Source organism: Mucilaginibacter angelicae, from assembly GCF_042434235.1.
GTDB classification, from domain to species: domain Bacteria; phylum Bacteroidota; class Bacteroidia; order Sphingobacteriales; family Sphingobacteriaceae; genus Mucilaginibacter; species Mucilaginibacter angelicae.
In genome coordinates, this window is the sequence record NZ_JBHLTS010000024.1 from 115344 (window position 1) to 173014 (window position 57671).

General features: G+C 42.8%; 50 protein-coding genes (2 of these 50 cut by a window edge). 23 read left to right on the forward strand and 27 right to left on the reverse strand.

Annotation, left to right across the window (positions count from 1 at the left end):
- Nucleotides 1-51, reverse strand: the beginning of a protein-coding gene (locus ACFFGT_RS18470) for a T9SS type A sorting domain-containing protein (protein WP_377024012.1). 393 nt of this gene lie to the left of the window's left edge; the window shows 51 of its 444 coding nt (coding positions 1-51); the start codon lies at nucleotides 49-51; its stop codon lies beyond the left edge, outside the window.
- 269 nt (nucleotides 52-320) lie between these two features.
- On the opposite strand from ACFFGT_RS18470, the gene ACFFGT_RS18475 reads away from it, so the two are divergent.
- Complete coding sequence (locus ACFFGT_RS18475) at nucleotides 321-2270, forward strand: KUP/HAK/KT family potassium transporter (RefSeq protein ID WP_377024013.1); 1950 nt, start codon at nucleotides 321-323, stop codon at nucleotides 2268-2270.
- Nucleotides 2271-2464: 194 nt separating this feature from the next.
- On the opposite strand, the gene ACFFGT_RS18480 is transcribed toward ACFFGT_RS18475, so the two are convergent.
- Together ACFFGT_RS18480 and ACFFGT_RS18485 are read right to left on the reverse strand one after the other, a co-directional pair.
- A complete protein-coding gene (locus tag ACFFGT_RS18480; protein ID WP_377024014.1) occupies nucleotides 2465-2878 on the reverse strand; it encodes a DUF5655 domain-containing protein in 414 nt (137 codons plus the stop codon).
- 5 nt (nucleotides 2879-2883) lie between these two features.
- The gene (locus ACFFGT_RS18485) at nucleotides 2884-4599 is read right to left on the reverse strand and encodes an amino acid permease (RefSeq protein WP_377024015.1); all 1716 of its coding nucleotides are present in this window, start codon (nucleotides 4597-4599) and stop codon (nucleotides 2884-2886) included.
- A gap of 80 nt (nucleotides 4600-4679) precedes the next feature.
- On the opposite strand from ACFFGT_RS18485, the gene ACFFGT_RS18490 reads away from it, so the two are divergent.
- Nucleotides 4680-5363 carry a phosphatase PAP2 family protein gene (locus tag ACFFGT_RS18490; RefSeq protein ID WP_377024016.1) on the forward strand — a complete coding sequence of 228 codons (684 nt, stop codon included), beginning with the start codon at nucleotides 4680-4682 and terminating at the stop codon, nucleotides 5361-5363.
- On the opposite strand, the gene ACFFGT_RS18495 is transcribed toward ACFFGT_RS18490, so the two are convergent.
- Both ACFFGT_RS18495 and ACFFGT_RS18500 read right to left on the reverse strand, forming a co-directional pair.
- Nucleotides 5360-6028 carry a hypothetical protein gene (locus tag ACFFGT_RS18495; protein WP_377024017.1) on the reverse strand — a complete coding sequence of 223 codons (669 nt, stop codon included), beginning with the start codon at nucleotides 6026-6028 and terminating at the stop codon, nucleotides 5360-5362. The two genes, ACFFGT_RS18490 and ACFFGT_RS18495, sit on opposite strands and share 4 nt — an antisense overlap.
- 244 nt (nucleotides 6029-6272) lie before the next feature.
- On the reverse strand, nucleotides 6273-7733 hold the full coding sequence (locus tag ACFFGT_RS18500; protein WP_377024018.1) for a glycoside hydrolase family 130 protein: 1461 nt from the start codon (nucleotides 7731-7733) through the stop codon (nucleotides 6273-6275).
- Between the two features lie 213 nt (nucleotides 7734-7946).
- Here ACFFGT_RS18500 and ACFFGT_RS18505 point away from each other — a divergent pair, with 213 nt between their 5' ends.
- Nucleotides 7947-8624, forward strand: a complete 678-nt coding sequence (locus ACFFGT_RS18505; RefSeq protein WP_377024019.1) for a response regulator transcription factor — start codon at nucleotides 7947-7949, stop codon at nucleotides 8622-8624.
- A 13-nt stretch (nucleotides 8625-8637) separates the two neighbouring features.
- A complete protein-coding gene (locus ACFFGT_RS18510; RefSeq protein ID WP_377024020.1) occupies nucleotides 8638-9957 on the forward strand; it encodes a sensor histidine kinase in 1320 nt (439 codons plus the stop codon).
- A 790-nt stretch (nucleotides 9958-10747) separates the two neighbouring features.
- On the opposite strand, the gene ACFFGT_RS18515 is transcribed toward ACFFGT_RS18510, so the two are convergent.
- Together ACFFGT_RS18515 and trxA are read right to left on the reverse strand one after the other, a co-directional pair.
- Nucleotides 10748-11668: a DUF58 domain-containing protein gene (locus ACFFGT_RS18515; protein WP_377024021.1), complete on the reverse strand. Its 921-nt coding sequence runs from the start codon at nucleotides 11666-11668 to the stop codon at nucleotides 10748-10750.
- Between the two features lie 104 nt (nucleotides 11669-11772).
- Nucleotides 11773-12093, reverse strand: coding sequence for a thioredoxin (trxA, locus tag ACFFGT_RS18520; protein WP_022831961.1), 321 nt, complete (start codon nucleotides 12091-12093; stop codon nucleotides 11773-11775).
- 266 nt (nucleotides 12094-12359) lie between these two features.
- Here trxA and ACFFGT_RS18525 point away from each other — a divergent pair, with 266 nt between their 5' ends.
- Nucleotides 12360-12701, forward strand: coding sequence for a hypothetical protein (locus tag ACFFGT_RS18525; RefSeq protein WP_377024022.1), 342 nt, complete (start codon nucleotides 12360-12362; stop codon nucleotides 12699-12701).
- Nucleotides 12702-12775: 74 nt separating this feature from the next.
- Here ACFFGT_RS18525 and ACFFGT_RS18530 read toward each other — a convergent pair whose 3' ends face one another.
- Nucleotides 12776-13540, reverse strand: coding sequence for an SDR family oxidoreductase (locus ACFFGT_RS18530; RefSeq protein ID WP_377024023.1), 765 nt, complete (start codon nucleotides 13538-13540; stop codon nucleotides 12776-12778).
- Nucleotides 13541-13671: 131 nt separating this feature from the next.
- On the opposite strand from ACFFGT_RS18530, the gene ACFFGT_RS18535 reads away from it, so the two are divergent.
- Nucleotides 13672-14082 (forward strand): winged helix-turn-helix transcriptional regulator, encoded by a 411-nt coding sequence (locus ACFFGT_RS18535; protein WP_377024024.1) that lies wholly within the window; start codon nucleotides 13672-13674, stop codon nucleotides 14080-14082.
- 156 nt (nucleotides 14083-14238) lie between these two features.
- On the opposite strand, the gene dnaE is transcribed toward ACFFGT_RS18535, so the two are convergent.
- Nucleotides 14239-17823: a DNA polymerase III subunit alpha gene (gene dnaE, locus ACFFGT_RS18540; protein WP_377024025.1), complete on the reverse strand. Its 3585-nt coding sequence runs from the start codon at nucleotides 17821-17823 to the stop codon at nucleotides 14239-14241.
- A 211-nt stretch (nucleotides 17824-18034) separates the two neighbouring features.
- Here dnaE and ACFFGT_RS18545 point away from each other — a divergent pair, with 211 nt between their 5' ends.
- The 5 genes from ACFFGT_RS18545 to ACFFGT_RS18565 all read left to right on the forward strand — a co-directional run bounded on the left by ACFFGT_RS18545 (nucleotide 18035) and on the right by ACFFGT_RS18565 (nucleotide 30042).
- Complete coding sequence (locus ACFFGT_RS18545; RefSeq protein ID WP_377024026.1) at nucleotides 18035-23203, forward strand: translocation/assembly module TamB domain-containing protein; 5169 nt, start codon at nucleotides 18035-18037, stop codon at nucleotides 23201-23203.
- A 4-nt stretch (nucleotides 23204-23207) separates the two neighbouring features.
- Nucleotides 23208-25487 carry a translocation and assembly module lipoprotein TamL gene (gene tamL, locus ACFFGT_RS18550; RefSeq protein ID WP_377024027.1) on the forward strand — a complete coding sequence of 760 codons (2280 nt, stop codon included), beginning with the start codon at nucleotides 23208-23210 and terminating at the stop codon, nucleotides 25485-25487.
- Nucleotides 25488-25587: 100 nt separating this feature from the next.
- Nucleotides 25588-26052, forward strand: a complete 465-nt coding sequence (locus tag ACFFGT_RS18555; RefSeq protein ID WP_377024028.1) for an aspartyl protease family protein — start codon at nucleotides 25588-25590, stop codon at nucleotides 26050-26052.
- Between the two features lie 259 nt (nucleotides 26053-26311).
- On the forward strand, nucleotides 26312-27142 hold the full coding sequence (locus ACFFGT_RS18560) for a M57 family metalloprotease (RefSeq protein WP_377024029.1): 831 nt from the start codon (nucleotides 26312-26314) through the stop codon (nucleotides 27140-27142).
- A gap of 98 nt (nucleotides 27143-27240) precedes the next feature.
- Nucleotides 27241-30042 carry a S8 family peptidase gene (locus tag ACFFGT_RS18565; protein WP_377024030.1) on the forward strand — a complete coding sequence of 934 codons (2802 nt, stop codon included), beginning with the start codon at nucleotides 27241-27243 and terminating at the stop codon, nucleotides 30040-30042.
- Nucleotides 30043-30334: 292 nt separating this feature from the next.
- Here ACFFGT_RS18565 and gyrB read toward each other — a convergent pair whose 3' ends face one another.
- Together gyrB and ACFFGT_RS18575 are read right to left on the reverse strand one after the other, a co-directional pair.
- A complete protein-coding gene (gene gyrB / locus ACFFGT_RS18570; protein WP_377024031.1) occupies nucleotides 30335-32293 on the reverse strand; it encodes a DNA topoisomerase (ATP-hydrolyzing) subunit B in 1959 nt (652 codons plus the stop codon).
- Nucleotides 32294-32460: 167 nt separating this feature from the next.
- Nucleotides 32461-32739: a hypothetical protein gene (locus ACFFGT_RS18575; RefSeq protein ID WP_377024032.1), complete on the reverse strand. Its 279-nt coding sequence runs from the start codon at nucleotides 32737-32739 to the stop codon at nucleotides 32461-32463.
- 112 nt (nucleotides 32740-32851) lie between these two features.
- Here ACFFGT_RS18575 and ACFFGT_RS18580 point away from each other — a divergent pair, with 112 nt between their 5' ends.
- Nucleotides 32852-33448: an OmpH/Skp family outer membrane protein gene (locus ACFFGT_RS18580; protein WP_377024033.1), complete on the forward strand. Its 597-nt coding sequence runs from the start codon at nucleotides 32852-32854 to the stop codon at nucleotides 33446-33448.
- Between the two features lie 93 nt (nucleotides 33449-33541).
- A complete protein-coding gene (locus ACFFGT_RS18585; RefSeq protein ID WP_377024034.1) occupies nucleotides 33542-34021 on the forward strand; it encodes a nucleoside deaminase in 480 nt (159 codons plus the stop codon).
- A gap of 127 nt (nucleotides 34022-34148) precedes the next feature.
- Here the strand turns inward: ACFFGT_RS18585 and ACFFGT_RS18590 are convergent, their stop codons facing one another.
- The 3 genes from ACFFGT_RS18590 to ACFFGT_RS18600 all read right to left on the reverse strand — a co-directional run bounded on the left by ACFFGT_RS18590 (nucleotide 34149) and on the right by ACFFGT_RS18600 (nucleotide 35775).
- Entirely contained in the window at nucleotides 34149-34556 is a 408-nt protein-coding gene (locus ACFFGT_RS18590) for an Hsp15 family ribosome-associated heat shock protein (RefSeq protein ID WP_377024035.1), read from the reverse strand.
- 5 nt (nucleotides 34557-34561) lie between these two features.
- Nucleotides 34562-35512: an ADP-ribosylglycohydrolase family protein gene (locus ACFFGT_RS18595; protein ID WP_377024036.1), complete on the reverse strand. Its 951-nt coding sequence runs from the start codon at nucleotides 35510-35512 to the stop codon at nucleotides 34562-34564.
- A 68-nt stretch (nucleotides 35513-35580) separates the two neighbouring features.
- Entirely contained in the window at nucleotides 35581-35775 is a 195-nt protein-coding gene (locus ACFFGT_RS18600) for a hypothetical protein (protein ID WP_377024037.1), read from the reverse strand.
- 1068 nt (nucleotides 35776-36843) lie between these two features.
- Here ACFFGT_RS18600 and ACFFGT_RS18605 point away from each other — a divergent pair.
- The 9 genes from ACFFGT_RS18605 to cysN all read left to right on the forward strand — a co-directional run bounded on the left by ACFFGT_RS18605 (nucleotide 36844) and on the right by cysN (nucleotide 45537).
- Nucleotides 36844-37659 (forward strand): 2,3,4,5-tetrahydropyridine-2,6-dicarboxylate N-succinyltransferase, encoded by an 816-nt coding sequence (locus ACFFGT_RS18605; RefSeq protein ID WP_377024038.1) that lies wholly within the window; start codon nucleotides 36844-36846, stop codon nucleotides 37657-37659.
- Between the two features lie 122 nt (nucleotides 37660-37781).
- Nucleotides 37782-38906 carry a glycosyltransferase family 4 protein gene (locus ACFFGT_RS18610; RefSeq protein ID WP_377024039.1) on the forward strand — a complete coding sequence of 375 codons (1125 nt, stop codon included), beginning with the start codon at nucleotides 37782-37784 and terminating at the stop codon, nucleotides 38904-38906.
- Nucleotides 38899-39465 carry an L-threonylcarbamoyladenylate synthase gene (locus tag ACFFGT_RS18615; RefSeq protein WP_377024040.1) on the forward strand — a complete coding sequence of 189 codons (567 nt, stop codon included), beginning with the start codon at nucleotides 38899-38901 and terminating at the stop codon, nucleotides 39463-39465. The genes ACFFGT_RS18610 and ACFFGT_RS18615 overlap by 8 nt, the downstream gene beginning before the upstream one ends.
- Before the next feature lie 84 nt (nucleotides 39466-39549).
- Entirely contained in the window at nucleotides 39550-39909 is a 360-nt protein-coding gene (locus tag ACFFGT_RS18620; RefSeq protein WP_377024041.1) for a hypothetical protein, read from the forward strand.
- Between the two features lie 133 nt (nucleotides 39910-40042).
- The gene (locus ACFFGT_RS18625) at nucleotides 40043-41455 is read left to right on the forward strand and encodes a CCA tRNA nucleotidyltransferase (protein ID WP_377024042.1); all 1413 of its coding nucleotides are present in this window, start codon (nucleotides 40043-40045) and stop codon (nucleotides 41453-41455) included.
- Between the two features lie 41 nt (nucleotides 41456-41496).
- Nucleotides 41497-42162, forward strand: a complete 666-nt coding sequence (locus ACFFGT_RS18630) for an IS1096 element passenger TnpR family protein (protein ID WP_377024043.1) — start codon at nucleotides 41497-41499, stop codon at nucleotides 42160-42162.
- 40 nt (nucleotides 42163-42202) lie between these two features.
- Nucleotides 42203-43165, forward strand: coding sequence for a tRNA (adenosine(37)-N6)-dimethylallyltransferase MiaA (gene miaA / locus ACFFGT_RS18635; RefSeq protein WP_377024044.1), 963 nt, complete (start codon nucleotides 42203-42205; stop codon nucleotides 43163-43165).
- 166 nt (nucleotides 43166-43331) lie between these two features.
- A complete protein-coding gene (cysD, locus tag ACFFGT_RS18640; protein ID WP_377024045.1) occupies nucleotides 43332-44237 on the forward strand; it encodes a sulfate adenylyltransferase subunit CysD in 906 nt (301 codons plus the stop codon).
- Between the two features lie 58 nt (nucleotides 44238-44295).
- On the forward strand, nucleotides 44296-45537 hold the full coding sequence (gene cysN / locus ACFFGT_RS18645) for a sulfate adenylyltransferase subunit CysN (RefSeq protein ID WP_377024046.1): 1242 nt from the start codon (nucleotides 44296-44298) through the stop codon (nucleotides 45535-45537).
- 117 nt (nucleotides 45538-45654) lie between these two features.
- On the opposite strand, the gene fcl is transcribed toward cysN, so the two are convergent.
- From fcl to rfbB, 6 genes are all read right to left on the reverse strand, one after another.
- Nucleotides 45655-46599, reverse strand: a complete 945-nt coding sequence (fcl, locus tag ACFFGT_RS18650) for a GDP-L-fucose synthase (RefSeq protein ID WP_377024047.1) — start codon at nucleotides 46597-46599, stop codon at nucleotides 45655-45657.
- Between the two features lie 8 nt (nucleotides 46600-46607).
- On the reverse strand, nucleotides 46608-47723 hold the full coding sequence (gmd, locus tag ACFFGT_RS18655) for a GDP-mannose 4,6-dehydratase (protein ID WP_377024048.1): 1116 nt from the start codon (nucleotides 47721-47723) through the stop codon (nucleotides 46608-46610).
- 65 nt (nucleotides 47724-47788) lie between these two features.
- Nucleotides 47789-48652 (reverse strand): glucose-1-phosphate thymidylyltransferase RfbA, encoded by an 864-nt coding sequence (rfbA, locus tag ACFFGT_RS18660; protein ID WP_377024049.1) that lies wholly within the window; start codon nucleotides 48650-48652, stop codon nucleotides 47789-47791.
- An 18-nt stretch (nucleotides 48653-48670) separates the two neighbouring features.
- Nucleotides 48671-49534 (reverse strand): dTDP-4-dehydrorhamnose reductase, encoded by an 864-nt coding sequence (rfbD, locus tag ACFFGT_RS18665; protein ID WP_377024050.1) that lies wholly within the window; start codon nucleotides 49532-49534, stop codon nucleotides 48671-48673.
- Between the two features lie 40 nt (nucleotides 49535-49574).
- Nucleotides 49575-50129, reverse strand: coding sequence for a dTDP-4-dehydrorhamnose 3,5-epimerase (gene rfbC, locus ACFFGT_RS18670; RefSeq protein WP_377024051.1), 555 nt, complete (start codon nucleotides 50127-50129; stop codon nucleotides 49575-49577).
- A 26-nt stretch (nucleotides 50130-50155) separates the two neighbouring features.
- Complete coding sequence (rfbB, locus tag ACFFGT_RS18675) at nucleotides 50156-51208, reverse strand: dTDP-glucose 4,6-dehydratase (protein WP_377024052.1); 1053 nt, start codon at nucleotides 51206-51208, stop codon at nucleotides 50156-50158.
- A 318-nt stretch (nucleotides 51209-51526) separates the two neighbouring features.
- Here rfbB and ACFFGT_RS18680 point away from each other — a divergent pair, with 318 nt between their 5' ends.
- The gene (locus ACFFGT_RS18680) at nucleotides 51527-52927 is read left to right on the forward strand and encodes an endo-1,4-beta-xylanase (RefSeq protein WP_377024053.1); all 1401 of its coding nucleotides are present in this window, start codon (nucleotides 51527-51529) and stop codon (nucleotides 52925-52927) included.
- 176 nt (nucleotides 52928-53103) lie between these two features.
- Here the strand turns inward: ACFFGT_RS18680 and ACFFGT_RS18685 are convergent, their stop codons facing one another.
- The 7 genes in view from ACFFGT_RS18685 to ACFFGT_RS18715 are tightly spaced (at most 57 nt apart) and all read right to left on the reverse strand, a layout consistent with a single transcriptional unit that may run on beyond the window.
- Nucleotides 53104-53880, reverse strand: coding sequence for a WecB/TagA/CpsF family glycosyltransferase (locus ACFFGT_RS18685; RefSeq protein WP_377024054.1), 777 nt, complete (start codon nucleotides 53878-53880; stop codon nucleotides 53104-53106).
- Between the two features lie 47 nt (nucleotides 53881-53927).
- The gene (locus tag ACFFGT_RS18690; RefSeq protein ID WP_377024055.1) at nucleotides 53928-54734 is read right to left on the reverse strand and encodes a 6-hydroxymethylpterin diphosphokinase MptE-like protein; all 807 of its coding nucleotides are present in this window, start codon (nucleotides 54732-54734) and stop codon (nucleotides 53928-53930) included.
- A 3-nt stretch (nucleotides 54735-54737) separates the two neighbouring features.
- A complete protein-coding gene (locus ACFFGT_RS18695) occupies nucleotides 54738-55502 on the reverse strand; it encodes an HpcH/HpaI aldolase family protein (RefSeq protein ID WP_377024056.1) in 765 nt (254 codons plus the stop codon).
- A gap of 9 nt (nucleotides 55503-55511) precedes the next feature.
- Nucleotides 55512-56195, reverse strand: a complete 684-nt coding sequence (locus ACFFGT_RS18700) for a cyclase family protein (RefSeq protein ID WP_377024057.1) — start codon at nucleotides 56193-56195, stop codon at nucleotides 55512-55514.
- Nucleotides 56196-56252: 57 nt separating this feature from the next.
- Nucleotides 56253-56705: a NanQ anomerase/TabA/YiaL family protein gene (locus ACFFGT_RS18705; RefSeq protein ID WP_377024058.1), complete on the reverse strand. Its 453-nt coding sequence runs from the start codon at nucleotides 56703-56705 to the stop codon at nucleotides 56253-56255.
- 34 nt (nucleotides 56706-56739) lie between these two features.
- A complete protein-coding gene (locus tag ACFFGT_RS18710) occupies nucleotides 56740-57426 on the reverse strand; it encodes an acylneuraminate cytidylyltransferase family protein (RefSeq protein WP_377024059.1) in 687 nt (228 codons plus the stop codon).
- 1 nt (nucleotide 57427) lies between these two features.
- Nucleotides 57428-57671, reverse strand: partial view of a NanQ anomerase/TabA/YiaL family protein gene (locus ACFFGT_RS18715; RefSeq protein WP_377024060.1) — the 3' portion only. 212 nt of this gene lie beyond the right edge of the window; 244 of the gene's 456 nt are visible here — the last part of the coding sequence; its start codon lies beyond the right edge, outside the window — the gene reads right to left on this strand; it ends in the stop codon at nucleotides 57428-57430.

A 57671-nucleotide genomic window follows, 5' to 3' on the forward strand; every position in this document is an offset into this window, starting at 1 on the left:
TACAGTATCAGACTTTAGCGAATGCCCATCAGCAACAAAGGCGAAGTTCATGAAAATTGCCATCGCAATCATCACGACCCACGTATAGGTATAAACATAAGAATATGTAAAATTTCGCCTCATTATTTAGTATGATTCTACAAAAGTATAAATAAAGCCCTCATCCCATTAAATATTAATGTTTTTGTAAAACTTTTTAACAAATTTTAACAAAACGTGTAACCTTATTGTACTGTAGACACAATATTTCTTTATACGTTTAATCAATGTAATGGTTTAACCAAAAAAATTAATATTTTTGCCATCTCTAAATCATAAAAGTGTCAAATCATAAAGATCTGCATAAACTGTCGGCCGCGGGCTTTCTAATCAGTTTAGGAATAATTTACGGTGATATTGGTACCTCCCCATTATACGTATTTAAGGCCATTGTTGGCCAGCATCAAATTTCAGAAACATTAATTCTTGGAGGAGTTTCGTTAATTTTTTGGACATTAACCCTGCAAACCACTTTAAAATATGTGGTGATAACCTTAAGGGCTGATAACAAAGGTGAAGGCGGCATTTTTTCGCTGTTCTCCTTAGTGCGGCGTAAGGCAAAATGGCTTATTGTACCTGCGGTTGTAGGCGGCTGCGCCCTGCTTGCCGATGGTATCATTACCCCGCCAATCACCATTTCGTCGGCTATTGAAGGTTTGCAAACGTATTACCCCAATTTACCAACAGTGTATGTGGTAATGGCCATTATTACGGTGCTGTTCATCATACAGCAATTTGGTACATCGCTGGTAGGTAAGGCATTTGGGCCTATCATGTTCCTATGGTTTAGTATGATGGGCGTTTTAGGGATCACTTACATAGTGCATGATCCCTGGATCATCAGGTCGCTTAACCCGTATTATGCATATAAGCTGCTTAGCTCAAGCTCAAGCGATGGTGCATTCATTGTATTAGGTGCAGTTTTCCTTTGTACAACGGGTGCTGAAGCTTTATACTCCGATCTTGGTCATTGCGGTAAATCAAACATCCGCGTAAGCTGGGTGTATGTAAAAATATGCCTTATCCTAAATTATTTAGGCCAGGCAGTTTGGTTATTACAGCGCAACGGCCACAGCATGGACCTTAACGCCAACAACCCATTTTACCAGATCATGCCAACATGGTTCCTGATATATGGCATCGGTATCGCTACCGTAGCTGCTATCATTGCCAGCCAGGCGCTTATATCCGGTTCGTTTACACTTATTGCCGAGGCTGTAAGGCTTAACCTTTGGCCAAAAGTAAGGATCAATTACCCATCCGAGCAAAAAGGACAATTGTATGTACCCAGTGTTAACTGGCTGCTTTGGGCCGGTTGTTTAGGCGTAGTACTGATCTTCAAACATTCGGACAAAATGGAGGCTGCTTACGGTTTAAGTATTACCGTAGCCATGCTCATGACCACCATACTGGTGTCCAAATTCCTGAAACGTAAAAAGGTACCCAATTATATCATCAATACCTTTTTGGTGGTTTACCTGCTTATTGAAGGCACCTTCCTTACCGGTAACCTGCACAAGTTTTTGGATGGCGGCTGGTTTACGCTTTCAATAGGTTTTGTGCTGTTCACTGTAATGTGGACCTGGCATACCGCCCGTAAGATCAGGAACCGTTATGTTAAGTTTGTGGAGATTGAGGATTATTTTGATATTATTACCGAATTAAGCCTTGATGAAAGCGTACCCAAATATGCATCACAACTGGTGTACTTAACCAGTGCCAATTTCAACTCGGAAATTGAATCGAAAATTGTTTACTCCATACTGCAAAAGCAACCTAAACGTGCCGACGTTTACTGGCTGGTTCACGTTGACGTAGTGGACGAGCCTTACAAACGCGAATACGAAGTTGACCACCTGGTGCCAAACAAACTGATCCGGATTGATTTTAAACTTGGTTTCCGTGTTGAACAGCAAATAAACCTGCTCTTCAGGAAAGTAGTAGAAGACCTGGTTAAAAAAGGCGAGGTTGATATTACCAGCACTTATAAATCATTAAATAAGCACAAAATAGTAGGCGATTTCCGCTTTGTGGTAATTGAAAAGATCTTCTCCCGCTCACATAATCTTTCATTTATCGAAAGATTTATAATGGATTACTACAAGCAGCTTAAAAAAGTAAGCTTATCCGAAGAGCGTGGTTTTGGCCTCGATCTGAGCTTTGTAACGGTTGAAAAAGTACCGCTGGTACTTGCTATACCTGAAGCAATAGAAATCCATAGGGTTAATTAAAAATACTCTTTTAAACAAGAAAAGGCTCCCGGAAATCCGGGAGCCTTTTCTTGTTTAAAGCAATCTGCCGCGGGTTTGCAACCCGTGGTGTGGCATAGTTTGAGTTTTCAACTCGAACACGTAAGTTGAAAACTTACACAATGGTTCCCACGGGTTACGCTACGCTAAACCCGCGGTAGATGTTTTTTTATTTTTTAAACCCCACTCTCCCACGCCATCCGCATATATTTCCTTACCTCATCATTAATATCTTCCTTAAAATACATCCTGAAGTAATGATTAAATTGATCGGTGCCCGGTACCTGCTTTATTTTACTGAAACACAGGTTATCATCATAAACCTGTTTAAAAGGGAATACCACATCAATAAAGTTTTTACCTAATTGGGTAACATAAGCAAAATTTGCCCTTGCGCCTAAAGCTATCATGCTTTTGGTAGGATAAACTTTAACTCCGTCAATTTGAAGGTATTCATCAACCAAATGATCAAACAGTGCTATCGTATGAGGTGTTTTGCCGTTTAGGGCTTCTGATAGTTCCCTGTCGCGGCATGAATGCACCTGGTTGGTGGTGGTAAATTCACGTTCGCATAGAGGGCAGGTCCACATCGTATTTACGCAGCTTTTGTTTCTTCTTTGCCTAATACACTGTTTTTGTAGCTGTAGGTAAAGTAAATAACCAAACCGGCTATCAGCCATACTAAAAAGCGGATCCAGCTATCGTAAGTTAATTCGGCCATTAAATAAAAGCAGCTTAATAAACCTAAAACAGGGATAAGGGAAAGCTTTTTAATAAAAGCAAGTACCGTTAAACTGGTTGACAGCAATATAAAAAGGAAAAACGGAAATTTTTGGTGGAGGTTTTCGCCCGAAAAAAGACCTGTAAATTGTTTCCAGAAAAAAACCAGGCATATGATATAAACCAAAGGGGCTATCCACTGCGAGTTGATGTAAGGCAAGTGAAACTTCCCTTTAACTGCTTCTTCGCGGGGTAAAAGCAAAACGCCACCGCAAACCAATACGAACGCGAACAGGGTACCTATACTGGTTAAATCTGTCACTACAGTAAGATTTAAGAACAACGCTGGCACACCTACCACAAAGCCGGTAACAATTGTTGAAAAAGATGGTGTTTGATATTTGGGGTGGATGCGGGAAAAAACTTTTGGCAATAATCCATCCCGGCTCATGCTCATCCAGATGCGCGGCTGGCCTAACTGGAATATCAACAATACACTTGCTGTAGCTATTACCGCGCTAATTGAAATCACATAGCTAACATTATGCAGACCAACTTTAGCAAATACATAGGCTAAAGGATCGCCAACCTGCAGGTCTTTATAGCTTACCATGCCCGTAAGCACCAGCGATATTAAAACATAAAGAACCGTGCATATCACAAGCGAATAAATCATTCCCCTTGGCAAATCGCGCTGGGGTTTTTCACATTCTTCGGCAGTGGTTGATATGGCATCAAAACCAATGTATGCGAAGAACACGCCGGATACGCCTTTCATTACCCCGCCAAAACCGTTAGGCATAAAAGGGTGCCAGTTGGCCGGGGTTACATAAAAAAAGCCAATTACAATAACTGCTAACACAATGGCTATCTTCAGATAAACCATAGCATTGGTAGCACGTTTGGTTTCGCGGATCCCTATATAAACCAGGTAGGTAATGATCAACACGATAGCCAGCGCAGGTAAATTTGCGATGAATTTAAAACTGCCAAAGCCCGGAGCAGTTGCCCAGGCGGATGCGTTAATTTTTAGCGTATCAGTAATTGATGCCAGGTCATGATTAGCTGTGAGTTTGGCTATTTCTTCATGCGCCCTGAATGCCGAAAGATAATCGGTATAAAGATAACTTGGCATGTGGATATGGAAACCCTCCAACAGGTTCACAAAATAAGTACTCCATGAAATGGCTACTGCGATGTTACCGATAGCATATTCCATTAAAAGGTCCCAGCCAATGATCCAGGCGATAAGTTCGCCGAATGATGCATAAGCATAAGTATATGCACTGCCTGCAACCGGGATGCGCGATGCAAATTCGGCATAGCAAAGTGCTGAGAAGCCGCAGGTTACAGCGGTAATGATAAATAATATACTAACACCGGGCCCGCCCTGAAAGGATGCTTCGCCGATGGTTGAGAAGATACCTGCACCTACCACTGCGGCGATGCCCATGAGGGTGAGGTCTTTGACGTTAAGTTCTTTTTTGAGTTGGGTTGATGCTGAGCCGGGGTGCTCACTGTCGCTAAAGCCACATTCAACATCATGTAATATTTTTGCTACTGATTTTTTACGAAAGATACTTTTCGACATGTAGTTTAATTAATTAGTGCTAATCAATCTCAAAATTAATCATTTTTTTGCATTGAATAAGTATATGCTTACTTTGCGACATGAAGATAGGAATAAAAGACGTTTTGTACAGGATCAGGCCTTTTTTTATCCTTTACCTTATCGTTTTACTGACCTGTTTGATCATCAAACTGCTGTATAGCCGGGAGGCTATTTTTTTTACCGTAAACAGCTGGCACCAACCCTGGCTTGATGCCATTGAGCCCTATGTTACCGACCTTGGCGATGGCACTACAGCCGTAATATTATCGCTTGCTATGCTCTTTTTCAGCTACCGTAACTGGCTACTGCTGGCATCAAGCTATGCAATAACATCTATAGCTGCACAGATCCTTAAATACATTTATATAGCTCCGCGGCCAAAGCTTTACTTTGCCGATCAATGGAGCAGGGTTCACACGGTAGAAGGTGTTTATATATTAGAAAAATACAGCTTCCCTTCGGGGCATACAGTGAGCGCTTTTTCGGCGGCACTTGTTATAACGTACCTATGTAAAAACAAAGGCTGGGGTATCCCAGCCTTGTTTGTTGCCATAATGGTTGGCTATTCAAGAATGTATTTAACCGAGCACTTTTATGAGGATGTGCTTGCGGGCTCGGCCCTTGGTGTGTTTGTTACTATATTTTGGCTCACCTGGCTTGATGGTAAACAGTTCATCAATTCGGCCAAATGGAACAGGGGCCTGTTTGATATCATTTTCAAAAAAGCCCCTGCTATTAATTAAACTCCTGCTTCCAGTTGCCTGTTTTTACGTTTTACCACGGTTAACACAATGATGAGCACTATAACGGCGCCACCACCATAAATACCTATTTTGGCTGGGGTAGACATGCCCTTTGCATCAGAAAGGTACTGATCCCGGCGATCTAAAGCAGGTGCAATCTTGATAGAACCCGAAAACTGTTTCAGTTCGGCCGTTGCAAGATTAGCCCTTTGCTCAGGGTAATTATACTCAAAGGTATAAGTTGCTTCCTGGGTATATAACAGGATAAAATTCCTTAACTCGGGCGATTCGCCTGTTGAGCCGCTGTTATCAATCCTGAGGGTAAATACTTTACCTTCCAGTTTACCAATAGTGGTATCACGCGGATACATTACGCTACCATTAACAGATTGTTTTTGAATACCGTTGATGTAGTTTTTAAATACATCTTTCAGGTCTTTTTCTTTATTTAAAGGTTTGGTATTAGCATTTGGTACACGCAAAACAAGAATATTCCCTAATGTTGCAGTACCCTGGTATACCTGCTGACCTAATGTATCCTTTTTGATAAAACCCTCGGGTAATGAAACCGTAATAAGGCTATCTATCTTTACAGGTTTAAATGCCTGGCTAAAACCTGCAAGCGAAAACAGCATTATGCTTAAGCTTAAAATTATCTTTTTCATATTTATCTAACTTGAAAAAGAAGAATAAGTTTTAACTAATAATACATCTTGAGATTTAGATGATGGTTAAATGACTTAAAATCAACATTATAAACGCAAGCTAAAAGCAGAAACCCGAAGGCTTAAAGCTTTTTTATTGGGGCGAATTTTAACCACATAAATAAAAAACCGTCATTGCTTCGTACCTCGCAATGACGGTTGGAGGATTTTGAATTTAAAAGCTTTTTGTTTTCGGCATTCCGCTTTAGGCTTCTTTCAACTTGATTAAGAGCTCATCTAAACTTACCTCGGCAAAAGCAGTTGATGAGTCGGAAACGCCGTATGGAATAATGAGCTTGTTATTATGTACTATGGCCCCGCATGAGTAAAGTACATTGGGTACATAACCTTCGCGCTCATCACTGTTCGGGATCAGCAAAGGTTCTTTCAAACGGCCGATCTCAACCGCCGGGTCATCCAGTTTCAGCAAACTTGCCCCCAGTACATAGCGCCGCATGGGGCCAACACCATGGGTTATCATGATCCAGCCGTCGGCCGTTTCAATGGGCGAGCCGCAATTACCTATCTGCACAAATTCCCAGCTAAATTTAGGCTGCTGCAGCATCACCGGCTTTTCCCAGATATTGATCTTATCCGAATACATGATATAATTATTGCAGCCATCTATCCGTGATATCATCACATACTTGCCGTTTACCTTGCGCGGAAACAGGGCCAGGTTTTTATTCTGTGCCCCTGCACCGTACAAAGGCATAATCCTGAAATTATAAAAATCTGTTGTTTGCAGCAGTTTCGGCATGATCAGCGAACCATCATAAGCGGTATAGGTAGCGTAATAAAGCTTGCTCCCGTCATCATTGGTGAACTGTACAAAGCGGGCATCTTCAATACCTTTACGTTCGTACTCGGATATCGGGAAGATCACCCTATCGGAAATATCGGTATCCAGCGAAAAAACAATTTCATAATAGGAGTCTGCAAGCCAGAGCACTTTATCGTACTCCAGGCGTTTCATATCACTTTCCTGCAGTTTTTGCGAATCCATGATGATCCGGCGCAGGTTGGCGTACTCAAAATGATGATCAAGCTTTGATTCCAGCTCGTTTATTACATCGATACTGATTTGGGTGATGGCTGCCTTTTCAAAAAACAGCTTTTTATTATAAACGGCATTCCGCACAATTTCGGCTTCATCAATATAGCTGCCGGCTGGCTGTACGGTAATATTATTAAATTTATCAATTAAAGCACGGCGGAAGGTTATGGAGGAAATATGCCCCTCGCCTACCGCCCTGAAGCTGATGATCACCCGGCGCTGCCCGTCTTCCAGTTCGGTCTGATCAGGATCTTCCACAATAGAAGGGTTAAAGAACGCAGCCGACTCAATAGAATACTCGTGCGTAAAATAGGAACCTATGAGCAGTTTGCGATAAACGGTAAGCGTATCAAAATCAATATCCAACTCCTGAAACAAGGGTTTGAGCTTGCTGCAATGCCTGTTAAGCACACGGGTAATATTACGGTGCCTTTTGGAATATTCCTGCAGCAAGGGTGATACAATGCCAAAAGCATCATCTTCGCTGATAAGCATCACACGCTCAATAACTTCTTTGGCGCGGTCGTTCCCATTAAAAAAAAACCTTGCTATTACACGTTTCGGATCGGGATTTACTCGGATGGGTTTGCGTTCGATAGAAAGTCTCATACAATGAAGTGGTAGCTTTTAGTTTGTAACACCAATAACTGCAAATTGATTTATGCTTTTTTAATTTAAACGCAAGATTTAAAAAATGACACTTTACAGGCCGTTATAAAAGCCTATCTTCATGTTTTGTTAATCTTTGGTATGGTATTTTACCTGCCGTAAACATCCTGATCCTGTAACCCTTATTTATAGTTTTTGTAAACTTGCACAATTATGAACGTATTAATTGTTGAAGACGAAAAAGGCCTTGCGCTTGAAGTTGATGAATTTTTAAGCCACGAAGGCTTTACGGTTGAACATGCCCGGACTAAAAAATCGGCATCTGAAAAAATCTTCGTAAACAATTATGACTTTATCCTGCTCGACCTCGGTTTACCTGATGGCGACGGCTTTGACCTGCTTAAAATGCTGAAAGGCATGAATGAGCGCGAAGATGCTGTAATTATCCTCACAGCCCGCGGCGCAGTTGATGACCGGGTATCGGGCTTGGAACAGGGTGCCGATGATTACCTGGCAAAACCGTTTTCGCTGAATGAGCTTTTGGCCCGCATGCATGCCATTACCCGCCGTAAACACCGCCTGGAAAGTAATGACATTAATGTAAAAGGTTTGAAGATCAACATACAAAACCGCACCGTTACTTATAACGATGAACGGATAGCCCTCACCAAAAAAGAGTTCGAGATCTTTAACTACCTGGTGCTTAACAAAAACAGGGTAATATCACGCACTAACCTCACCGAGCACGTTTGGGGCGATGTACTGGAAATAAACTCCGATTCCAATTTTGTGGATGTACATGTTAAAAACCTGCGCAAAAAACTATCGGCTTATATCCCTATCGACTGGTTTGAAACAGTGAGAAGCATCGGTTACCGCATCAATATCTGAAAATAACAGCTACATGAAATTACAGGTAAAACTGGCCCTTTATAATACGTTAACCAAGTTAGCCATCATACTTTTTACGGGCCTGCTTATCCTGCTTTCTATTGAAAAGATCTCATACGATCACGTAGAACTAAGGCTTGAGGAAAATGAACGGGAAACGCTTAAAAATCTCAGCTCCAAAGAGATCAACAGTAAACTTTCAGATCAAAAACCGTATACCGATTACAATATCTTAAAAGAGGAATTCATTATTATCAGGCCGGTTAAGTTTCAGCCTACGGAAACCCAGGGCGCAAAATTCACAACCGAAACCCGCACCAGTGACCAGGTTACACAAACTTACCGCATATTAACCCACCAGTTTAATTTTAACAACCATACCTATCTGCTTGAAATTGGCGTGGCAATTACCTCCATTGAAGAACTAAAATCAATCATTAAAAGGTTTACCCTTTTAACACTGGTAATTGCCCTTGCCCTTACCCTGGTAAGTGACCTGGTATTTACCAAATTTTTGCTTGCCCCTTTTTATAAGATCATCGACCGCAAACTGATCAAAGTAAATGACCCGATGAACTTTGATTATGAAAAAATAAAAACCACTACCCAGGATTTTGAACTGCTTGACGACAGCATCAGCACGCTCATGAAAAAGATCAGTAACCTGTTTAGCCTGGAAAAACAGTTTATTGCCAATGTATCGCATGAATTGCTTACGCCAATTTCAATTATCAGCTCAAGATTGGAGAATATTTTATTGCAGGAAGAACTTAGCGAGGCCAGCGAAAATAAGATGCATGCTTCGCTAAAAACATTAAACCGCCTTAAATCAATCATCAATAGCCTTTTGCTGATCTCAAAAGTTGAGAACAACCAGTATGACAAGGCCGATATGGTGATGATAGCAGGCGTAATTATGGAGATTGAGGAAGAACTGGAAGACCGCCTGGAAGAAAGGCACCTAACCTTTAACAACAATATCAAATATATTTATTCCCTCATGGGCAACCGCCCGCTCATGCATACCCTGTTGTTCAATCTCATTAATAATGCCATCAAGTACAACAAACCCAAAGGCAGTATCACTGTTGCTGATGAACTTAAGGAAGATGTTTACATATTGGAGATTACCGATACCGGTGCAGGCATGGACCAGCAACAAATAGAAAACGCTTTTAACCGCTTCGAAAAATTTGAAACAGAAGAAAAGGAAAGTTATGGCCTTGGCTTAGCCATTGTAAAAAGTATTACTACTTTTCATAACATCAGGGTAAAAATAGATTCGGTAAAAGACAAAGGCACCAGCGTATACCTCATATTTAACCGCGATTAGGCTTCACTTATTCTTCACATTGTATCAATACATTTACAAAGTTTATTTTATAAGTAGATCCCCTATTTAACTATAGAGGCTGTTCTCCAGATGGAAACAGCCTTTTTTGTTATCCTAAAAGAAATATTTTATTAATTACTGTCATGCTGGGTAGGTAAAATCCAGGGACTTTGAAGGTTAAAAATGACATTTATCCCTTTGTCATGCTGAGGTACGAAGCATCTTCTTCGCCCTGTATAGCGGCCATGCTTGTTGAAGAAGATCCTTCGTACCTTAGGATGACAGTTTTTTTTAATTATGTCGTGGGTAGGCACGAAGCATCTTATGTTCCCTCAGGGTCTCTCGCAGGTTTAAGTTAACCCACAAAATCGGATTTCAAATCGCTTTGATAATCCGCGTGAGTTGAACCCCTCTGGGGTTCGGGGGAGGGCTGGGACGTTATTTCTACAAACCTTTTCCCCCTCTGGGGGAATTTTATAATTTGATAAACAGGTATTAATTGAGATGTGCTTGAGGACAGGTGCACCAGAGGTGCAAAAGGTTTGTAGCGTGTAAAATTATAGAATTATCCTTTGCCCCAGAGGGTCAAAACAAGCCGCTTTTCTGATTAAACGACAAAATAATTTTGTGGGTTAACTTAAACTCGCAGAGGACCCTGAGGCTCACCGCGTTCTAAATATTCCCCCAATGGCGCAAGCCTTGTGTGGGTGGGCTGAAGGGTGGATGACTTGTGACTAATGTTCACGATTGCTTCGTACCTTAATGACGATTTTGTTTTTATAAACTCCTCCTATATCATCTTGTTGCGCTTAACCAAATAAGCATTCAGAATATGATGATAACCTTCATGGATATCAGCATCAACCAGATCGATATGATACTGGGCACACTTCAGTTCCAGCTGATGACGATATTCCTTTAACGATGCTTTATAGGCATCGCGGATACGGGCCGGGTTTACTTTCAGTTCGTCACCACTTTCGATATCAACAAAATGATGGGGGCGGTTATCAAAGTTCAGCTCCAATTCTTTTTGTTTATCGGTAACGTTGAAAATCACCACTTCATGCTTATTAAATTTCAAATGCTGAATAGCTGCGAATAAAGCCTGTTGCTTTCCGGCATCCAGGTTATTCTCCAGCATATCGCTAAAAATGATCACCAAGGAGCGCTGATGGATTTCCTGAGCTATGTGGTGCAGCACATTGGTGATATTGGTTTGCGTATTTGCTTTAGGGCTGGCGTACATTTTTTCCAGCTCGGCATATAAATAAAACAGGTGCGTTGTGGTTGATTTTGCAGCACTGATCCAATCAATCTTATCCGAAAACATACAAAGCCCAAATGCATCGCGCTGCTTTTTGAACAGGTACATCAACGATGCTATGGCATAAACCGAAAATTGCAGTTTGTTAGTGCCTGCTTCGGGGAAATTCATGGATGATGAGGTATCCAGCAGCAGGAAACAACGAAGATTGGTTTCCTCTTCAAACTGCTTAACAAACAATTTATCGGTACGGGCCAGCAGCTTCCAGTCGATATTTTTTACCGACTCGCCGTTGTTGTACAGGCGGTGCTCGGCAAACTCAACCGAAAATCCGTGAAAAGGGCTTTGGTGCAAACCTGTGATAAAGCCTTCTACCACCTGCCGGGCCAGCAGCTCCAGATTGGCCAGTTGCCTTATTTGCTGATCTTCGTTTAATTTGGGCATAGGCTAATATAGGGCATAAAAAAAGCGTTGCAAAATTGCAACGCTTTTTCACTAAAATATGTTGTGTTAATGCTACAGTGGATAGCATTAAATAAGCTTAGGGGTTATGCTAACTGTTTTGCAAGTTTATCAGTTAATACTGATTTTGGCACAGCGCCGATTTGTTTATCCACAATTTCGCCATTTTTGAAGAACAATAAGGCAGGGATGTTACGGATACCGTATTTTACAGATATACCTGGGTTGTTGTCAACGTCTACTTTACCAACAACAGCTTTGCCTTCATATTCTTTTGCAATATCTTCAACTACCGGACCTACCATCCTACACGGACCACACCATTCTGCCCAAAAGTCAATTAATACCGGTTTGTCTGATTTCAGGACAAGCTCGTCAAAGTTTGCATCAGTTATTTCTAAAGCCATGATTTCTATTTTTTAAATTTTGTATTTACAAATATATGCTATTCAAATTGCTTGCCACAAGTGTACTACTGACAATGTGACAATTATATTATCATAATACACACCCTTAGCGCAGGCATGACCATTTGTCGCATCCACACCCTTTAATACAGCTTTGCGACATGACGTATTAACACAAATTACCTGTTTACAAAGCATATAAACAACTATGCAGGCGGGTTACTTTTTAACATTGCCGGTATTAATTAACATTACAGCTATATACTATGTTATTAGTAATTATTTCATTGCTGCTCATTATCCTGGCTCCTGTGCTGCAGATAGCCCTCTCGGTTTTGAGAATCAAAGGGCGTATCCGCTTACCACTGATTGCCATCATGACCTTATCAATAATAGCAGGAATAGGGTTCTCCACTGCAGCGACGTACATTAGTGGGGAAACACATAATAGAATAAGTCCAGCTTGTTTTACGCCCGAAACAGCTGTGTTTTTAGGCGGTATTTTACTTATTTCGATAACATCACCTGTTACGTTTATATTAAGCTACATCATTTACCTTATCAAAACAAAAAATGACCGGAAGCTACAGCCGCCGGTCATTGGTTAATACATTGTCCGTGTCCTCAATAACAACTCACAATACCCAAATTTGTGAAGACCCGGACAAATTCTCTTTATTAATTATGCGCCTTTCAAAGTGGCCATACCACCATCAGCAATCAGCTCGGCACCAGTTATAAATGTCGAATCATCAGAAGCGAAGAAGGTTACTGTTTTGGCAATTTCTTCTGCTAAACCGAAACGGCCCATTGGGATCTGTTTTACCAGTTCGGCACCCATGCCTTCCAGTTGTTCCTGGGTTAAGCCTAATTTATCGGCAGTATGTAAAGGTGTTACTACCGGGCCGGGACTTACAGAGTTAACCCTGATACGGCGTGGTAATAATTCGGCCGAAATGTTTTTAGCTAATGAAAGCAATGCCGCTTTACTTGCTGCATAAACAGTTGCACCGGCCATACCTATATGTGCGTTGATAGATGTGTTAAGGATGATAGAACCACCATCGTTAATTAATGGTAACAATTGCTGAATGCTGAAGTAAGCACCTTTAAAGTTGATGTTCATGATATCGTCAAACATCTGCTCGCTCATTTGCTCGGTTGAATTGAACTGGCCAATACCTGCATTAACAAATACGATGTCAATTTTTTCGGCAATAGCTTTTACTTTTTCGCCAAGCTGTTTAACCTGGTTCATATCGCCGCTATCCGCAATTACGCCTTTAGCATCAGCACCAAGTATTTCAAGTGCCTCATTAATTGAATTTTGGTTTCTGCCGGTGATGATCACTTTTGCACCTTGTGCTATGAACTCCTGTGCTGTGGCCAGGCCTATGCCACTGTTGCCGCCTGTTATTACTGCTGTTTTTCCTTGTAACTTTTTCATTATCTTTGTTTTGATACATCAAATGTACACTAAGTTGAAGCCCCCCACAAGAATGCACCATTTTGTATGGAACATACTTTTTGGTAGGTTATGAGCCGGTTTGATGCAATCGATATATCGCCTTTTTCATTATGACAAAGAACAGACATTCCGATTATTCCTGCACTATGGAAGCCGCCCTGAGCGTGATCAGCGGTAAGTGGAAACTGAAAATAATAAACCAGTTACTAACCGGTCAGAAGCGTTACAGTGAAATAAACCGCAACATTGGCGGCATGACCGAAAAGATGCTTTCGCAGCAATTACGTGAGCTGGAAGAAGACGGCATAGTTACCAGAACCATCTTCCCCGAAGTACCGCCAAGAGTTGAATATTCCCTCACCCCCATAGGCCAGGAACTATCATCTATATTTTACACCCTCGAAACCTGGGGCAGCCATTACATGACCATAACCAACGCCAACGGTGACGTTATAAAGCCTGATTATACTTGTTATACTTTGATTAAACAGGATGATGAAGTGGTGAAGGAGGAAGTGTAATTAAGACCTTGCGCTCGTTTGCACATCTCCACCACGTCATTGCGAGGCACGAAGCAATCGCGAACTTTACAGAGAAACTTGCACAGCTTCTCTGCTAATCGGGGATTGCTTCGTGCCTCGCAATGACGGATTTATATAGATAAGCTGGATAAAAATTTAACTCAGCACCGGCTCCTCATTAGTTAAACTATGGATCCCGGCCATAAAATCATCGCTTGGGTTTACTTTGAATGATTTGGATGAGAGTTCAACCAGCATTACTTCTTCCCTGTCCTTGATCTGGAAACGGAGCTTACAGTTTTTTACCGGGTACTTTTGGTTATTGTCATCTATCATGTGCTGGATCTCATCCAACAGCTTACTGTTGAGCATTTGCACATCAATGCAAACAGTTAATGATTTAGTATGCTTATCGCGCATTTCTGATAGCAGGTCCATCACCAGGATCCGCAGGTCCCAGTTATCTTTTTGACGGAATTTTTCTTCAATGTTTCCTTTAATATGCAGGAAGTAGCCTTCCATCATCATATTACGGAACTTCACATAATCGTCGCCAAACAAGGCAAACTCATACGATTCATTATAGTCCTCAAACACAAAGGTGCCAAATGGCTTACCCGTTTTGGTCATTTTATGCTGAACGCTTGACACCAGACCGCCTATCCGCAACTCGCCCCTGCGGCGCAGTTCATTAAACGCGCCCATTACATCCTCACCACCCTCGCCCGAGCGGGCTTTTTGCATCAGTTTCAAATCGCTGATGCTGGCATTACAGAAACGTTTAAGCTCAACTTTATAGTTGTCCAACGGGTGACCGGTTAAATAGATCCCGATAACCATTTTCTCGTATTTCAGCTTTTCTATCAGCGCCCATTCCTCAACATCGGGCATGGCAGGCTCGGGTACATATGACGCTACCGAACCGCCAAATAATGATGACTGCGAGCTGCTTTGCACATTCTGGTAATCATTGGCATACTTGATCAGGCGTTCAACACCTGTTAATGTACCCAGCTCGGTTTTAGCAAAAAACTGGGCACGGGCTATCCCGAAACCATCAAAAGCCCCACCGTAAACCAGGTTTTCGTACGATTTACGGTTAACGCTACGGGTATTGGAGCGCCTTGCAAAATCATATACCGTTTCAAACGGCCCGTTAGCAGTACGTTCTTCAATGATACTTTCTACCGCTTTATCGCCCACACCTTTTACACCGGTTAAACCAAAGCGTACCTGCCCTCGTTTGTTCACCGCAAAGGCCATGTCCGACTCGTTGATATCCGGGCCTAACACCTCAACCCCCATACGGCGGCACTCTTCCATAAAGAAGGTAATCTTTTCAATATTGTTCTGGTTATTTAAAACCGCCGCCATATACTCCGACGGGTAGTGCGCTTTTAAATAAGCAGTTTGATATGCCACGAAAGCGTAGCATGTAGAGTGCGATTTATTGAACGCGTACTGGGCAAATGCCTTCCAGTCGGTCCAGATTTTGGTAAGCTTATCTTTGGGGTGGCCTTTGGCAACAGCCCCATCCATAAACTGGGCTTCCATTTTATTCAATACCTCAATCTGCTTTTTACCCATCGCCTTACGTAAAACGTCGGCATCGCCCTTACTAAAGCCTGCTAACTTTTGCGACAAAAGCATCACCTGTTCCTGGTATACGGTAATACCGTAGGTTTCGCCCAGGTATTCCTCCATATCGGGTAAGTCGAACACAACCGGCTCGCGGCCATGTTTACGGCTGATAAAGTTAGGAATGTACTCTATCGGGCCCGGACGGTAAAGCGCGTTCATGGCAATCAAATCCTCAAACCTATCAGGCTTAAGCTCGCGAAGATACATTTGCATCCCATCACTTTCAAACTGGAAAGTACCGTTGGTATCGCCACGCTGGTAAAGTTCATAGGTTTTAAGGTCATCCAGCGGAATGTAGTCGATATCTATCACTACGCCGTGATTTTGTTTGATCATGCGCAGGGCATCCTTAATAATGGTAAGGGTTTTTAAACCCAAAAAGTCCATCTTAATTACACCGGCATCTTCAATTACACGGCCGTCATATTGGGTAACCAGCAGGTCGGAGTCTTTGGCAGTTGCTACCGGTACAATATCGGTAAGGTCATAAGGGGCAATAATGATCCCCGCGGCGTGTACACCTGTATTACGTACCGATCCTTCCAGTTTTTCGGCCTCGCGCAGTACCTGTGCTTTAAGGTCGTTACCGTTCAGGATCTCTTTCAGTTCGGGCACCTGCTCAATAGCATCCTTCAGGGTGATACCCAATGTTTCGGGTACCAGCTTTTTCATGGCACTCACATCGGCCAGCGGCATATCAAGCACACGGCCCACGTCCTGGATACTGGTACGGGCAGCCATAGAGCCATAGGTAATGATCTGGGCTACCTGGTTTTTACCGTATTTATCAACTACGTAATCAATAACTTTTTGCCGGCCGGCATCGTCAAAGTCCGTATCAATATCGGGCATTGATTTACGGTCGGGGTTCAGGAACCTCTCAAACAGGAGGTTATATTTTATAGGGTCGATATTGGTGATCCCGATACAGTAAGCCACCACCGATCCGGCAGCCGAACCACGACCCGGGCCAATGAACACACCCATATCACGGCCAGCCCTGATAAAGTCGGCCACAATGAGGAAGTATCCCGCAAAACCCATGGTACGGATGGTGAACAACTCAAAGTTGATGCGTTCTTCAGCATCCGGACTGATATCTATATAGCGTTCCTTTGCACCCAAAAAGGTAAGGTGCTTCAGGTATTCCCACTGGTTCAGGGTATCGGCATCGGGCGTATTGTGGATCTTAAATTCATCGGGTATAACATAGTTGGGCAGCAGGATATCGCGTTTAAGCTTCAGTACCTCAACCTTGTCAACAATTTCGTTGGTATTATCCAATGACTCGGGCAGGTCATGGAACAGCTTACCCATTTCCTCCTGGGTTTTAAAGTAAAACTGGTCGTTAGGAAAACCGAAACGATAGCCCTTACCACCCTCCTCATCGGTTGCTATGGGGGTACTCTGCATATCGCCCGTGTTTACGCAAAGCAAAATATCGTGCGCATTCGAGTCCTGCTGATCCACATAGTGCGAATCGTTTGAGCAGATAACTTTTACATTATACTTTTTGGCATAAGTGAGCAGTACATTATTGATGATCTGCTGCTCGGGGATCTCGTGACGCTGCAGCTCGATATAAAAATCCTCACCAAACAGGTCAAGCCACCATCTGAATTCCTTCTCAGCATTTTCGGGCGTATCCCTTAAAATTGCCTGTGGCACCGAAGCACCGATGCAGCAGGTAGTAGCAATAATGCCTTCATGGTATTTAAGGATGAGTTCCTTATCAATACGGGGCCATTTGCTGTACAGGCCTTCCATGTAACCCAGCGAGCATAGTTTTACCAGGTTTTTGTACCCGGTAGGGTTTTTAGCCAGCATCAGCTGATGGCGGCGTACATCCTTATTTTCTTTGGTAAATTGTTTTTTATGCCTGTCTTCAACCACGTAAAACTCGCAGCCTACAATGGGTTTTACGTTGTGTTTACCGGCTTCGGCCACAAACTTAAATACGCCAAACATATTACCGTGATCGGTAATGGCCAGGGCCTTCATTCCATCTTTGGCGGCTTTTTTATACAGCTTGGAGATATCGGCTGCACCGTCGAGCAGGGAGAACTGGGTATGTACGTGTAGGTGAGAAAAATCAGGCATAGTTAATCCGTTTCAGCAAAATCTTTATGAAATACAAAGTTAAAACAAGTTAAGGATGTAGACTGTTAAAAAATAACGTTGTGGAAATTTTTAATAAAAGCCGGTCCTCCATTTTGTAAATTATACATCTACACACAGCGAACAGCTATACTTAGCATGTTATTTGTTTATATTAAGCAACCCTATCATCACCTTTGAAATACATATACAATTGAAAAAAATACTACGAATAACCCTTAAAACGATACTTTGGATACTGGTTAGTGTAGTTCTGCTGGTTATCCTTGTAGTAATTTTGATACAGGTTCCCGCTGTACAAAATTTCGCGAAAGATAAAGCCGTAACTTTTTTACAAAATAAGATCCATACCAAAGTTAAAATTGGCCACATCAGCCTTGGCTTACCCAAACTGCTTGTTTTGGAAGATGTATATTTTGAAGACCAGAAAAAAGACACCCTGATAGCCGGCGAAAAACTAAAGGTTGATATCAGCATGCTCAAGCTGCTGCACAGCCAGGTTGAGATAAACGAAATAAACCTGCAGGGCATAACCGCCAACGTAAGCCGCGGCGCCGACAGCGTTTTCAACTTCGACTACATTATGAAAGCATTTGTGGGCGAACAGAAAAAAGAGGTTAAACCTACCGATACCACCTCAACCATGAAGTTTTCTGTTGATAAGATCATCCTCGATAAGATCAACGTAAAATATAAAGATGCCATTACCGGCAACGATGTAAAGTTTTTGCTGGGCCATTTTGATACCCGCGTTAAGGATTTTGATATGGACAAAATGAAGTTCACCATACCAAAAATCACCCTGAGCGATGTGAATGCGAAGATTATCCAAACGCCAATCGGTCCGCCGCCTCCTGATACCGCTACAGCACCATTAAACATGGATCTTAATTTAGGGGTGATCGATATCTCTAAAATAAAAGTCGATTATCAAAGTGCCGAGATGGGTGCGAAGGTAGACCTGAGTAAGTTTTTGGTGGAGATGGATAAAATCGACCTGAAAAATCAAAAGGTAGGGATCAAAAACATTGAACTAAGCAATACCAACGCCGGATTGAGTTTAGCTAAGCCCAAAACAGTAGCCAAGGCCGTTGTTAAGGCCGTTAAAAAACTGGATACGCTGGTATCATCGCCTACCAAGTCGTCATGGAGGGCTACTATAGGCAAGGTTACATTTACTAACGATAATATTAAGTTTGATAATGAAGCGCAGAAAGCAATCCCTAAAGGCCTCGACTTTGGGCACATGGATATCCGCAGCCTGAATGCCGAAGCCGAAGAAATTTCCTATAGCCCGGACACCATTTCGGGCAAGATCAACTCCTTTACCTTTACCGAAAAAAGTGGATTAAAGATCAACAAATTCCACACGGCATTCCTGTACGGGCCAACCAATGCCTACATGAATGACCTGCTGCTGGAAACCCCGAATACCACGCTGCAAAAATCGGTTCAGGTACGTTACCCATCTATCGATGCCATCACCAAAAACATTGGCGCATTGGGCATCAATGCCAATTTAGATGGCAGCCGTTTAGGTTTGAAAGATGTTTTACTGCTGATGCCAACCATGGCCACTATGGAGCCATTCAAGTCGTCGCCGGGCACGGTGTTTAAGATCAACGGCCGGGTTGCCGGACAGGTGAATAACCTCGACATTCCTAACCTTGAAGTAACCGGACTAAGCAGCACACACATCAAGGCATCGGCTAAAATGAAAGGGCTACCGGATGTAAATAAGGCAACCTTTGATGTTAACATTGCCGATTTGAGTACCAGTCGCAGTGATATTGATAAACTGGCCCCGGCAGGCAGCATTCCGCCAAATGTAAGCATCCCCGAAAAAATGAGCCTGAAAGGTAATTTTAAAGGCAGCATGTATACCTTCAACACCAAAATGGGCCTGCGCTCAAGCTATGGCGCTGTTGATCTGGTTGCTGCTTTAAAGAACGGACAAAACAAAAACGCGGCAACCTATACAGCCAGCATTAAGGCTAATGAGCTTAACGTGGGCGCGATCACCAAACAACCGCAAATGGTTGGCCATATTACCATGAATGCCAACTTGAAAGGTACCGGTCTGGATCCTAAAAAGGCAAGCATAGCTTTTAATGGCACTGTAGCAAAGGCTTATGTTAAAGGTTACACTTACCAAAACCTGGTAATGAAAGGCACCTCAAGCAATGGCGCTTACACCGCTGTTGCCCGTATGAAAGACCCTAACATTGATTTTAGTTTAGATGCTAAGGCCAACCTGAATAAAAAATATCCTGCGGTTAAGGCTACTTTAAATGTAGATAGCATCAACCTGAAAAACCTGCACTTTGTGGCGGATGATATGCGCTTTCATGGCAAGATCGTTGCTGATGTACCTACTGCCGATCCCGATTACCTGAACGCCAATATTAAAGCCACGGATTTATTGGTGGTAAACAAAGGCCAGCGGATCCAGATGGATACCATCAGCCTGATCTCCACAGCCAGCGCCGATAGTAGTACATTGCGATTAAAAACCCCCATCATGACCGCGCACATGGCCGGTAAGTACAAGCTTACACAGATAGCCCCGGCCATGCAGGATGTGATCAACAAATACTTTAACACTGCCATTGCCGGCGGGCAGCAGGTAGCCGTAAAAACCAAAGGCGGTAAAACTATTAAAACCAAACCCGCACCGGTAGTTAGGTATGATGCACAGCAATTTAAATTTGAGGCCAGGTTGGTTAAAACCCCGCTGCTCACCCAATTTGCCCCCGATCTGAAACAACTCGACCCGGTTTTACTAAACGGCAGTTTTGACAGCCAAACCGGCGAGTTGATTGTTAAAGGCTCCATACCCAAAGTTGTATATGGCACTAATACGGTTAACAAAGCATCCCTTAATATCAACACCGCCAACAACGCGCTTAATTACAATTTTTCTGTCGATGAAGTTAAAGTTGGGTCATCTGTTGATCTGTTGTATACCAGTATCTCCGGCGCAGCAAAGGATAATAAGGCAGGGATAAGCATCCAAATCCGCGACGCGGCTAAGAAGGAGCGTTTCCGTATTGCGGGTACTTTCAGCCTGTTGCCGGATGAGTACCAGTTTAGCTTTAACAAAGATGGCCTGCTGCTCGATTACCTGCCATGGGCGGTTAGCGATGATAACTTTTTACAATACGGAACAAAAGGGATCCTGGCGCATAACTTTACCATCTCCAATAACAACCAGGTGCTAAGCGTTAACAGCAGCACACAGGAGTTTAACAGTCCGCTCAATATCAAGTTTAACAACTTCCATATTGAGGCACTTACCAAAATGGCTAAGCAGGATTCATTACAGGTAGGCGGCACTATTAATGGGGATGCTACTGTAAGTAATTTCCAGTCTGCTCCTTTATTTACTGCCGCCATCAACGTTAACGACTTCAATTTTAAAGGCGATACTGTAGGTAACATTGCCCTAAAGGTGAATAATCAAACGGCCAACGCTTATGCCGCGCAAATGAGCATTACCGGCAAAGGTAACCAGGTCGATTTGAACGGCACCTATTATACTTCCCCGGAAAGCCGCTTTGATCTCGACCTGAATATCGTTAACCTGAGCATGAAGAGCATCGAGGGCTTTAGCTTCGGCAGCTTGCGTAATGCTACAGGCAATATTACCGGCGCGTTAAAAATATCGGGAACTACGGATGCGCCTTCCGTACGGGGCGATATCAACTTTAATAAAGTGGGCTTTAACGTAGCCATGCTTAACTCCTACTTCAGTATGCCGCAGGAAAGCATAACTTTTAACAACGAAGGCATCCGCTTTAATGATTTTACTTTGGTTGATTCAACCGGTAACAAAGCAGTGGTAAGCGGAAGTATCTACACCAAAACCTATACTGACTTTGCTTTCGGCATGGACATTAATGCCAATAACTTCAGGGTTACCAATTCAACCGAGGCGGATAATAAATTATACTACGGTAAGCTTTATGTTGATACCCGTATCAAGATTCGCGGTAATATGGCTAAGCCGGTAGTTGATGCCAACCTTACCGTTAACGATAAAACCGACATGACCTTTGTACTGCCAACCAATGATCCGGCGGTGGAAGACAGAAAAGGTGTGGTTGACTTTATTGACAAGGATGCGCCTAAACTGGACTCCATCATGCTGGCAAGGCAGCTCGACTCCCTCAAAAAATCGGATGTTACCGGGCTTGATGTATCGGCAACCATCACCGTAAATAAAAACGCAGCCTTTACCATTGTGGTTGATGAACGCAACGGCGATATCGTACACCTGAAAGGCGAGGCTAACCTGAACGGCGGTATCGATCCAAGCGGCAAGATCAACCTTACCGGTACCTATGTGGTTAATTCGGGTTCGTATAACTTAGCTTACGCTACGGTTAAACGTACCTTTAACTTTAAGAAAGGAAGCACCATTGTCTGGACAGGCGACCCAACCAGCGCGAACATCGACCTTACCGCTATATATGTAGCCAATGTGCCACCAATTGACCTGGTTGCTAACCAGTTGCCGGATGCCCAAAACACTGTCATGTATAAGCAAAAGCTGCCTTTTAACGTTAACCTGAACCTGAAAGATCAGCTGCTTACGCCAGCTATCAGCTTTGATATCGTACTGCCTGATAGTACTTATTCTGTATCATCGGATGTGGTAAGCACGGTAAATACCCGCCTGGCTCAGGTAAGGCAGGACCCTAATGAGCTCAATAAACAGGTATTGGGCGTATTGGTGCTTGGCCACTTTATTGGCGATAACCCGCTGCAAAGCCAGGGTGCAGGTACTTCTATTGAAGGCACCATTCGTAATAGTGTAAGCAGTCTGCTCTCCGACCAGCTGAACCGTTTGGCAGGCAGCCTGATTTCGGGTGTTGACCTGAACTTCGGCCTCACATCAGGCGAAGATTACTCGTCGGGTACAGCCACTAACCGTACTGATTTAAATGTAGGCTTATCCAAACGTTTCCTGAGCGACAGGCTTACCGTTAGCGTGGGTAACAACTTTAACCTGGAGGGTAACCAGCCGGGGCAAAAAGCATCAAACATAGCGGGCGACGTATCTATAGCCTATAAACTAAGCAAGGACGGCCGATATACCCTGCGTGCTTACCGCCGCGACGAATTTATTGTAATACAAGGCCAGATCATTGAAACCGGTGTAGGCTTTACGCTAACGGTTGATTATAACCGTTTCCGCGAGATCTTCCGCAAGCGTACCCCTGAAGAACGCAGATTACGCCGCCAGTATCAACAGCAGCAAAAAGACGAAAAACAAAAACAACAGGAAGCAGACAAGGCGCTGGAGCAAAAGAACATACAGCAGCAACAGGACAACAAACCGCAAACTACTTCAAACTAAGCCCATGACCAAACATTTAAAATATATACTGTTATCATCTGTTTTACTGAGTGCCTGCAGTACCACCAAGTTTCTGGCGCCCGGCCAAAAACTATACACCGGCGGCGAAGTAGTGATCAAGGACTCAACCCTGAAAAAAAGTGAGAAAAGTGCATTAAGCGAAGAGCTTGGCACTTTGCTAAGGCCGATACCCAATAGTTCGATATTAGGTTTGCGCTTTAAGCTTTGGCTGTATTTTAAAACCAAAACCAACAAAACCAAAGGACTTGCACACTGGCTCAACAAAAAAGGCGAGCCACCTGTACTCATAACCGCTGTAAACCTTGAGCAAAACAGCAATATTTTACAAAACCGCCTGCAAAACGAAAGCTATTTCCAGGCGCAGGTAAGCGGCGATACGGTAAGCAAAAAACCAACATCAAAAGTTGCCAAGGCAATATATACCGCAGTAACCGGTCCGGGGTATAAGATCAGGAAAGTAGTGTTTCCACAGGGTAAGGGCACCATTGATACTGCAGTTGCAGGTACATCGGCCAAAACCCTGTTAAAACCAGGTAATAAGTACAATCTCGATGTTATTAAAACCGAACGCCTGCGCATTGATGCACGCCTGAAGGAAGAAGGTTTTTATTACTTCTCTCCTGAAGATTTGATCATGCATGTGGATAGCACCATTGCCGGTCACCAGGTTGATATTTTTGTGGCTGTAAAAAATGAAACGTCGGGGCGTGCCAAGGAGATTTACACTATCAATAAAATTTATGTGTACCCAAGCTACTCGTTAAGGGATACATCGCTCATGAAGGATAAGGCTATTCCTTACAAATGGTACAATATTGTTGAACGCCGCAACACGGTACATACTTACACCTTTGCCAATACGGTACTGATGCGCCCCGGCCAGGTTTACAACCGTACCGCGCATAACAACTCCCTTAACCGCTTTATTAACCTGGGACCTTACAAATTTGTAAAAAACAGGTTTGAGGATGTATCGGCTGACTCCTCAAAGCTTGATGTTTATTACTTTTTAACCCAGTATAAAAAGAAATCACTGTCGCTCGATATCTTAGGCCGCACCACATCGGCCAACTATACCGGTACACAGGTTAACCTGAACTGGCTTAACCGTAACGCCTTTAAAGGTGCTGAGGCCTTAAAAGTAACCCTGTTTGGTAGTACCGACGTGCAGGTTGGCGGGCAAAACTCCGGGTATAATGTTTACCAGGCCGGTATCCAGACAACGCTCTCATGGCCCCGGTTTATCGGGCCCATCTATCCAAAAGCAGCCGATGCCTATATCCCGCATACCAACCTGAGCTTAGGTTATTCTATCGTAAACCGCCAAAAACTGTATAACTTAAACTCGTTTAACTTATCATTTGGTTACCAATGGCGCGAAACAGAACACCGTTCGCATGAGCTTAACCTCATCAATTTCCAGTTTGTGAACCCGTTGAGCGTGTCGCAATTATATCTCGACAGTATCAACAAGAAAAATGTTCCGGTTAACCCTGCATTAAAGCACGTTATTGATAAACAATTTATCCTCGGTCCAAGCTATAGCTTTACCTATACCAATACCAACGAGGATTACCGCACCAACACCATCTACTATAATGGCAAAATCAGCCTGTCAAACAATATATACGGCTTGGTTACAGGTGCCGACAGTGCAGGCGGGAAGCCTAAAAAATTATTCGGGGCTATTTTTAACCAGTTTGTAAAGCTGGAAAACGAGTTCAGGTATTTCCATAAAACAGGGCAAAACAGCACCATTGCAAGCAGGCTCATAGTAGGCGTCGGCCTGCCTTATGGTAATTCAACCCAATTACCTTACAGCCAGCAATTCTTTATCGGCGGCCCAAACAGTTTACGTGGTTTCAGGGCGAGGGCTATCGGACCGGGCTCGTTTGATCCAAACACAGGCGCAGGCACCGGCGGGTTTCTTGCTGATGAATCGGGCGATATCAAGGTGGAGGCCAATATTGAATATCGTCCAAAATTATTCAGCATAGTGCGCGGGGCATTGTTTGTTGATGCCGGTAACATCTGGCTATTGCACTCCAACGGATCGCAGCCTGGCGCAGTATTTACCAAAAGCTTTTTAAACGACCTGGCAGTTGATGCCGGTTTTGGTTTAAGGTTTGATTTAACGGTGCTGGTGCTCCGTACCGATCTGGGCATCCCGCTCCGTACGCCATATGTACGTGCCAATGAGCCGCGCTGGAATTTCAACTTTAACAACAGTGTATTTAACCTTGCTATCGGGTATCCTTTTTAATTCAATTTGTTCAACATAACAAAAGCCCTGGCTACAGACCAGGGCTTTTCTGTTTGAATCCAATGTTTTAATTTGCACATCTATAATTTGAACATCTACCATGATCATATCCGTCCCGCTCCGCATTATCGATCTGCACGATGATGGCTTTCATCCCCTCGTTGAAATCACACTGTTTGGAAAAACTTTTATCATGGTGCTGGATACAGGAGCATCAAAAACAGCCTTTGATCAAACCATGCTTTCCGAAGCCAATGAAGCCATGAACATCCTGGCCAGCGATAAATTATCAACCGGGCTGGGCACCACTACTATGGAGTCGTTCACTGCAACAGTAAGCGACCTCTTCATCGGCGAATTGCCTGTAGCCGAATTTGAAGCAGCGGTACTCGACCTGTCGACCATTAATGTAGCTTACGGCCAGATGGGGCATCCAACGGTGCTGGGTGTTTTGGGAGGGGATATTTTAATGAAGTATAAAGCAGTGATTGATTATGGCAAGGAGGTGTTGACTTTGAAAACACGCATTTCAAACAAAAGAAAAGCTTTGCATATCCAAAAATAATTTTTAACTGATCAACCAAAGTAATGCACCAAACATACTTTCAGTTAAAACAAGCTATAGTTGGTATAACAACCTAATAAGCAATTATAATTCCAGTATCAGTTAAATACAACAATAATAATTCTTAAAAAGGGTAATTTTTTGTTATTTTCTGTTAATACAATCGTAACTTTTTATTTACATATTGCGTATAGGTTAATAGCACTGGCCGGTTGCTGAAAATTTTATTCTTCATTTACATCTAAACGTAACTAAAACAATGAAAAGAAAACTATTATTAGGGGTCGGACTAAGCGTGCTTGTCGGTGCCTCTGTATTATTCTCCTGTTCAAAAGATAAAGGAGCAAAAACTACAACCACCAGCCAAACCGCTATTCCGGATGATGTACTGAAAAGTATTTCAAACTTAGGCTTCAGCACCGATGAAGTACGCAAACAAGGGGATGGTTATCTTGTAGAGGGGGATATCCTGCTAACACAAGCCAATTTATCTGAAGCCAGCACCAGTCCTATTTTAAGAATTGCTGATGTTGAGCAGTACCGTACCACCAACCTGGTTAAAAATTTGCCCAGAACGGTAACAGTATCGGTTTCAAACTTACCTACCGTTTACCTTAACGCGGCTACCGCGGCTGTTGCACGTTACAACGCGTTAAACCTTACCCTTAAATTCCAAATGGTAAGCAGCGGAGGTGCAATTCAGATCATAGGCTTTAACGAGGGGCCAAGCGGAGGGTATATTACCTTAGGCTCATCAGGCTTCCCTACTTCATCGGGCAACCCATATAGCCAGATCCAAATGAACACCAATGCCCAGGCTTATGGCACAAACCCCAATCTGGGTTATGTAACTTCCGTTATACAACACGAACTGGGCCACAGCATTGGCTTCCGCCATACTGATTACATGAACCGCGCCTTTAGCTGTGGGGGTAGCAAAAGCAACGAAGGTTCGGCTGGTATTGGCGCTATCAACATCCCGGGAACGCCAACCAAGGCCGATGCCGGTTCATGGATGTTAGCCTGCTCAAGCGGTACCGACCGTACATTTAATGCTAACGACCAAATTGCGTTAAACTATTTATATTAATATCGCCAATAGCTGTTTATTACATTTCAACTAAATAGCTTTATCATTAAAGGGGATGCTGCAGCTCCCCTTTAATGGTTTTGACCGCATTACCGCCTATGACAAAAAGAATACCCCTTACCATATTACTTCTTTTTTTATGCTTTAAAGCATCGTGGTCACAAAAACATATGAGCGATGCGGCTATCAGTTCTATTTACAAGGCATCCCCTTCGGTTTTGCAAAATACTACGCCAGGGCAATATTACCTTGTTAAGTTTAAAGATCCGGCACATATCGACAATCGGAAATACAACATCACAAAACGGATCTCCTATGAATATTATATAATTTCGCCTTCCCCGGCTATTAAAACAGATAATAATATCATAAGTGCCGGTGTTGCCACCCCCCTCTGGAAAGCTTCAGATAACCTTGCAAAAAACTGGAAACAGCATCCCGGACGCACACAAGCTATCGAAGTTACTTTTACTGCTATTAATGATACGGTTATCAATCACATCAAAAAATTTGGAACGATCATCAGCCAGACAAGTAATCTGACACGCCTCAATATCAAATTAGAAGATCTTCCCGGCTTATTACAGCAGGACTATATACTATTTGCCGGCGAAGTACGGCAGCCTCATGAAGAACTTGCCATAAGCGATATTGATCTCGGCTTAAATACCATGTCGGCCATAAGGGCTAACTTTCCGGATATAACAGGGTTCGGCATCAATGTTTCTGTAAAGGAAGACCGTTACGACAACGATCTCGACCTGTTGGGCCGCAGCTTTATTTCATTCAAAACATCTGATATAACTTCGGGCCATGCCACCACTATGGCAACGCTCATAGGTGGCAACGGAAACTCATACATTAAGGGCTTGGGGACTGCGCCAAAAGTAAAATTCACCTCATCATCATTCGCGCAATTGATGCCAGATAGCAGCGCTATTTTTAAATCATTCAATATCTCGGTACAAAACCACTCGTATGGTACCGGCATTGAAAATTATTACGGGGCCGAAAGTGCGGCCTATGATCAGCAGATCTTTGAAAACGACTCCCTGGTGCATGTATTTTCATCGGGGAATATCGGCACCTCTGCACCCGAAAGCGGGGTTTATAATGGTATAAGCGGAGTTGCCAATCTCTCAGGAGATTTTAAACAGGCTAAAAATGTATTGGTAGTTGGTGGTACCGGCAGAACAGGCGATCCGGAATCCTTAAGCTCGGCCGGACCAACGTATGATGGCCGCATTAAACCCGAATTGATAGCTGATGGTGAAGACGGTACCTCTGGTGCAGCCGCCCTGGTATCGGGCACAGTGGCATTGCTGCAACAGGCTTATAAAACACAATACAAACAACTGCCATCTGCCGCGCTCATAAAAAGTGTGCTCATCAACTCGGCCAATGAGATTAACCCGCAGGGGCCGGGCCATAAAACAGGTTATGGCTCATTAAACGCGCTTGAAGCCTTGCGCACCATCAATGAAAAACGTTTTATTGCCGGCTCGGTTATCAACGCGGGGCAAACGGATTACCCCATGACCGTCCCTTTAAATTGTGCAGAGTTTAAAGTTTCATTAGCATGGAACGACCCGGCAGCATCTATTAATGCAGCATCGGCACTGGTGAATGACCTTGACCTTACCGTGACAACACCATCCGGACAGCAACTTTTACCATGGGTGCTCAGCGGTTTTCCTTCTCCCGATTCATTGTCGGCCCCGGCAAAAAGGCGGGTGGATACCTTAAACAATGCCGAACAGGTAAGTTTACAAAACCCGGTTGCAGGTACATATATAGTACATGTTAAAGGCAGCAGGGTTACTGCCGGTACGCAAAAATTTTATTTAAGCCACCAGGAAACCATAGCAAACCGGTTTGAATGGACCTACCCATCGGCCGGCGACCAACTTTTTGCCGGCGAGGATAATTACCTGAGATGGCAAAGCTCGTTCAGTACAATATCGGGGCAAATAAGTATCAGCTTTGATCATGGCCTCACCTGGCAGGCCCTTAGCAACGCCACTTTAAAAAACCGGTACTACACCTGGGCAGCCCCTGCGGTTTTCACCAAAGCCATACTTAAAATGAACATAGGCAGTCAAACTTTTACAAGCGGCGAGTTCAGCATTTCAAAACCCCTCACGCTTGATGTTGGCTATAACTGCAGCAGCGGAACCCTGCTGCAATGGAACCCTCAGCCAGGTAGTACCGGCTACACTGTTTATACCATTAAAGATAACCTGCTTCAAAAATTTGCATCAACCGCCGATACCAGCATTATTATACCCGCGCAACAACAAACTTCAACCTATTTTGCGGTGAGCGCTGCAGGCAGCGGCTTTGAAGGCATTAAAAGCTATACCATTGATGCCACTACACAGGGGGTTGGCTGTTATGTAAAAACATTACTGGCAAACGTAGTTAACAATACCGTTTTACTCAATCTGCAATTAGGCAGTGTTTATAATCTTAAATCCATCACCTGGGAAAAAACTACTCCCGCAGGCCAATATGTTACTTTAAATACTATGCCGGTCAGCACATCCCTTAGCTATCAGTATACCGACAATAATCCCCGGCAGGGTAAACAATATTACCGGGCCAGGCTTACCACAACCAACGGCGATACCATTTATTCTAACATAGCTGATGCTGTTTATTTACAACCCAACCAGTTTGTTATATACCCCAATCCCGTTGCCGGGCAAATCAATATCCTGAGCGGCGATATCAATAACTACGAATTTAAATTATACGGAACCGACGGCAGGTTAAATATGGCAAAAAGCATTAACGAGTTACAAAACACATTCCCGGTAAAGCTTGTAGCAGGTGTTTATGTTTATACTATTGAACTAAATGGCAAAGTGGTTTATAACGGTAAACTGATAAAGATTTAAATAGCAGCACCACGCCCGGGAGCCGCCCGGCTCTTGCCGCAACTGTTGGAAAGATAAAGTTGTTTATATAGATAAACCATGTCATTGCGAGGCACGAAGCAATCTCGTAGCTAAGCAAATCGGACATGCATTGGCTACGAGATTGCCGCGCTACGCTCGAAATGACATAATTTTTGCCGCCCTACTCTTCAGAGCCAAACTGCGACCTCTTATGTAAGCCCTACAAAAAAAGCCCGCTTCCAAAAGGAGCAGGCTTTTAATATTTCATTCCTCCCCCTTCAGGGGGCCGGGGTTACGAATCTATCTTAGCGTATTTAGCGTTGCGTTCAATGAACTCGCGGCGTGGGGCAACCTCATCACCCATCAGCATGCTGAAGGTATGGTCACACTCGGCAGCGTTTTCAATAGTGGCGCGTTTAAGCGTACGGGTTGCAGGGTTCATGGTAGTATCCCAAAGCTGGATATCGTTCATCTCACCCAAACCTTTGTAGCGCTGTACGTGTACGCTGTCTTCCTTACCGGCACCTTTAAGACGCTGAATGGCGGCATCACGCTGAACATCGTTCCAGCAATATTCGTACTCTTTACCTTTTTTAACCTGGTAAAGTGGCGGCGAAGCAATGTATACATAACCAGCCTCAACCAGCTCCTTCATATAACGGAAGAAGAAAGTAAGGATCAGCGTAGTAATGTGCGAACCGTCCACGTCCGCATCCGTCATGATGATGATCTTATGGTAACGGAGCTTCGCCATGTTAAGGGCTTTATCATCTTCAGGTGTACCGCGGCTCACGCCCAAACCGGTAAACATGTTCTTGATCTCCTCATTTTCGTAAATCTTGTGTTCCATGGCTTTCTCCACGTTCAGGATCTTACCACGTAATGGTAAAATGGCCTGGTACTCGCGGTTACGGCCCTGTTTGGCGGTACCACCCGCCGAGTCACCTTCCACAAGGAACAACTCGCAAAGGCTTGGATCACTATTGGCGCAGTCCGACAGTTTGCCCGGTAAGCCCGAGCCTGTCATTACGCTCTTGCGCTGTACCAGTTCGCGCGCTTTACGGGCGGCGGCACGGGCAGTAGCGGCAAGGATCACCTTATTCACAATCATCCTGGCCTCTTTAGGATTTTCTTCCAGGTAGTTACCTAAAATTTCACCTACGGCTACGTCTACAGCACCCATTACCTCGTTGTTACCCAACTTGGTTTTGGTTTGGCCTTCAAACTGTGGCTCCTGTACTTTTACCGATATAATGGCAGTTAATCCTTCGCGGAAGTCATCACCGCTGATCTCAACTTTTACGTTTTTCAGCAAGCCTTCCTTATCGGCATAAGCTTTAAGCGTACGGGTTAAACCGCGACGGAAACCGGCTACGTGGGTACCGCCTTCAATAGTGTTAATGTTATTCACGTACGAGAAAACGTTCTCGCTGTAGGTATCATTATACTGTAAGGCAAGCTCAACCGGGATGCCACCTTTATTACCATCCACATAAATTGGTTCAGGGATGATAGAGGTACGGGTACCGTCCAAAAATTTAACAAACTCGCGCAAGCCACCTTGTGAGAAAAACTCTTCCGTCCGGAAAGTTCCATCCTCCAAAGTTTCGCGCTCATCAGTTAAACTTAAGCGGATCCCTTTATTAAGGAACGACAGCTCGCGTAAACGGCCTGCCAGTGTATCATATTTATACTCGGTAGTAGTGGTAAAAATTTCCGGATCGGGCTGAAAGGTTTGGATAGTACCGGTTTTTTCAGATACACCAATTTCCTTAACCTCAAACATCGGCTTACCGCGCTCATACTCCTGGGTAAAGATCTTACCTTCGCGGTGAACAATGGTTCTGACATGGGTTGACAGCGCGTTAACGCAACTTACACCCACACCGTGCAAACCACCCGATACTTTGTAAGTATCCTTGTCAAACTTACCGCCGGCATGTAAAACGGTCATTACTATTTCAAGTGCCGATTTACCTTCTTTTGTATTGATACCCGTAGGGATCCCGCGGCCATTATCGGTTACGGTTACGGAATTACCAACATGTATAGTAACTTTAATATCATCACAGTAACCGGCAAGGGCTTCGTCGATAGAGTTATCAACTACTTCATATACAAGGTGGTGCAAACCTTTAACGCCTGTATCACCAATGTACATCGACGGACGCTTGCGCACCGCCTCTAAACCTTCTAAAACCTGTATGTTATCTGCTGAATAATTGGATCTGTCCTGAATTTCTTCGCTCATATTTATTTAATGAAACAACCTTCAAAATTACAAAAAATAACCGGTATTATCGAGAATTTGTGGATAAATTGCAGTTGTGGAATAGATTAGAGCAATGTTGTCTGAATCAGAATTTACAGGATTTAAGAATTAGCAGAATGCTTTGTCTGAACCTGAGTTTTATAGAATTATAGAATTTGTTCCTTTTCCAATTCAGGCAATTCATTAATTCTTAAAAATTCAATTTCAGAAATTCCGAAATCGAAAATCCGATATTCGAAATCAATAATGGCGTTGCCTGCGGCCCGGGCTGTACGCTCATACTGCACGGGCATTAGCCACAGGCCGGTATCCGCTCCCATCCCTAACGCAAATTTACCCACCATAAAATCCTTTGAGGTAAAACAAATCTTTGCGCCTCCGCGTGAAAAAAAATCGGCAGCAATAATAGAGGTAACAAACATCATCCGCACATTTACACATCCGAAATCTGCACATCTGAAATCTGCACATCTGATTAGGATACTTGCAATGAAAGATTATCTTTGTCAAAATTTTATAATATTTTCAATTGAGATAATGAAAACCAGTGCTTCAATTTTAACCAAGCTTACTTTAGGATTAGCCATTGCAGGCAGCATTGCCGCTTGTACCCAAAATAAAACCGCCGATAAACCGGCTGCTGCTGCAACCACAGCAACTCCTGATAAAGAAACCATTGTTTATGTAAACTCTGATTCTTTATTAAGCAAGTACGATTACTTTAAGGATATGTCAAAACGCCTTGAAGACAAAGGCAAAGCCTCACAAACCGATCTGCAAAACCGTGGCCAGGCATTTCAGCGCCAGGTTGCCGAATATCAGAAAAATCAGGCTACCATGCCGGCCGATCAGCGCCAGGCTACCGAGCAGCAGTTACAGCGTAAACAACAGGAATTACAGGGCTATTCACAAAATGCAGGTGCCGAATTCCAGAATGAGCAAGCTGCTGAAAACGCTAAATTGTATGATAAAATTGCCGATTTCGTAAAATCTTACGCTAAAGAAAAAGGTTACAAATTGGTATTAACTTATTCAAAAGCTAACCCAACCGTATTATATGGTGATCCTACTTTAGATGTTACTGTTGATGTTGCTAAACGCCTTAACGAAGCTTACGCTAAAGACAAGAAATAATATTCTGAATGTGCAGTTCAGATGATAAAAATTTGCAATTATGACAATAAAAAAAACCTCAACTTCGGTTGAGGTTTTTTAATTTAGGGCAATATGGAAAATACGGCACACGAAAAATTTATGCGCATAGCCATTGAGCTTGCCGAAGACAATGTAAAGCGTGGAATAGGAGGCCCTTTCGGGGCAGTTATTGTTAAAGACGGCATGATTGTAGCCCGCAGCGCCAACCGTGTTGTACCCACTAACGACCCTACCGCACATGCTGAAGTTTCGGTGATCCGTCTGGCCTGCCAGGAGCTGGAGACCTATAATTTAGCCGGGTGCGAAATTTATACCAGCTGCGAACCCTGCCCAATGTGCCTGGGCGCCATTTACTGGGCCCGCATTGATAAAATTTATTACGCCAACACCAAAGCCGATGCCGCTGCAATAGGTTTCGACGATCACTTTATTTACGACGAGCTGGAAAACCCGATGGAGAAGCGTAAGTTACCCTTTGTGCAGATTCTGCGTGATGAAGCGTTGCCTGCCTTTAAACTTTGGGAAACTACCGAGCATAAGGAGCATTATTGACCCTGATTTGGGGGGATTTGCCGGATTAACAGGATTTCACTTACACTTGCCTTAATATTGGTTAAGATTATGCTTGCAAAGCAAATCCTATTAATCCTAAAAATCCGTTTAATCCTGGTTCAGACAACTACTCTTCTTCCTTATCCTCAAAAAAATTATCTTTCAGATCGTCAATCTCGCGCCTGTCGAGCTTGGTAGGGCGACCGGTGCCGCGGTCGCGCTTAAGTATCGGGGCCTGGAACATTGATTTAAAGGCCTGGGTTTGTTCAACCGGGGTTATATCTTCATAAAAGTTAACAGCGGTTTTAGCATCAACCCGGTTTTCGAGCAGGCCGGTTACCCTTACTACTCTACGTTCAATGCCTTTTGCTACCTGGTAAACATCGCCGATTTTCACCTCGTACGATGGTTTGATGTTTTTACCATCCAGTTTTATACGTCCGGCTTTGCAGGCATCAGAAGCCAGTGTACGTGTTTTAAAAGCGCGGATGGCCCACAGGTATTTATCTATTCTTAGTTTCTCTTTTTCGCCCATATCAATCAGTTCCTTTCATATTTACCGGCCAGGCGCTTGGCCAATTCATCAATATCATTTTTACGGGCAAGCATAAGTACCCAATGTTCGGGAATGCTTTCAAAGCCGTAAAGTAAACCTGCCAGGCCGCCGGTCACTGCCGCTGTCGTATCAGTATCAAACCCCAAATTTACAGCTTTTAATACAGCTTCGCCATAGCTTGTTGTGGTCAGCAAACACCACACTGAAGCTTCAAGCGTATCCAATACATACCCGCTGCTTTGTATTTTTGTAACAGGCAGCTCGTAAATATTGCCTTTCAATAACCTGCTAAACAGGGATATTTCATCGGGGTTAATGGTTGTCTCTGCTAAAAATGATGTTACTTCGGTATTTACTTCGTGGTAAACAGATACTGCATCATTATTCGTTAACAATTTACGGGCAAATTCCAGGTAATAAAAACAGGCTATTACCGAGCGTACATGTCCATGCGTTATAGAGGATACTTGTTTGGTAATGGTAAAACGCTCCTTTACCGGCTTATCTTTTATGTAAAATAATAAGGGCAGGATCCGCATTAAGGAGCCATTACCATTTGAAGATTCCTCAAACCCACCGGCCAGATCAGGCTGTACTTTACGCAAAACCCGTTCAATAGCTTCATGGGTCGTATTGCCTACGTCAAACACTTCGCCACGGGCAGTCCATAATTTATCACACAGCCAGCTAACAAAGCTATCGGCTATGTTTTGCAGATCATAATCATTGGCTAAAACATCAGCAAGGCAAAGGGTTAAAGAACTATCGTCAGACCATGTGCCCGGCGGCAGCCCGTAGGTCCCAAAACCGATCATATCTGTCACCGGTTTTTGAGCGATGATTTCGCGCGATTTAAATTCAACAGGAACACCAAGCGCATCGCCGATAGCTACGCCGAACAATACGTCCTTATAAGAATTTCGCTTTACTGTCATGATGCTAATTAACGCAACATTTTTAAATATGCGGTAAATAGCAACTGCAAAGCCTCAACTTTCATGATTTATTTGGGCAGGTTCCTTTTGATGAATTTACGATAAAGATATTCGGCATAACCAACACTGATATAATCGGGAAATTTCCAGTTGGGATAATAGCGTTTTTTGATGTATTTAAGCATACCAAAAAACAAAACGCCTAAAATAAGTAGCAATGCCAGGCTAAGTAAAATAACGGCAAATAGTACAATTGGGGTCATATTTGGGGTAAAATCAGGGGTTTAACAGTAATAAGTTTAAATAAAAATCACTGCATCAATTTCTTATAAATAAGGGATTGATACAATGAGCATTTATACGCTGAATAAAGTGCTATTGTTTATTGTTTTATAAACTTATTTGCCGAAAAACAATCATAAAAAAGTAAGCCTCCCCGACACTCGCTGTCCGGAAGGCTTTTTGACACCTAATTAGTTTAAACGTTGGTTTTCGTTTATATAAAATTAAGGCTTACTTAACGTCTTTTTATACGGTTTTAACTGATTGTCCGTATTTTGTATAGATGTGTGAAAACCAATACACTGAAAATCAAAATATTATACGCAATCTGTCAATTACAACCACAGATTTCCCGATGTATCACAAATGCTTTTCAAAATTGAAGCACCCTGGGGTTAAAATTCAATTTATTGAACGAGGTTATTACCGAAGCTTCGCATTGAATTAATCAGACACTTTAACCAATATTAGGTCGGTAGGATTTTATTAATGATGATGAAATTTGTAAATTGCCCCTATGGATTCGCCTATAGTAGCTTTTATTATTGCAGTTGTGCTTATTTTTGCAATTTACAAAGGGATTATATTTCTATTTAGTTTACTTCCAGATTCTTCTTTTCGGACCTTCACACAATCTGCATCCGGCAAAGTTCTCGTAGGTTTTCTTTCGCCAATAATCCTTTGGCTGATATTTGTATTCGTTGCGATTAACTTCTTACATATTCAATGCTAACTTTGAGAAGCTTGTTGCAGCCCCCCTGCTACCACTCGTTCCTCCGCGCCCTGCTCTCATGAGGGGATTTTTAAAATCTTTTACACTGAAAATCAAAATAGTATACACAACCCGTCAATAATACTCACAGATTTCTCAAAGCGTTGCTAATGTTCTTGAAAATTAAAGCCTGTCTATGTTAAAATCCAGTTTGAGTATCAATAATGACAATGCATCTTTCGGGACTTCGCCGCTCATCAGCCATCACATACAATCTTTTAAAATCAATCATATTTCCTTAAAAATCCTTTAATTTGCCAAAAGTTTAATTTTACCAATGCAAGATCTTAAAAAACTGATTGAAGAGGCCTGGGAAGACAGGAACCTGCTTAACTACAATGAATATACCAACGCCATTGAAACCGTAATTGACCGGTTGGATAAAGGCGAAATCCGTGTGGCCGAACCAATTGGCTCACGCTGGCATGTAAATGAGTGGATTAAAAAGGCGGTTGTTTTGTATTTCCCTACCAGGCATATGGAAGAAATTAAAACCGGTCCTTTTGTTTTTCATGACAAAATGAAACTCAAAACCGATTACAAACAAACCGGCGTACGTGTTGTACCTCACGGTATTGCCCGTTATGGCGCTCACCTTGCAAAAGGCGTTATCATGATGCCATCGTACGTAAACATTGGCGCTTATGTTGATGAAGGCACCATGGTTGATACCTGGGCTACTGTAGGTTCATGCGCACAGATAGGCAAACACGTTCACTTAAGTGGTGGTGTAGGTATTGGCGGCGTATTGGAGCCCTTACAGGCTGCTCCGGTTATTATTGAAGATAACTGCTTTATTGGTTCGCGTGCCATTGTTGTTGAAGGCGTACATGTTGAGCATGAGGCTGTTTTAGGTGCAAACGTGGTATTAACGGCATCAACCAAAATCATCGACGTAACCCACAGCACTCCGATTGAATATAAAGGCCGTGTACCTGCCCGTTCGGTAGTGATCCCTGGTTCATACACCAAAAAATTTGCCGCAGGTGAATACCAGGTACCTTGTGCGCTGATCATCGGCACCCGCAAGGAATCAACCGATAAAAAAACATCATTGAATGATGCCCTGCGTGAAAATAACGTAGCGGTATAATATAGTCTTAAGTCGCAAGTTTAAAGTCATAAGTGCTTGATGGATCAGTTTACCATCTTTCGCTTATGACTTTTAATTTAATAAGGCGAATTTGACTTAAAACTCTGAACTTACAACTTCAAATGAAGATAGGATACGATGCTAAACGGGCTTTTTATAATAACACCGGCTTAGGTAATTACAGCCGCTGGTTAATCAAAGGCATAGCGTCGCTCAATCCATCCAACACTTTATATTTATATACGCCAAAGGCCAAAGCCAATCCCCGGCTTAATTTTGTTGGCGATTACCCCAACATCCACACTGTTACCCCAAAAAGCAAGTGGTTCACCTCATGGTGGCGCAGTAAGGGGATTGTTAAAGATCTTAAACTCGATGGTATTGACCTGTATCATGGTTTAAGCCATGAGCTGCCTTCAGATATTGAACAAATCGGCATCAGGTCGGTTGTTACCGTGCATGACCTTATCTTCATACGTTTCCCAAAACAGTTTGGTGCAGTTAATTATCGCATTTACCTCGCCAAGGTTAAACATGCCTGCCGCGTTGCAGATCAAATCATTGCCATAAGCCAAAAAACAAAGGACGACATGGTGAAATTGCTCGGCATCGATCCCAAAAAAATCGAAGTGATTTACCAGGGATGTGATCCTGCATTTACAATTGAACAAACCGCGGCACAAAAATCGGCAGTAAAAGAAAAATATAACCTGCCTAAGCACTTTATATTGAGTGTTGGTACTATCGAAGAGCGCAAAAACCTGCTATTAACAGTTAAGGCTTTAAAAAATGTCGATGATATAACACTGGTGGTGGTTGGCAAGGAAACCAAATACACTGAACAGGTTAAAGCTTATATAGCGGCCAATAATTTAAACCAGCGGGTAATGTTTTTAAAAGACGTTACCTTTGCAGAGTTAGCTGCTATTTACCAATTGGCATCGGTATTTGTTTACCCTTCAAGGTACGAAGGTTTTGGCATCCCCGTATTGGAAGCCCTAAACTCTGGTGTCCCGGTTATAGCAGCAACAGGCTCATGCCTTGAAGAAGCCGGCGGCCCGGACAGTCTCTATGTTAACCCGGATGATGATACCAGTCTTGCCGAAAAACTAAACCAGGTGCTTGGCGATGATGACTTAAGGCAACACATGATAACTAAAGGCCGCGCTTATGCAGCCAATTTTACTGATGATAAACTAAGCCTGCAGTTAATGCAGCTTTACCAAAATATTTTGAACCATGCTTAGAGACGAAGTAGCCAAAGCTTTTAAAATTGTGCAGGAAGGCGGCATCATCCTTTACCCTACCGATACCATTTGGGGCATAGGCTGTGACGCCACCAATACCGAAGCCATTCAAAAAATCTATCGCCTTAAACAGCGTGATGAGGCCAAAAGCATGATCATTTTGCTTGATACCGAAAACAAGCTGGAAAGCTATATCAGCGAAGTTAACCCCCTGGCCTTTGAACTGATTGAATATGCCGAAAACCCATTAACACTGGTAATGCCCGGCGCTAAAAACATTTCTCCGGCTTTAATTGCCGCCGATGGCAGTGTGGGCATCAGGGTAAGCAAATATCCTTTTTGCCAGCAGCTTATCCAGCGTATGCGCAAGCCCCTTGTTTCAACTTCGGCCAATATCAGTGGCAAGCCGTCGCCTCAGTATTTTTCACAGATAGACCAGGAAATTATTGATGGGGTTGATTACGTGGTTGACCTGGAGCAGCATAGCAAGGAGATCAAAACGCCATCCACCATTATGAAGCTTGCACCCGATGGCAGGTTTGAGTTTTTGCGTCGTTAAGAGATTAGAGGTTAGGCAAACCCAAATTAAGCACTCGTTGCAAACGAGCGCAAGGGAAATAGCAAGCGTAACTCAAACCAAATTATGCAAAAAATAGATTTATATAGTGGCTATGAGGGGTATGCCGAAGTTATTCTAACAGAAGAGATGCAGCCCAATAAAGTCCTATTTAAAGTTCAACTTCTCTCATTTCATTTCGATGAAATCCTTTCATTGATTCCACTTGGTCAATATGACTTGGATAGTGTTATGAATAACTATTTTAAAGTTGCAGGATGGCATGATGGTAAATGGGAATGTAAAAGAATACAGGAATTTTACGATCAACTAATCGCAATAAATAACCTTGTACCTTTAGTCTACGCCAACGCTCATGAAGCGTTAAAACAAATTTGCAATTCTGCGCTTCAAAACAGCAGCAAGCTTTTTATTGTTGAAGATTGAACAACTGCAGCCTACAGCTGTCCGAAGTTTCCAAACTTCGCACCCGCTATGCCCGTAGTTTACAACTATAGGCTGCACAATCCCCAATTAATCTTACCTTTGTACCCTTATTAGCGTTTTTAAGCATCAAACTATGCAGCAACACCTCAGGCATCCCGTATTTTCTGTTATATCCCGGCTTGCGGGCGAACAAAATGTACAGGCTTATGCTATAGGTGGTTTTGTACGGGATATTTTTCTGAAGCGCCCGTCTAAGGATATTGATATTGTAGTTATTGGTAATGGCATCGCCTTTGCCGAAACTGTGGCTGCTAACCTTAAGGTTAAGCTGGCGGTTTATAAAAACTTCGGCACAGCATCGCTCAAATACCGTGATCTGGAGGTTGAGTTTGTCGGTGCCCGCAAGGAATCGTACCGCCGGGATTCGCGCAAACCAATTGTAGAGAACGGCACTTTGGAAGACGATCAGAAACGCCGCGATTTTACCATCAACGCGCTGGCTATCTCGTTGCACCCGGATACTTTTGGTGAGCTGCTTGATCCTTTCAATGGTATCGTTGATCTCGAAAACAAACTGATCCGTACGCCGCTTAATCCCAATGAAACCTTTTCTGACGATCCGCTGCGCATGATGCGGGCCATCAGGTTTGCTACCCAGCTCAATTTCAGGATAGATGATATCGCCGTTGAAGCCATTAAAAACACTGCCGACAGGATCAGCATCATATCACAGGAACGGATTACCGATGAGCTGAACAAGATCATCCTTTCGCCCGTACCTTCAATAGGTTTTAATTATTTGTTTGATACCGGGCTGCTGCATAAGATCTTTCCGCAAATGACAGCCCTTTACGGTGTTGATTATGTAGATGGCAAAGGCCATAAGGATAACTTTTACCACACCCTGCAGGTACTTGATAATATCTGCGAAACCACTAACGACCTTTGGTTACGCTGGGCTGCCATATTGCATGACATAGCCAAACCGGCAACCAAACGTTTTGAGCCCGGCCACGGCTGGACCTTTCATGGCCATGAAGACCGCGGCGCACGCATGGTGCCCAAAATCTTCGCTCAGCTTAAGCTGCCGCTTAATGAAAAAATGAAGCAGGTTCAAAAACTGGTACAGCTGCATTTAAGGCCGATAGTGCTCTCACAATCAATAGTTACCGATTCGGCAGTGCGGCGTTTGCTTTTTGAGGCAGGAGATGATATTGAAGGCCTCATGCTGTTGTGTAAAGCAGACATTACCACTAAAAATGAATATAAGGTTAAAAAATATCGTAACAATTTTGAGCTTGTTCAACAAAAATTAAAAGATGTTGAAGAGCGCGACAGTATCCGTAACTGGCAGCCGCCGGTTACAGGCAACGATATCATGACCATGTTTGGTATAAAAGAAGGCCGCGAGGTAGGAATAATTAAAAATCAGATCCGTGAAGCCATACTGGAGGGCGAAATTCCTAACAATAGGGAGGCTGCTTTAAACTTTACAATTAACAAAGGCCTTGAAATTGGCTTAAAAGTTGTGACTACCCCAAATTAAATTAAAACATTATTATTTTTGTCCAAAATCTACGATAAGCAATGGCACTATACAGGTTCAGGGTTACTTTTGAAGACTACGATGACGTTACGAGAGAAATTGATGTAAAATCAAATCAAACTTTCGAAGATCTTCACCGCGCAATTCATCAGTCAACCGGCTACAATCCGGAATTTTCTTCATCATTTTATATCAGCAACGATCAGTGGACAAAAGGTGAAGAAATAACTTACCTGCCCAACCAAAGGCGTATTGACCGCGGTGTGTCATTAATGAGCAAAGTGAAGCTGTTAAGCTTTATTGATGATCCGCATCAAAAATTTTACTATACATTCAATTTTGACCGCCCGTTTGATTTTCATGTTGAACTGATGAAGATCATTTTAGATGAAACACCGGGTACCACCTACCCTGCCGTTGTAAAATCAGTTGGCGAGGCGCCAAAACAATTTGGCAATACATTTAACCCCACCATTTTGCCGCCTGTTACCGAAGATTTCGATTTTCTTAACGAGATGGCTTTTAACCCGGAAGATGCCGAGGATTTTTCGGAAGTGACCGATACGGATGAATTGCCGGAAGAAAAACTGACCGCCGGCGTAGCCGATGAAGAAGAAGAGGAAGACGAGTTCGGCAGCGAATTCAGCGATGATGAAGGCTTTGATGACGACGAGAGGCCAAGCAGAGGTGGAAGTGACGATTATTAAGCCCCACCCAACCCTCCCCTAAAGGGAGAGGGCGTTAAAAATGAATGAACCAACATCAAATCAATTATTGAAAGTCTCCCCTTCAGGGGGAGATTTAGAGGGGGCTACCCTTATAGTAGTTGCAGGGCCTACCGCGGTGGGTAAAACGGCTGCGGCTATCAGGCTGGCTCAGCATTTCAATACGGTAGTAGTTTCGGCCGATTCAAGGCAGTTTTTCAGGGAGATGAGCATAGGTACCGCCAAGCCCGATGAAAGCGAATTAGCTGCGGCTAAACACTATTTTATCAATTCGCACTCCATATCCGAAAGTTTTTCAGTCGGCGATTTTGAAAAGCAGGGACTTGCACTTTTAGATGAGCTTTTTAAAACACATGACAAAGTGATCCTGGCCGGCGGGTCGGGCCTGTACATTAAAGCTATTTGTGAAGGTTTTGATGACCTGCCCGTTGCCGATCCTGCAGTCAGGGAAAAATTAAACCTTGAGCTTGAAGAAGGCATCTTGTCGCTACAAGAAAAATTAAAGCAGGTTGATCCGGATTATTATGCCGAGGTCGACTTGAACAATCCGCAGCGTATCATCAGGGCATTGGAGGTTTTTGAAACATCCGGCAAACCATTTTCATCTTATCGCAATGCCACTATCAATAAAAGGCCCTTTAATATCATCAAACTGGCGCTTGATATGCCGCGCGAGAAACTGTATGAGCGCATAAACCTGCGTGTTGACCTCATGGCAAAACAGGGCCTTGTTGAAGAAGTAAAATCCCTCCTGTCCCACCGCGAACTGAATGCCTTAAATACGGTTGGCTATTCCGAACTGTTTGATCATTTTGACGGCAAAACCAGTCTTGATGAAGCCCTCCTGCTTATAAAACAAAATACCCGGCGCTTTGCCAAAAGGCAGCTTACCTGGTTCAGAAAAGATAAAGGTTTTGTTTGGTTTGATGCCGGTGCCCCCGATCTTATCGACCAGATGATCAAAACGATTGAAACAACAGCATAAACCTGTTATTACAAATAACCATCCTACAAAAGTGCATAAAGTTAATACCGATCTGCTGTGTTAAATTCCAAATAGATAGCACTATAATTGGCATAATTACGTATAATTGCAGTTTAAATGCAAAACTCTACTATTTAGGTGGAGTTAGCAGTGTTTTATTGGTAACATGCATAAATATTATCTTACTCATCTGCAGGAATTAGAATCAGAGGCCATTTACATCATCAGGGAAGTGGTTGCGCAGTTTGATCGTCCTGCCATCCTGTTTTCGGGCGGGAAAGACTCTATTGTTGTAACACACCTGGCAAAAAAGGCATTCTGGCCTGCTAAAATCCCAATGCCCCTCATCCATATTGATACCGGCCATAACTTTCCCGAAACTATGGAGTTCAGGGATAAGCTGGTTGAAAACCTTGGCGTACAACTTATAGTTGGCTCAGTTCAGGAATCAATTAATAAAGGCCGTGCGGTTGAGGAAAGCGGCATTAACGCCAGCCGTAACGAGCTGCAGATAGTAACCCTGCTTGATACCATTGAAAGCCACAAGATTGATGCTGCCATTGGCGGCGCCCGCCGTGATGAGGAAAAGGCACGTGCTAAAGAGCGTTTCTTCAGTCACCGCGATGAGTTTGGCCAGTGGGACCCTAAAAACCAACGCCCCGAGCTTTGGAATATCTTTAACGGCCGCAAGCGTATGGGCGAACACTTCCGTGTGTTCCCGATCAGCAACTGGACCGAGATGGATATCTGGAACTACATTTTGCAGGAAAACATAGCCATACCTTCGTTATACTTTGCACATCAGCGTAATGCCGTTTACCGCGATAATACCTGGCTGCCAGCATCTGAGTTTTTACAGCTTCGCGATGGTGAAACTATAGAAAACAAGCTGATGCGTTTCCGTACCCTGGGCGATATTACCATCACCGGCGGTATCGAATCAGATGCTGACACACTGGAGAAAATTGTTGCCGAAGTATCAGCTACCCGCAGCACCGAACGCGGTAACCGCAGTGATGATAAACGCTCGGATACTTCTATGGAAGACCGGAAGAAGCAAGGTTATTTTTAAAATTTGATTCAATAAGTCTTTAGGCTGCTAATGCCCGAAGCAAAAACATACCACCACAATGGAATTATTACGTTTTACTACAGCAGGTAGCGTTGACGATGGAAAAAGCACCCTTATAGGGCGTTTACTGTACGATTCAAAATCCATCTTTGAAGACCAGATGGAGGCTGTAAAACAATCGAGCGAAAGGAAAGGCCTGCAACATGTTGATCTTTCGTTATTAACCGACGGTTTACGCTCAGAGCGTGAGCAGGGCATCACTATTGATGTGGCTTACCGCTACTTCGCTACCCCAAAACGCAAATTTATTATTGCCGATACCCCCGGGCATATCCAGTATACCCGTAACATGGTTACCGGCGCTTCTACAGCTAACCTGGCACTGGTGCTTATTGACGCCCGTAAAGGTGTGGTTGAGCAAACCTGCCGCCACTCGTTCATTGCGTCGCTGTTAAAAATCCCTCACATTATTGTTTGTGTAAATAAAATGGACCTGGTTGATTACAGCGAAGACGCTTTCAACAAAGTAGTTGAGCAATATGAAGCCTTTGCTGCCAAAATTGATGTTACCGATATCCGCTTTGTGCCTATCAGTGCCTTAGCCGGTGATAACGTAGTAAACGATTCGGAAAATATGCCCTGGTACAAAGGTGAAAGCTTACTGCATACCCTCGAAACCATCCACATAGCCAGTGATGAAAATCATTCGGATGCACGTTTCCCGGTACAAACGGTGATTCGCCCACATGCTGATGAATACCACGATTACCGCGGCTATGCAGGCCGTATAGCAGGTGGTATTTTCAAACCAGGCGACAAGATAACCGTACTGCCATCAGGATTAACATCAACCATTAAATCTATCGATACCTATTCGGGCCCGGTAGAGGAAGCTTTTGCACCAATGTCGGTTTCCATTACTTTGGAGGATGATATTGATGTAAGCCGCGGCGATATGCTTGTAAAGGATGACAGCGAACCACGGGTAAGCCAGGACCTTGATGCAATGATTTGCTGGATGGCAGCCCGCGGGCCGCGTCCGGGTGCTAAATATCACCTCAAAACTACTACCCGCGAGGTAATGTCGATCATTAAAGAGGTTTATTATAAGCTGGATATCAACACCCTTGAAAAACAGGAAGAAAATACGGATATTAAGATGAACGAAATGGTGAAGATCCGTTTACGTACTACTCAACCCGTAGTGTTTGATGAATACCGCAAAAACCGTATTACCGGCTCACTGATCCTGGTTGATGAATCAACCAATGAAACTGTAGCGGCGGGTACATTTTTGTAGCCCCCCAGCCCCCTGAAGGGGGAGTTTTGATTAACAGATTAAATTTCAAATCATAAAACAAAAGGCCGGATTTCTCTGAAATCCGGCCTTTTGTTTTAGACGCTTTATAGTTCAAAATTATCTTTGTGCCACCAGCTGGCCTTTAGTTAAAAAGTCCTTATAAGCCAGCGTTATCCCCTGTTCCAATGTAGTATGATATTTCCAGCCTGCATTGTTTAGTTTGGTAACATCCATTAACTTACGTGGTGTCCCATCGGGTTTGGAGGTATCAAAGTTAATTTCGCCTTCATAACCAATTATTTTTTTGATGAGCAGGGCAAGCTCTTTTATGGAGATATCTTCGCCTGTACCAACATTCACAAGGCCCGGTTCGTTATAGTTTTGCATCAGGTAATAGCAGGCTTCGGCCAGGTCATCAGCAAATAAAAACTCCCGCATTGGCGAACCTGTACCCCAAATGGTAACCGCAGGTGCCTGCTGTTCCTTTGCTTCATGAAAACGGCGGATCAATGCCGGTAAAACATGCGAATTTTGAGGATGGTAATTATCATTGTAGCCATACAAATTGGTTGGCATGGCCGATATGTAATTGCAGCCATACTGTGCACGATATGCATCGCACATTTTAATACCGGCTATTTTTGCAATAGCATAAGGCTCGTTAGTTTCTTCAAGCGGGCCGGTTAACAGGTAATCCTCCTGTAGTGGCTGGGGGGCCAGTTTAGGATAAATACAGCTCGAGCCTAAAAACATCAGCTTTTTTACACCATTCAGGTACGCATTATGAATGATATTGTTCTGAATTTGCAGATTATCATACAAAAACTCGGCGCGGTAAGTATTATTGGCAACAATGCCCCCTACCTTAGCTGCTGCAAGAAACACATAACCGGGTTTTTCTGACGCAAAAAAATCAGCCACCTGCTGCTGGTTCCGCAAATCAAGTTCGGCCGATGTGCGGGTAACAAAGTTGGTAAAGCCTTCTTTTTCCAGCTTGCGGAAAATTGCCGAACCAACCATACCCCGGTGACCCGCTATGTATATTTTTGCATCCTTTTCCATCACCACTATTATTCAAACTGTTTTTTAATGCTATAGCCCGAATCTTCCAGCAGCTTTTCACGCCTGAACAGGTCGACATCGGCAGCAACCATTTCTTTCACTAATCCCTGCAGGTCATATTTAGGCTCCCAGCCCAGTTTTGTTTTTGATTTGGTAGGATCGCCTATCAACAGCTCAACCTCGGTAGGGCGGAAATACTTTTCGTCAACGGCAACTATTTCCTTTCCAATCTCAACATCAAAATCAGGGTTATTGCAGCTAAGCACATATCCCTTTTCATCAACACCCTCACCCTTAAATTCAACTTCAATGCCAAGCTCCTTAAAGGCAAGGCGCACAAACTCACGAACGCGGGTTGTTACACCGGTTGCTATTACATAATCTTCGGCTGTTTCCTGCTGTAATATCAGGTACATCGCCTCTACATAATCTTTGGCATGGCCCCAGTCGCGTTGTGCATCAAGGTTACCAAGATATAATTTATCCTGTAAGCCCATAGCAATTTTAGCTGCAGCACGGGTAATTTTACGGGTAACAAAGGTTTCACCGCGCAAAGGGCTTTCGTGATTAAACAAAATACCGTTGCTGGCAAAAATACCGTACGCCTCCCTATAATTTACAGTGATCCAATACGCATATAATTTAGCTACCGCATAAGGTGAGCGCGGGTAAAACGGAGTGGTTTCAGATTGCGGAACAGCCTGCACCAGGCCATATAGTTCTGATGTTGAGGCCTGGTATATTTTAGTCTTTTTTTCGAGGCCCAGGATCCTTATGGCTTCCAGCAAACGCAGCGTTCCGATACCATCGGCATTAGCCGTATACTCAGGCGTATCAAAACTCACTTTAACATGCGACATTGCCCCAAGGTTATAGATCTCGTCGGGCTGCACCTGCTGAATTATACGGATCAGGTTTGTGCTGTCGCTAAGATCGCCGTAATGCAATATCAGGTTTTTATTAATATCATGAGGGTCCTGGTACAAATGATCGATCCTATCGGTATTAAATAAAGAGCTACGCCTTTTAATACCGTGAACTATATAATTTTTGGAGAGTAATAATTCGGTCAGATATGCTCCGTCCTGCCCGGTAATGCCTGTTATTAAAGCGATTTTTGCCATTCAATCATATTTATTGTGACCCTAATTTACAACGATATTAACGTTTATTACTATACATCAACCGTTTATTGCTGCGCAATACCCTGGATATATTTACCATATCCACTTTTAATATATTTTGTTGCTATGGCCTGGAGCTCATCATAAGTTATGTATCCCATGCGGTATGCAACCTCTTCAATACAGCCTATTTTAGTTGCCTGCCTTTTTTCAATTACTCTCACAAATTCAGTAGCATCGCTTAATGAATCAAATGTACCCGTATCCAGCCATGCCGTTCCCCTGTCCATTACACCTACAAAAAGCTGCTGTTTTTCAAGGTACACTTTGTTTACATCGGTAATTTCAAATTCGCCCCTTGGCGAAGCCGGGATATTTTTTGCTATTTCAACAACCTGGTTATCATAAAAATACAAACCGGGAACAGCATAATTTGACTTTGGTTTAAGCGGCTTTTCTTCGATAGAAAGTGCTTTAAAATCCTTATCAAACTCCACAACACCATAACGTTCAGGATCGGCAACCGGGTAGGCAAAAATAGCTGCACCGTTTACATCATTAAAGCTTTGGATAAGCGTACTGAAGCCCGATCCGTAAAAAATATTATCGCCAAGCACTAAGGCTACTTTATCGTTACCAATAAAATCGGCGCCGATTACAAACGCCTGTGCAAGCCCGTTAGGCACCTCCTGAACTGCAAATTCAAAACGGCAACCGAGTTCGCTGCCATCGCCCAGTAAACGTTTAAAGCCCGGCTGATCTTCAGGGGTTGTAATGATCAATATTTCGTTAATCCCGGCCAGCATTAATACCGACAGGGGATAATAGATCATTGGCTTATCATAAATAGGCATCAGCTGTTTACTGATTGCCTTTGTTATAGGATAAAGACGGGTTCCGGAGCCGCCTGCCAGGATAATTCCTTTCATAGTTTAGAGGTATTTATTTTATTGTGCCGATTGCAGCGCGTTAATACAAACAATAAGGCTATCCCGCCAGTAGGGTATTTGTAAACCAAAAGTGTTCCTGATCCTGGCCTTATCCATTACCGAATAAGCGGGCCTTGTTGCTTTTGTAGGATATTCACTTGTGCGGATAGGGAATACGTTAACTTTAGTACCCGACACATCAAATATGCCTTTGGCAAAATCATACCATGAAGTTACCCCTTCATTGCTGTAATGATAAATACCATAATTTTCCGAACCTGAAGTTATAATATCCAATATAGCACCGGCAAGGTCAATAGCATAGGTTGGTGTTCCAACCTGGTCGGCAATGATCTTTAATTCATCTCTTTCGGCACCAAGCTTTAACATTGTTTTCACAAAATTATTGGCAAACTCCGAGTATAACCAACTGGTGCGGATAATAAAATGCTGCGGCAAAATAGCAGCTACATCCTGTTCGCCCTCAAGCTTTGTAAGCCCGTACACACTTATCGGTTCTGCAATATCATCCTCGCTAAGCGGGTTGGGATTATTGCCTGCAAAAACAAAATCGGTTGAGATCTGTACCAATGCGGCACCATAGGCTTTACATTGAACAGCAAGGTTAGCCGCCCCTGTTTTATTGATTTTACGGGCCAGTTCTATATCATCTTCGGCTTTATCAACAGCGGTATAAGCAGCGCAATTGATAGCATAAGCCGGTTTATATTGTTCAAAAACTTTAGCCAGCAAATCAGGATCCAAAATATTAGCCTCTGATTCGGGAGGAAAAAAAATGGAGGTTATGCCTTTTAACGATGCAACTTTTTTTAAACACTGACCAAGTTGCCCTGAGGCGCCGAATACTAAAATGTTTTTCATACTAAGATTTACAGGTGTTTTTCAGAAAGTAAAAGTAAAATTAAAAGCCAAGATCACCTGCATCTTTTAAAAATGGCAGCTGCAGGTCCTTTTCTGATACCAGGAGTTCGGCGGCCGGCATGCCCCAGTCAATATTCAGTTCAGGATCGGCAAAATGTAAACCGCCTTCGGCAGCTTTGTTATAATAATTATCGCACTTGTATTGAAAAATGGCTACATCACTCAATACAATAAAACCGTGTGCAAAGCCTCGGGGGATAAAAAACTGCTGCTGGTTTTCTTCAGAAAGCAATACCGCATGATATTGGCCATAAGTAGCCGATTTTTGCCTTAAATCAACGGCAACGTCCAATACCTCACCTTTGGTTACCCTTACAAGCTTTGCCTGCGAGTGTTCGCCTTTTTGAAGATGGAGCCCTCTGAATACGCCTCTTGTTGAAAATGACTGGTTGTCCTGAACAAAATTAACTTCGTATCCAACAGCATTATTAAAACTCTGTGTGTTGTACGATTCAAAAAAGTATCCCCTGTCATCGTTAAAAATACGGGGGGTAATAACTATACATCCTTCAAGAGGGGTGGGTGTTATGGTCATAATATATTTATACCTGTTTAATACTATTAATTGCTTGCGTACTGATTATCGTAATAACTTGCATACGCTCCACTGGTTACGTTATCCAGCCATGTTTTGTTTGCCAAAAACCAATCAATAGTTTCAGAAAGTCCCTGTTCAAAAGTTACTGATGGCTCCCAGCCCAGCTCCCTGTTAATTTTTCCGGCATCAATAGCATACCGGCGGTCATGCCCCGGACGGTCTTTTACATAAGTGATCAGCTGCTTGCTGGTTCCGGCTGGGCGGCCAAGCTTTTCATCCATCTGGTCGCAAAGCAGGTGTACCAGATCAATATTCTTCCACTCGTTAAAGCCACCGATGTTATAGGTGCCACCTACTGTTCCCTCATGAAATATCAGGTCGATAGCAATGGCATGATCTTTAACAAACAGCCAGTCGCGGGTATATTTTCCATCGCCATAAACAGGCAATGGTTTATTGTTGATGATATTGTTGATCATCAGCGGTATTAATTTTTCGGGAAAGTGATATGGCCCGTAGTTATTTGAACAGTTTGATACTACTACTTTAATGCCATAGGTATCATGATATGCGCGCACAAAATGATCAGATGATGCTTTGCTTGCGCTGTATGGTGAGTGGGGATCATAGCGGGTTTCTTCGGTAAACAAACCTTCGCTGCCTAACGCGCCGTAAACCTCATCGGTTGATACGTGATAAAACAGGTGCGTGCTATAATCATCCTTCCACTTGTTTTTTGCCACTTCAAGCAAATTTACCGTGCCGATAACATTGGTATAAACAAAATCCATCGGACTTAATATCGACCTGTCAACATGCGACTCGGCAGCCAGGTGAACCACATCTGTAATTCCGTATTTATCAAAAACATTACTCATGGCCTCCCTATCAGTGATATCTGCCTTTTCAAACTTATAATTGGCGGCATTCTCTATATCCTCCAGGTTTTCCAGGTTCCCGGCATAAGTTAATGCGTCAAGGTTAACAATTGTATATTCAGGATATTTTGTAACGAAACGGCGAACTACGTGCGAGCCAATGAAACCGGCACCACCGGTAATAAGGATTGTTTTCATGATGTTGTATTAAATTATAATTTTACAATGCAAAACCTCATAAAATTATAAGTTTTTAAACCAAAGGCGATTTTATGAACAAATATAATAATTTAATCAAATTATCGGATTGAATAAAAATAAAACAGACTGTATTTCAGAAAGCTGGTTCACATTAATTAAGCTATTTATTACCTGAATGATATGCTACTGTAAATTAAGGGTTGCACCGGCACAAAAAAGAAAATTTTAATCCCGTTAAAAAACACAAATTGTACAATTTAGCGTTAAATGAGTACCTGCAATAATTTAATACATTGAAGAAACAAAAATCAAACTATGAGTACCACAATTTCAACATCGGCATCCTTGGTCAAAAAGGGTGCGGTTGCCTTTTTAGTTATTGCAGCAACAGGCGTTTCTTATCGGGCGTTTCAGCATAAGAATGATCCGGCTGCGCAAACTGAAACAAGTGCGCCACAAAAGCAAGAAGCAAGTACCACCCCGGGTAATGATAATGGGGCACCACAAAAAAATGCCAGTCCAAAAGCGGCGGCTGTTTTAACGGCCACTGTTGCCAAAAGCAAACCGGAACCGGCAAATAACCCTAAAAAGAAAATCAGTGCTGCTGCTACGGTAATGCAACCAGCTGATGATTATGCCAACTTAAAAAACCTGCTTCAAAAAAGGGGGATCTATTTTGGCACCTATCTTAACAATGATGACATTGCGCAACTGCCTCCCCGTCCATCAAATTATTTGGCTACAATTTCCCAATATTTCAGCCTGTATAGCATACCGGCGTGGTTTCACCACACTGAATATTCAGGCAGGGGAGTTTTTAATTTTAACGGGCCCGACCAGGTAGCTGACTTTGCGGTAAAAAATGGCGCTAAAATGCATGCGCACAACCTCATTTACAACGTATTTTATCCACCATGGCTGGCCAAGGGCAATTTTACCCCGGCCGAGCTTGCCGACATCATGAAAACCCACGTGCAAACTGTAGTGCGCCATTACAGGGATAAATATCCTGGTGCAGTGATAGCCTGGGATGCTGTTAACGAGCCAGTAGCCGATCCGTATTCAAAACCCCAGGACATTGGCCCAACTGGGCTCAGAAACACCAAATGGTCGGTAGTTCATAAACCAGGATCAACTGATCCTTCAGATTATATCGCCTTAACTTTTCAGTGGGCACATGAGGCTGATCCGAACGTAAAACTTTATATTAATGAGGGCGGTATTGAATTTAAAGGTCACAAATGGGATGTGTTGTATGCCTTAGTAAAAAAGCTGAAAGCAGATAATGTCCCTATCAGCGGTGTAGGTTTCCAATGCCATTTTGATACCCACTATGACCACCCGCTTAGCGAGCTGCAGGACAACATGGATATGCTTGCCGACCTGGGTTTACAAAGCCAGGTATCAGAACTGGATTGCGTTATCTCAACGGCTAAGGTTGTGCCATGGTCGGCCAATGCAGTTGCATCGCCCGGAACATCGGACATTGACAAGCAAACACAAATTTTCAAAGGCACGCTGCGCGCTGCCCTTAACGCCAAAAACTGTAATGCCTTTATCATGTATGGTGCTTTTGACCCGGTAACCTGTGAAAACAAATTCTGGAAAGATAAAGGCGGTAAATATATCGGGCCATTTTTCCCTAATATTCTTGACGACCAGATGCGGCCGAAACGAAATTTCAAGGCACTTGTTGATGAAGTAAAATCAAGATAAGCTAATAAACAAACGTCCAAAATAAAACCCCGCATCAGTTACAGATGCGGGGTTTTATTTTTTTAATGATCTTATTTCTCGTAGTGCCTATTACTTAATTCCGCATAAAGCGTTAAATAATACTTAGCGCCAGTCTATGAGCTTTAAGCTTTTTGCATTCTGCTTTTAGCTTCTGTTTAAGGTTTAATTTTGATACTGATCCGTTTTAAGAAAAAGAGGTTTGCCACCAAAGAGAGGCCGTTAACAAAATACCTTTTAAACAAGCGCTTAGGTTCGTTAATAAACCTGTAAAACCATTCAAGCCCTATTTTAGAGATCCATTTCGGGGCGCGCTGAACGTATCCTGATTGAAAATCAATTGTTGCACCAATAGCCACGATCTGCTTAACTGAATGAAACTTGCCCATGTTATTGGCAATAAATAATTCCTGTTTGGGTGAGCCTAAGCCTACAGCCAAAACTGAACAGCCTGATGCATTAACCATGTCAACGATCTTTTTGATCATTTTCGGGTCTTTCTCAAAGCCAAACGGGGGCGAAAAATATCCGCCTACAATATTGTTATATTTATTGTTCAGGTTTTTTGTAGCCAGATCTACCGATTCATCTGTTGTGCCGCCAAGCAAAAAAATCTTAAATGATGAATCATTTTGATAGTGGTTGCACAAAGCCGGAAAAAAGTCAGAACCTGCTATCTGCGGTATTTTCTGACCGCATACAAGCGGAGATAATAACGAAAGGATCTTACTGTCGCATAAAACTAAATCAGCTTTATTATAGGCAGTAAAAAACGCCTCATTATGATAAAGATTATATAAATGATCAATATTAGGCGTTACAATAAACCTGCTGCTTCTGAATTTCAACAACGCTTCATTAAAGCTCAAATTATCGAAATAAACATTAACTACATTATCCTTAGTGCGTTCAACGTTAAATTCTTCAGCATGCATATATAACAAAATTTGAGATGCTAAACATTCTTAATTAATCCCGGTAATTACTTAAAAAGTGAATAATAATCTACTTTGGTAAATATATCTAATTTACCATCTATTGTGGCATCATAAATTTTACGGCCGTCTTTTTCATAAGCTTCGCGGGCCATGGTATAAGCCAGTTCTTCACCTTTATAATCAGGGATCCTCCAGGCCATTCCGGGTTTATAATAACCTTTTACAAAGTGGTTCCCTTCGTTACCATTTGAAATTACAATGGCGCCAGGTACCCCAACTTTATCATAGCTATGGTCTTTCCCTACTAAATACACTTCCGAAAAACCCATATAGTAAGCCAACTGAATACAAGTATTGGTTACGCTATGCCCTCCCCAGGTTGTTTTTGAAACATCTGTTGAGAACGCCGGTTTATGGTCGGCCCTGATATAAGCCAGATTTTCCCTAAAAGTAAAATATTCGCGGGCATTCCAGTTAAAAAATTTTGTCATTTCAAGATTATCATAATCCTCCTGAAACTGCACCAGTTGAATATCTATATCAAATACTACTAAATACGATGGTTTAAATCCATTTAAGTAGATCCTGTTCATCCCTATAGTATATTCATCTTTCAACAAAGAAAGATCTGTATTCTTCAAACTTGGCCCATTGGCAATGATGAAACAACGCTTGCCTTTATGGATGTTATGGAACGATTTTAGCTTTTCTCTGTTTTGTTTGGCCAACTCAGTAGTTGCCCATGCTTTAGCATGAGCTCTGTCATCAATCCTGTTTTTAACAGCCTCATACACCCTTTTGAAAGTTATTTCTTTCAAGGACATGTCTTTTATATACTTCAGTCTGCTCATATCCTATTTTTTTAAATTTTGCATTTCGGTGAATGCTTTACGTCCCATGAAAAGAAAATCGGTACTAAACGCAATGAAATTGTATCCTACGTCGTTTTTAGCTTTCACCAGTTCAAAATCAGGGTCAATAACATGGTACCCCATTGAAAAGTTTTTTTCGGTACAAATGTTTTCAAACTTTCTTAAAGCATCCTGTACAACAGGCTCATTAAACTGCCCCGGTATACCCAGCGAACTTGAAAGATCGTACGGTCCGATAAACACCCCGTCGATACCCGGTGTATCAATTATTGATGCCAGGTTGTTAACGCCTTCATAATGCTCAATCTGTGCAACAATAACCAGGTTATCATCGGCCCATTTCCTGTAATCTTCAAAACCAAACCCGTAACGCTGGGCACGGTTTAACCCTACCCCTCTTTTACCAACAGGCGGATATTTGGCATATTCAACAGCTTGTTTAGCTTCATCGGCAGTACAGATCATCGGCACAACAATACCATCGGCGCCCGAATCAAGTACACGTTTTATAACTACTTCCTCGTTTTTTGAAACCCGGACCAAAGCAGCCATACCGCGCGCCTGGATAAAGCCGATCAGCACCTGCACTTCATTGTAATCAATTGCAGTATGTTCCAGATCGATACACAACCAGTCAAATCCGGCCTCGGCAAGGATATCAATAACCGATTGATGCGGAATTGTGATCCATGATCCTATGGTGTTTTGCTTATCCTTAAGCTTTTGTTTTAAAGTAGTATTTTTCATAGTGTTGTATTATTTCTCGATATCGGCAAAAACTGTTACTGCTCCGCCATTCCCGTCCTCAACAAACATTGGAGCAACAACTACAGATTTAATTTGGCTGTTTACAGTGGCCAGTGCCATATCCTCAATTACCAATATCGCTTTAGTTTCATCTTCGGGGCAAAGAAAAGCTTTATGACTGATCCTGCCTTCGGGCCTGAAATTCCATGAGGTTAATGATATAAAATCAAAACCCACACATCTTAGTTTTGGATACTTCCCTCTGAAATAACCGGCCAGTTCGGCCGCCAAGCCTGGGCTGTCATTCCAATATTTATCAATGGTGCGGTATTGCTCATAGCCAGTACGGATTAATAAAAGCTCAATATCATGGTCTTCAACCTGATCTTCAACCTTTTTAAAATCTTCAATTGAAATTAATATACCTGTAGCACAGGTAATATCAACAAGCTTTACCTTATCGTAAAAAAAGTTGTTAACATCAAACTCATGCGTTTTTTTTCCGGTTGCCGAAAAATGACGCGGAGAGTCAATATGCGTGCCGATGTGGTTATTTGAAAAAAACCAGCACGACGAATTTGCGGTATCTCCTTTCAGAATGGAAGAGTTATCCTTGATAAAGATCCTGTCGCGGTTACCATAAGCCGGCGTTGACTGGGATATCAGGTGAGAAAGATTAATATTGTTTCGCATTTCAGGAGAATTATATCACTGTTGCCTACAGGCCAATTTATAGTTACAAGCTGTACGTTACTGTACTTTTACCTTAATTACAATCTTTTTGATGTAACCGGGTTCGCCATCGCTATATACGGGTGCATGGGCATCTTCAGGGAAAAATACCGCGAAAATATCATTACCGATCACTACCTCGCCCTGCGGCTCTTTCATATCAAAAAAGGTAAAATCCTTTTCAACATTATATTCGGTATTGGGGGTAAGCCTTTGCAAATTTGACCATGGGATACGCTCGGTATTTTTTATACAATATTGTACATCAATAACGTGTTTGTGAGCCTCATAACCAAAATGGTTTTTGATCTTGGTTTCATACTCCATAACCACAGCTTTGGCTGTATCGGTTAATGGATAATCGCCAAGGGCAATTTCAGGGTCGGCGTTTTTTATAAACTTCAGGCCCTCATATATATCGTTATTGATAGATTTATAAAATTCAATATTATTAAGCGAATCAATGATCATGGTACGTTTTTACAATGTTGATGTAAACAGGTGATTAGTGTGATAAGTTATTTTCAAGTTTTCTTTTCAGCAAAAACTCGGCCCAGTAAAAGTCTTCCATATCATCAATATCGGCCGCTTCCAGCTCATTGATAGGGTACATAAGGGCTTTTGAGCCCAAACGGCTTTTTATTTTATGGTTGGTTTCTTTTGAAAAGATATAGAAACATGAATTTTCATGATATATCGGTTCAAGGTCCTGGGTCCTGATCAGGTGTTTAGGGTCATGGTTAATGCCGCTGCCATCAGGCCAGTAATATCTTTGCTTAACCTCTGTAACCGAAAACAGGGCATCATGCTCTGTTTGTGCAAAGAAAGCCTCTATTGCACCGTCAACAGATTCGACAGTGAGCAAAGGGTTAGTGCTATGCGTTTGCAAAAAATACTCAGCACTGGTTTGTTCTATATCATACTCAATTAAAGGCTGGATGCTTACCATATCGCCCAATAAAAAATCGGGCCTTTCCAATACCTTTACCTTATCAAAATTGGCCCTTGCGCTATCTGCAATTTCCTTCGAATCGGTGTTTACGAGTATTTCAGTAATATATTTGCTTTTTGAAAGCGTTTCCATTATCCAATGAAAAGCAGGCTTGCCCATTAGCGGGCGTACATTTTTATGAGGTACCCGCTCCGAATGCCCCTTCATTGGTACCAGTGCTGTGATTTTTGGTATTTCCATTTTACCGGATAGCTATTTTTATAGTGATTTTTTTAATTAGTTCGGATTTTTCAATGTAATGCTGCGGACCGTGACCATCTTCAGGGAACATGATAGCAAAAATACCATTGCCTATATCAACATGTGTTCCCTGCGGCGATGGATCCTTGTAAAACGTACGGTCTTTAGCTTCGTCATAAGGAATGTTCACAGCCATGCCTTCAATTGGCGACCATTTTACACGCTCCAAACCAATAATAGGGTAT

Excerpts from the sequence above, each read along its gene's own strand:
- ACFFGT_RS18535 (WP_377024024.1), top strand. The coding sequence starts at position 13,672 with ATGACAAAGAACAGACATTCCGATTATTCCTGCACTATGGAAGCCGCC.
- ACFFGT_RS18555 (WP_377024028.1), top strand. The coding sequence starts at position 25,588 with ATGATCATATCCGTCCCGCTCCGCATTATCGATCTGCACGATGATGGC.
- ACFFGT_RS18620 (WP_377024041.1), top strand. The coding sequence starts at position 39,550 with ATGCAAAAAATAGATTTATATAGTGGCTATGAGGGGTATGCCGAAGTT.
- ACFFGT_RS18525 (WP_377024022.1), top strand. The coding sequence starts at position 12,360 with ATGTTATTAGTAATTATTTCATTGCTGCTCATTATCCTGGCTCCTGTG.
- ACFFGT_RS18685 (WP_377024054.1), bottom strand. The coding sequence starts at position 53,880 with ATGCATGCTGAAGAATTTAACGTTGAACGCACTAAGGATAATGTAGTT.
- rfbB (WP_377024052.1), bottom strand. The coding sequence starts at position 51,208 with ATGAAAACAATCCTTATTACCGGTGGTGCCGGTTTCATTGGCTCGCAC.
- ACFFGT_RS18710 (WP_377024059.1), bottom strand. The coding sequence starts at position 57,426 with ATGGAAATACCAAAAATCACAGCACTGGTACCAATGAAGGGGCATTCG.
- ACFFGT_RS18500 (WP_377024018.1), bottom strand. The coding sequence starts at position 7,733 with ATGAGACTTTCTATCGAACGCAAACCCATCCGAGTAAATCCCGATCCG.
- ACFFGT_RS18700 (WP_377024057.1), bottom strand. The coding sequence starts at position 56,195 with ATGCGAAACAATATTAATCTTTCTCACCTGATATCCCAGTCAACGCCG.
- tamL (WP_377024027.1), top strand. The coding sequence starts at position 23,208 with ATGACCAAACATTTAAAATATATACTGTTATCATCTGTTTTACTGAGT.
- ACFFGT_RS18560 (WP_377024029.1), top strand. The coding sequence starts at position 26,312 with ATGAAAAGAAAACTATTATTAGGGGTCGGACTAAGCGTGCTTGTCGGT.
- ACFFGT_RS18615 (WP_377024040.1), top strand. The coding sequence starts at position 38,899 with ATGCTTAGAGACGAAGTAGCCAAAGCTTTTAAAATTGTGCAGGAAGGC.
- ACFFGT_RS18515 (WP_377024021.1), bottom strand. The coding sequence starts at position 11,668 with ATGCCCAAATTAAACGAAGATCAGCAAATAAGGCAACTGGCCAATCTG.
- ACFFGT_RS18585 (WP_377024034.1), top strand. The coding sequence starts at position 33,542 with ATGGAAAATACGGCACACGAAAAATTTATGCGCATAGCCATTGAGCTT.
- ACFFGT_RS18600 (WP_377024037.1), bottom strand. The coding sequence starts at position 35,775 with ATGACCCCAATTGTACTATTTGCCGTTATTTTACTTAGCCTGGCATTG.
- ACFFGT_RS18485 (WP_377024015.1), bottom strand. The coding sequence starts at position 4,599 with ATGTCGAAAAGTATCTTTCGTAAAAAATCAGTAGCAAAAATATTACAT.
- ACFFGT_RS18565 (WP_377024030.1), top strand. The coding sequence starts at position 27,241 with ATGACAAAAAGAATACCCCTTACCATATTACTTCTTTTTTTATGCTTT.
- gyrB (WP_377024031.1), bottom strand. The coding sequence starts at position 32,293 with ATGAGCGAAGAAATTCAGGACAGATCCAATTATTCAGCAGATAACATA.
- ACFFGT_RS18505 (WP_377024019.1), top strand. The coding sequence starts at position 7,947 with ATGAACGTATTAATTGTTGAAGACGAAAAAGGCCTTGCGCTTGAAGTT.
- miaA (WP_377024044.1), top strand. The coding sequence starts at position 42,203 with ATGAATGAACCAACATCAAATCAATTATTGAAAGTCTCCCCTTCAGGG.
- rfbD (WP_377024050.1), bottom strand. The coding sequence starts at position 49,534 with ATGAAAAACATTTTAGTATTCGGCGCCTCAGGGCAACTTGGTCAGTGT.
- rfbA (WP_377024049.1), bottom strand. The coding sequence starts at position 48,652 with ATGAAAGGAATTATCCTGGCAGGCGGCTCCGGAACCCGTCTTTATCCT.
- ACFFGT_RS18580 (WP_377024033.1), top strand. The coding sequence starts at position 32,852 with ATGAAAACCAGTGCTTCAATTTTAACCAAGCTTACTTTAGGATTAGCC.
- ACFFGT_RS18605 (WP_377024038.1), top strand. The coding sequence starts at position 36,844 with ATGCAAGATCTTAAAAAACTGATTGAAGAGGCCTGGGAAGACAGGAAC.
- trxA (WP_022831961.1), bottom strand. The coding sequence starts at position 12,093 with ATGGCTTTAGAAATAACTGATGCAAACTTTGACGAGCTTGTCCTGAAA.
- ACFFGT_RS18630 (WP_377024043.1), top strand. The coding sequence starts at position 41,497 with ATGGCACTATACAGGTTCAGGGTTACTTTTGAAGACTACGATGACGTT.
- ACFFGT_RS18610 (WP_377024039.1), top strand. The coding sequence starts at position 37,782 with ATGAAGATAGGATACGATGCTAAACGGGCTTTTTATAATAACACCGGC.
- dnaE (WP_377024025.1), bottom strand. The coding sequence starts at position 17,823 with ATGCCTGATTTTTCTCACCTACACGTACATACCCAGTTCTCCCTGCTC.
- ACFFGT_RS18705 (WP_377024058.1), bottom strand. The coding sequence starts at position 56,705 with ATGATCATTGATTCGCTTAATAATATTGAATTTTATAAATCTATCAAT.
- gmd (WP_377024048.1), bottom strand. The coding sequence starts at position 47,723 with ATGGCAAAAATCGCTTTAATAACAGGCATTACCGGGCAGGACGGAGCA.
- ACFFGT_RS18480 (WP_377024014.1), bottom strand. The coding sequence starts at position 2,878 with ATGTGGACCTGCCCTCTATGCGAACGTGAATTTACCACCACCAACCAG.
- ACFFGT_RS18695 (WP_377024056.1), bottom strand. The coding sequence starts at position 55,502 with ATGAAAAATACTACTTTAAAACAAAAGCTTAAGGATAAGCAAAACACC.
- ACFFGT_RS18575 (WP_377024032.1), bottom strand. The coding sequence starts at position 32,739 with ATGATGTTTGTTACCTCTATTATTGCTGCCGATTTTTTTTCACGCGGA.
- cysD (WP_377024045.1), top strand. The coding sequence starts at position 43,332 with ATGCATAAATATTATCTTACTCATCTGCAGGAATTAGAATCAGAGGCC.
- ACFFGT_RS18590 (WP_377024035.1), bottom strand. The coding sequence starts at position 34,556 with ATGGGCGAAAAAGAGAAACTAAGAATAGATAAATACCTGTGGGCCATC.
- ACFFGT_RS18595 (WP_377024036.1), bottom strand. The coding sequence starts at position 35,512 with ATGACAGTAAAGCGAAATTCTTATAAGGACGTATTGTTCGGCGTAGCT.
- ACFFGT_RS18495 (WP_377024017.1), bottom strand. The coding sequence starts at position 6,028 with ATGAAAAAGATAATTTTAAGCTTAAGCATAATGCTGTTTTCGCTTGCA.
- ACFFGT_RS18490 (WP_377024016.1), top strand. The coding sequence starts at position 4,680 with ATGAAGATAGGAATAAAAGACGTTTTGTACAGGATCAGGCCTTTTTTT.
- ACFFGT_RS18530 (WP_377024023.1), bottom strand. The coding sequence starts at position 13,540 with ATGAAAAAGTTACAAGGAAAAACAGCAGTAATAACAGGCGGCAACAGT.
- fcl (WP_377024047.1), bottom strand. The coding sequence starts at position 46,599 with ATGGAAAAGGATGCAAAAATATACATAGCGGGTCACCGGGGTATGGTT.
- ACFFGT_RS18625 (WP_377024042.1), top strand. The coding sequence starts at position 40,043 with ATGCAGCAACACCTCAGGCATCCCGTATTTTCTGTTATATCCCGGCTT.
- ACFFGT_RS18510 (WP_377024020.1), top strand. The coding sequence starts at position 8,638 with ATGAAATTACAGGTAAAACTGGCCCTTTATAATACGTTAACCAAGTTA.
- ACFFGT_RS18690 (WP_377024055.1), bottom strand. The coding sequence starts at position 54,734 with ATGAGCAGACTGAAGTATATAAAAGACATGTCCTTGAAAGAAATAACT.
- cysN (WP_377024046.1), top strand. The coding sequence starts at position 44,296 with ATGGAATTATTACGTTTTACTACAGCAGGTAGCGTTGACGATGGAAAA.
- rfbC (WP_377024051.1), bottom strand. The coding sequence starts at position 50,129 with ATGACCATAACACCCACCCCTCTTGAAGGATGTATAGTTATTACCCCC.
- ACFFGT_RS18680 (WP_377024053.1), top strand. The coding sequence starts at position 51,527 with ATGAGTACCACAATTTCAACATCGGCATCCTTGGTCAAAAAGGGTGCG.